The sequence below is a fragment of the Micromonospora sp. NBC_00858 genome (assembly GCF_045207365.1).
Classification (GTDB): Bacteria; Actinomycetota; Actinomycetes; order Mycobacteriales; family Micromonosporaceae; genus Micromonospora.
On the sequence record NZ_CP108828.1, the window covers coordinates 1 to 56,860 of the forward strand.

Sequence of the window (56,860 nt, forward strand, 5' to 3'; positions counted from 1 at the left end):
GGGGCTTCTGGTCGGTGTGTGGTTGTTCTTTGAGAACTCAACAGGGTGCTTGAAAAGCCAGTGCCAATTATGATTTATACCCCGGACTGGTCGGGCTTTATGTCTGGCTGGTTGGGATTCCTTTGGCAACATTGTTTGTTGTCAGGATGCTGTTCGACAAGTTTTTGTTGGAGAGTTTGATCCTGGCTCAGGACGAACGCTGGCGGCGTGCTTAACACATGCAAGTCGAGCGGAAAGGCCCTTCGGGGTACTCGAGCGGCGAACGGGTGAGTAACACGTGAGCAACCTGCCCCAGGCTTTGGGATAACCCTCGGAAACGGGGGCTAATACCGAATATGACTTGGCCTCGCATGAGGTTGGGTGGAAAGTTTTTCGGCTTGGGATGGGCTCGCGGCCTATCAGCTTGTTGGTGGGGTAATGGCCTACCAAGGCGACGACGGGTAGCCGGCCTGAGAGGGCGACCGGCCACACTGGGACTGAGACACGGCCCAGACTCCTACGGGAGGCAGCAGTGGGGAATATTGCACAATGGGCGGAAGCCTGATGCAGCGACGCCGCGTGAGGGATGACGGCCTTCGGGTTGTAAACCTCTTTCAGCAGGGACGAAGCGAGAGTGACGGTACCTGCAGAAGAAGCACCGGCCAACTACGTGCCAGCAGCCGCGGTAAGACGTAGGGTGCGAGCGTTGTCCGGATTTATTGGGCGTAAAGAGCTCGTAGGCGGCTTGTCGCGTCGACCGTGAAAACTTGGGGCTCAACCCCAAGCCTGCGGTCGATACGGGCAGGCTAGAGTTCGGTAGGGGAGACTGGAATTCCTGGTGTAGCGGTGAAATGCGCAGATATCAGGAGGAACACCGGTGGCGAAGGCGGGTCTCTGGGCCGATACTGACGCTGAGGAGCGAAAGCGTGGGGAGCGAACAGGATTAGATACCCTGGTAGTCCACGCTGTAAACGTTGGGCGCTAGGTGTGGGGGGCCTCTCCGGTTCCCTGTGCCGCAGCTAACGCATTAAGCGCCCCGCCTGGGGAGTACGGCCGCAAGGCTAAAACTCAAAGGAATTGACGGGGGCCCGCACAAGCGGCGGAGCATGCGGATTAATTCGATGCAACGCGAAGAACCTTACCTGGGTTTGACATGGCCGCAAAACTCGCAGAGATGTGAGGTCCTTCGGGGGCGGTCACAGGTGGTGCATGGCTGTCGTCAGCTCGTGTCGTGAGATGTTGGGTTAAGTCCCGCAACGAGCGCAACCCTCGTTCGATGTTGCCAGCGCGTTATGGCGGGGACTCATCGAAGACTGCCGGGGTCAACTCGGAGGAAGGTGGGGATGACGTCAAGTCATCATGCCCCTTATGTCCAGGGCTTCACGCATGCTACAATGGCCGGTACAATGGGCTGCGATACCGTGAGGTGGAGCGAATCCCAAAAAGCCGGTCTCAGTTCGGATCGGGGTCTGCAACTCGACCCCGTGAAGTCGGAGTCGCTAGTAATCGCAGATCAGCAACGCTGCGGTGAATACGTTCCCGGGCCTTGTACACACCGCCCGTCACGTCACGAAAGTCGGCAACACCCGAAGCCGGTGGCCCAACCCCTTGTGGGAGGGAGCTGTCGAAGGTGGGGCTGGCGATTGGGACGAAGTCGTAACAAGGTAGCCGTACCGGAAGGTGCGGCTGGATCACCTCCTTTCTAAGGAGCACCTTCACCTGAAAGGGTGCAAGGAGCCCGCGGCCCGCGTATGTCGGGTCGGGGTGCTCAGATGGCGGAGACACTGGCGAGTTTTCCTCTGGCAACGGCCGGAACAACCTAGTACAGCCACCTTTTCGGGGGTGGTGGGAACGGATTGTGCTGGTGCGGCTGGAGAAGAATGCAGAGCACCCTGTTGGGTCCTGAAAGAACAACCATTGGTTGTTGTTTCAGAGACTGGATCCCAGCCCCTTTGTGGGTTTGGGGAGTCTGCCAGGCATGGCCTGGTCTCACATACCGCCGATTGTGATCGGGTTTGGTGTGGGGCTAATGGGTTGTGGGTTGGTCGTTTGTTGAGAATTGCACAGTGGACGCGAGCATCTTTGTGGTCAAGTTGTCAAGGGCGAACGGTGAATGCCTTGGCACCAGGAGCCGATGAAGGACGTGGGAGGCCGCGATAGGCCTGGGGGAGCTGTCAACCAAGCTGTGATCCCAGGGTGTCCGAATGGGGAAACCTGGCTGGAGTCATGTCCAGTCACCCACACCTGAACACATAGGGTGTGTGGAGGGAACGCGGGGAAGTGAAACATCTCAGTACCCGTAGGAAGAGAAAACAATTTAGTGATTCCGTGAGTAGTGGCGAGCGAAAGCGGATCGAGGCTAAACCGGCTGCGTGTGATACCTGTCAGGGGTTGCGTGGTTGGGGTTGTGGGACCCTGCTGAACAAGCTGACACTTGTTCGAGAAGTTACAAAGTCAGTGGCTAGTCGAACAGTCTGGAATGGCTGACCGTAGACGGTGAAAGTCCGGTAGGTGAAAGTTGCTGACCTTCTGTGGGTGTTCCCGAGTAGCGGCGGACCCCTGAAATCTGCCGTGAATCTGCCAGGACCACCTGGTAAGCCTAAATACTTCCTGGTGACCGATAGCGGACAAGTACCGTGAGGGAATGGTGAAAAGTACCCCGGGAGGGGAGTGAAATAGTACCTGAAACCGTTCGCCTACAATCCGTCGGAGCCTTGCGGGGTGACGGCGTGCCTTTTGAAGAATGAGCCTGCGAGTTAGTGGCATGTGGCGAGGTTAACCCGTGAGGGGGAGCCGTAGCGAAAGCGAGTCTGAATAGGGCGATTCAGTCGCGTGTCCTAGACCCGAAGCGGAGTGATCTAGCCATGGGCAGGCTGAAGCGCGGGTAAGACCGCGTGGAGGGCCGAACCCACCAACGTTGAAAAGTTGGGGGATGACCTGTGGTTAGGGGTGAAAGGCCAATCAAACTCCGTGATAGCTGGTTCTCCCCGAAATGCATTTAGGTGCAGCGTCGCGTGTTTCTTGCCGGAGGTAGAGCACTGGATGGTCTAGGGGGCCCACAAGCTTACCGAAATCAGCCAAACTCCGAATGCCGGTAAGTGAGAGCGCGGCAGTGAGACTGCGGGGGATAAGCTTCGTAGTCGAGAGGGAAACAGCCCAGATCACCAGCTAAGGCCCCTAAGCGTGTGCTAAGTGGAAAAGGATGTGGGGTCGCATAGACAACCAGGAGGTTGGCTTAGAAGCAGCCACCCTTTAAAGAGTGCGTAATAGCTCACTGGTCAAGTGGTTCCGCGCCGACAATGTAGCGGGGCTCAAGCACACCGCCGAAGCTGTGGCATTCACATTTTAACCTCGCTTGGACTTGATTCCTTGTGCAGGTGTGTGGATGGGTAGGGGAGCGTCGTGCCGCGAGTGAAGCAGCGGGGTGACCCAGTTGTGGACGCGGCACGAGTGAGAATGCAGGCATGAGTAGCGAAAGAAGGGTGAGAAACCCTTCCGCCGGATGACCAAGGGTTCCAGGGCCAGGCTAATCCGCCCTGGGTGAGTCGGGACCTAAGGCGAGGCCGAGAGGCGTAGTCGATGGACAACGGGTTGATATTCCCGTACCCGCGAAAGAGCGTCCCTGACGAACCTCGTTGTGCTAACCACCCAAACCGGCTGCGACCTTCGGGTCAAGGTTGGGGAGCGTGGGAACCTGACGGGTAGTAGTCAAGCGATGGGGTGACGCAGGAAGGTAGCTGAGCCCGGCCGGTGGTTGTGCCGGGGTAAGCGTGTAGGCCGTGTTGTAGGCAAATCCGCAACACATGAAGGCTGAGACGTGATGCCGAGCCGATTCAGGTGAAGTCAGTGATCCTATGCTGCCGAGAAAAGCCTCTAGCGAGTTCTTAGCGGCCCGTACCCCAAACCGACACAGGTGGTCAGGTAGAGAATACCGAGGCGATCGGGCGAACTGTGGTTAAGGAACTCGGCAAATTGCCCCCGTAACTTAGGGAGAAGGGGGGCCGGAGACGTGAAGCCCCACGCGGGTGGAGCGTTGTATGGCCGCAGAGAGCAGGGGGAAGCGACTGTTTACTAAAAACACAGGTCCATGCGAAGAAGTAATTCGATGTATATGGACTGACGCCTGCCCGGTGCTGGAACGTTAAGGGGACCTGTTAGCTCTTCGGGGCGAAGCGGAGAACTTAAGCGCCAGTAAACGGCGGTGGTAACTATAACCATCCTAAGGTAGCGAAATTCCTTGTCGGGTAAGTTCCGACCTGCACGAATGGCGTAACGACTTCCCCACTGTCTCAACCACAGGCCCGGCGAAATTGCAGTACGAGTAAAGATGCTCGTTACGCGCGGCAGGACGGAAAGACCCCGGGACCTTTACTATAGCTTGACATTGGTACTCGAATTAGCTTGTGTAGGATAGGTGGGAGCCGGTGAAACCTATACGCCAGTATGGGTGGAGGCAATCTTGAAATACCACTCTGGTTGATTTGGGTATCTAACTTCGGACCGTTATCCGGTTCAGGGACAGTGTCTGGTGGGTAGTTTAACTGGGGCGGTTGCCTCCTAAAAGGTAACGGAGGCGCCCAAAGGTTCCCTCATCCTGGTTGGCAATCAGGTGTTGAGTGCAAGTACACAAGGGAGCTTGACTGTGAGACTGACAGGTCGAGCAGGGACGAAAGTCGGGACTAGTGATCCGGCACTTGCGAGTGGAAGCGGTGTCGCTCAACGGATAAAAGGTACCCCGGGGATAACAGGCTGATCTTCCCCAAGAGTCCATATCGACGGGATGGTTTGGCACCTCGATGTCGGCTCGTCGCATCCTGGGGCTGTAGCAGGTCCCAAGGGTTGGGCTGTTCGCCCATTAAAGCGGTACGCGAGCTGGGTTTAGAACGTCGTGAGACAGTTCGGTCCCTATCCGCCGTGCGCGTAGGATACTTGAGAAGGGCTGTCCCTAGTACGAGAGGACCGGGACGGACGAACCTCTGGTGTGCCAGTTGTCCTGCCAAGGGCACGGCTGGTTAGCTACGTTCGGAAGGGATAACCGCTGAAAGCATCTAAGCGGGAAGCCTGCTTCAAGATGAGGTATCCCACCCCACTTTGTGGGGGTAAGGCCCCCAGCTAGACGACTGGGTTGATAGGCCGGAAATGTAAGCCCGGTAACGGGTTCAGTTGACCGGTACTAATAGGCCGAGGACTTGACTACTAAGCTGCTACGCGTCCACTGTGCAACTCTCGATAAACGAACAACAGACCACATTGTTGGTGTTGTTTGACATGTCGATAGAGTTACGGCGGTCATGGCGGAGGGGAAACGCCCGGTCACATTCCGAACCCGGAAGCTAAGCCCTCCAGCGCCGATGGTACTGCACTCGTGAGGGTGTGGGAGAGTAGGACACCGCCGGACAATCATTCCAGGAAGGGTCACCCGTACAGGGTGGCCCTTCCTGCGTTTCTATGCGTCAGGGCCACCCCCACTGGGAGTGGCCCTGACGCATATCCACCCCCAAGGAAAACGGAGTCGGTCAGTTCCGGGTCTGCATGTCCGCGCGGAGGTTGCGCAGCAGGCCCCCGGCGTCGGTGACCGAGCGTCCCGGGAACATGGCCATCACGACGCTGCCGTGGTCGGCCCAGCCGCACACCGCGAAGTCGCCGCCCTCGCCGGTGGTGCTGCCGCACTTCATCACGCCGCCCAGCTCGCCCGCGGGCACCTCGCGCAGGCCGGTCACCGCGCCGGTCTCGTCGGACATCAGGCCGAAGAGGCTGTCCAGGTCGCGCTCCGGCTGCCAGAGCAGGGTGGTGCCCCCGAAGATGAGCACCGACCGCTTGTCGTCGGCCGGGTCGCGGTAGACCGTGCCGAAGCTGCGGTCCAGCTCGATGTCGGCGGCGAGGCCGCTGCGCAGGTAGTCCGCAGTGCTCTTCGCCCGCTCGCTGTCGTCCCGGGTCAGGCCCGCCACCTGATCGGGCGAGGTCAGCTGGGTGTCCTTCTGCTGTGCCACCCGCCATCCGCCGACACCCAGCACGCCCGCACCCGCCAGGCCGACGACCAGTGCGACGGTCCAGCCGATCCGGCGGCGCCGGGACCACCCACCCTGCGGCTCGTCGGGGTCGCCGCCGGTATCCCGGGTGCTCAGCTGGATCGGCTCGTCGGTCAGCTCGACCGGCTCGCGACCGTCGTCGAGCGGGCGCTCAGTGAGATGTGCGTCGGACATAGCCGACACCGTACGCGAATGGCAGGTGGTGCACGCCGGGTCCGCCGAAGCCCTCCGTAGACTTTCCAGGGTGACCGACAGACTCGATGCCCGACGCCCCGACGCCCCCACCCTGGCCGGCCAGTACCAGCCCGGCGAGGTAGAGCAGCGACGGTACGAGCAGTGGGTAGCCGCCGGGCACTTCCGGGCCTCCGCCGACAGTGACAAGCCGCCCTTCACGATCGTCATCCCGCCGCCGAACGTCACCGGTTCGCTGCACATGGGCCACGCGTTCGAGCACACGCTGATGGACGCGCTGACCCGGCGTAAGCGCATGCAGGGCTTCGAGGCGCTCTGGCTGCCCGGCATGGACCACGCGGGCATCGCCACTCAGAACCTGGTCGAGCGTCAGCTCGCCGGCGAAGGCCTGTCCCGGCACGACCTCGGCCGGGAGAAGTTCGTCGAGCGGGTCTGGCAGTGGAAGGCCGAGTCCGGTGGGGCGATCCTCGGTCAGATGCGGCGCCTCGGTGACTCGGTCGACTGGGACCGGGAGCGCTTCACCATGGACGAGGGTCTGACCCGGGCCGTCCAGACGATCTTCAAGAAGCTCTTCGACGAGGGCCTGATCTACCGGGCCAACCGGATCATCAACTGGTGCCCGCGCTGCCTGACCGCGCTCTCCGACATCGAGGTCGAGCACACCGACGACGACGGTGAGCTGATCTCCATCCGGTACAGCGACGGGGTCGTGGTGGCCACCACCCGGGCCGAGACGATGCTGGGCGACACCGCCGTGGCGGTGCACCCGGACGACGAGCGGTACCAGCACCTGATCGGCACCGAGGTCGAGCTGCCGTTGACCGGCCGTCGCATCCCGATCGTCGCCGACGCGCACGTCGACCCGTCCTTCGGCACCGGCATGGTCAAGGTGACCCCCGCGCACGACCCGAACGACTTCGAGATCGGCCAGCGCCACGACCTGCCCGCGCTGACCGTGATGGACGAGCGTGGCGTGATCATCGTGCCCGGCCCGTTCGAGGGGCTGGACCGGTTCGAGGCGCGGCCCGCGATCGTGGCGGCGCTGCGCGAGCAGGGCCGGATCGTGGCCGAGAAGCGGCCGTACGTGCACGCGGTCGGGCACTGCTCCCGGTGCAAGACGACCGTCGAGCCGCGGCTGTCGTTGCAGTGGTTCGTCAACACCGCGCCACTGGCCCAGGCCGCCGGCGACGTGGTGCGCGACGGTCGGGTCCGCATCGAGCCGGCCGAGCTGGCCAAGCGCTACTTCGCCTGGGTCGACAACATGCACGACTGGTGCATCTCCCGACAGCTGTGGTGGGGGCACCGGATCCCGGTCTGGTACGGCCCGCAGGGCGAGATCGTCTGCGTCGGCCCCGGCGAGCAGCCGCCGACCGGGGACGGCTGGCGGCAGGACGAGGACGTGCTGGACACGTGGTTCTCCAGCGCGCTCTGGCCGTTCTCCACCCTCGGCTGGCCGGAGCAGACCCCGGACCTGGCCAAGTTCTACCCGACCAGCGTCCTGGTCACCGGCTACGACATCCTCTTCTTCTGGGTCGCCCGGATGATGATGTTCGGCCTGTACGCGATGGACGGCCGGCAGCCGTTCGACGTGGTGGCCCTGCACGGCATGGTCCGCGACGAGCACGGCAAGAAGATGTCCAAGTCGTTCGGCAACGTGGTCGACCCGCTGGACTGGATCGACCGGTTCGGTGCCGACGCGACCCGGTTCACCCTGGCCCGCGGCGCGAACCCCGGCCAGGACGTCCCGGTCAGTGAGGAGTGGTGTCAGGGCTCGCGCAACTTCTGCAACAAGCTCTGGAACGCCACCCGGTTCGCCCTGATGAACGGCGCGCACACCTCGGGCGACCTGCCCGCCGCCGAGCGGCTCTCCACCGTCGACCGGTGGATCCTGTCCCGGCTGGCGCACGTCACCGCCGAGGTTGACGAGCAGTTCGAGGCGTACGAGTTCGCCAAGGTGTGCGACCTGCTCTACCACTTCGCGTGGGACGACGTCTGCGACTGGTACGTCGAGCTGAGCAAGTCGGTGCTCGCCGAGGGCGGTGAGCGGGCCGAGAACACCCGGCGGGTGCTCGGGCACGTGCTGGACCAGCTGCTGCGGCTGCTGCACCCGGTCATCCCGTTCGTCACCGAGGAGCTGTGGCTCGCGCTGACCGGCGGCGAGACGGTGCAGAGGGCCGCCTGGCCGGTGGCCGACCGTTCGCTGATCGACGACGCCGCCGAGGCGGAGCTGGCCGGCGTGCAGCGGGTGATCACCGAGATTCGCCGGTTCCGATCCGACCAGGGGCTGCGCCCGACCCAGCGGGTGGCCGCCCGGCTGGACGGGTTGGCGGGGGCCGGTATCGCCGCCCACGAGCCGCTGATCCGCTCGCTGGCCCGGCTGGACCCGGTCGCCGAGGACTTCCAGGCCAGCGCCACGCTGGCCATGCCCGGGGCGGTCGGTGTCGCGTTGGACACCCGGGGGTCGATCGACGTGGCCGCCGAGCGGGCCCGGCTGACCAAGGACCGCGCGGCGGCCGAGAAGGAGGTCGCGCAGGCCCGGGCGAAGCTCGACAACCCGGCCTTCATCGGCAAGGCCCCCGAGCCGGTGGTCGCGAAGATCCGCGACCGGCTCGCCACCGCCGAGGCCGACCTGGTCCGGATCGACGCTGCTCTGGAGACGCTTTCCTCGTGACCGACCGTACCGATTTCGCCACCGTCGAGGCCGAGCTGGCCGCTCGCGGCTTCACCCGCATGGTCTTCGAGCTGGACCGGATCGAGTCTCTGCTCGACCTGCTCGGCAGCCCGCAGCGGGCGTACCCGGCCATCCACCTGACCGGCACCAACGGCAAGACCTCCACCGCGCGAATGATCGACTCGCTGCTTCGGGCGTTCGGGCTGCACACCGGCCGGTACACGAGCCCGCACCTGGAGACGGTCCGGGAACGGATCAGCCTGGACGGCGAGCCGGTCAGCGAGGAGCGGTTCGCCGCCGTCTACCGGGAGATCCGGCCGCTGGCAGAGCTGGTCGACGCCGGGTCGGACGAGCCGCTGACGTACTTCGACATGACCACCGCGCTGGCGTTCGCCACGTTCGCCGACGCGCCGGTCGACATCGCGGTGGTCGAGGTGGGCCTCGGCGGCGCCGAGGACGCCACGAACGTCATCCAGGCCGGGGTCTGCGTGATCACGCCGATCGGCCTGGACCACACCGAATGGCTCGGCGACACGCTTCAGGACATCGCGCTGGCCAAGGCCGGCATCATCCACCAGGGCGCCACCGTGATCGCGGCGGCGCAGGAGGAGGAGGCGGCGCGTCCCCTCCTCGAACGGTGCGCCGAGGTGGGCGCCACCCTCGCCCGGGAGGGTGCCGAGTTCGGCGTGCTGGGCCGGTCCCTCGCGGTCGGCGGCCAGGTGCTCACCCTGCAGGGGCTCGGCGGCATCTACGAGGACGTGTTCATCCCGCTGCACGGCGCGCACCAGGCGCAGAACGCCGCCGTGGCGCTCGCTGCGGTGGAGGCGTTCCTGGGCGCCGGGACCACGCGGCAACTGGACGTCGAGGTGGTCCGGGAGGGCTTCGCCGAGGCCAGCTCCCCGGGTCGGCTGGAGCGGGTCCGGAACGCCCCCACCGTCCTGCTGGACGGCGCGCACAACCCGCACGGCATGGCCGCCACCGTCAAGGCGTTGCAGGAGGAGTTTGCCTTCAGCAAGCTGGTGGCGGTCGTCGGCGTGCTCGCCGACAAGGACGCGTCCAGCCTGTTGGAGCTGCTGGAGCCGGTGGTCGACCTGGTGGTGGTCACCCGCAACACCTCGCCGCGGGCGATGCCGACGGCGGAACTCGCCGCGCTGGCCGGCGAGATCTTCGGCGAGGAGCGGGTCGAGGTGGCCGAGGAGATGCCGGACGCGATTGAGCTGGCGGTGGCGCTGGCCGAGGAGGACGTCCCCGGTGAGCTCAGCGGGGTCGGGGTGCTGGTCACCGGGTCGGTGGTGACGGTGGCCGACGCACGTCGGTTGCTGAAGCGATGACCGGCCCGGAGCGGGACCCTGGGACCGCAGAGCGCTCGACAGCGGACCTGCCTGCGGCCGGCGCGCCGGTGGAGCAGCCCGATGCCGAGGCGCCGGCGGATCAGCCGGTGGCCGGGCAGCCGCGGCGGTCCGGGCTGCGCAACCCGGAGGGGGCGGTACGCGGCCTGGGTGCCGGGACGCTCAGCCTGGAAGCGCTGGTGCTGGTGCTGGCCATCCAGCCGATCCGGGTGGTCGGCGGTGACCTGAGCGGCACCGCGATCGGCGCCGTGGTTGCCCTGGCGGTGGTCGCCGTCCTGCTTGCCGGCATGATGCGCCGTCCGTGGGCCTGGCACGCCGGCACCGTGCTCCAGGGCCTGCTGCTGTTGTCCGGCCTGCTGCACTGGTCGCTGTTCGCGCTGGGCGTCATCTTCGCCCTGGTCTGGGCGTACGCGCTGCACGTCCGCCGGGTCATCCTCGGCTGAAGCCCGACCCGGACAGCCGCGCCCGTGCCGTGTCGGCTCAGGCATCGGCGCGTTCGCGCCACTGGGTGAGGGCGATGCCGTGGCCGTCCGGATCACGGAACGCCGCCGCCCACACCTCCAGCTTGGTGCCCCGGTTGACCACCCGAGGCGCGTACGTGAAGCGGACGCCCGACCCGCGCAGCCGCCCGTACGCCGCCTCGATGTCGTCGACCTCAAGGTTGACGTGCACCAGCCGGCGGCTGATGGGCGCCGCCCCGGTCACCTCGCGCAGCACCAGCCGGGTCGTGCCGGAGGCGAGCACCGCGTTGCCGGCGCCCTGGTCGACCTCGGTGAAGCCGAGCACGTCGCGGTAGAAGCCGAGCGACCGGGACAGGTCGGTGACCAGCAGGGTGAGGCCCACCCCGCTGATCGGGGCGGCCGAACCGGCGGCGGTCGTCGCGTCGTACCCGAAGATCGCCTCGTCCAACTCCTCGGCGGTGACGGTCTCGCGTGCCGCTCCGGGCGGAGTGGGATCGTCCAGCGGCAGGTCGAGCGGGTCCAGCGGGTCCGTCACGAACGGGCCGGACCGCTGCGCGGGAGGCGGGTCGAAGCGTTGTGCGGCCGGCGGGTCGGAGCGCTCGTCGGCCGGCGGGGGTGGGTCGTCCGCCGGCTGGTCGAAGCGGTCGGTGTCGGGCTGGTCGAACTGCTCCTCGGCGGGCGGACGCGGCGCGGGGGTGGCCCGCCGGGGCAGCCCGCCGCCGGTCTGCTGCTCGACCAGGACCCCCTCCAGCACCACCGGGCCACCCGGGCTCTGGTGCACCACCACCGGCTCGCGCTCTTCGGGTGCGACGCCGAGATCGTCGCGCAGCGGGTCGGAGTCGAGCGGGCTGCGGAACGGGTCGCCGCCGCGCGGATCGCGGAAGTCGTCCCGGAAGTCGTCGTCGGGCGCGCGGTCGGCCCACGGGGGCGCGTCCTGCTGGATCAGCACCTCGTCCAAGGCCTCGGCGTCGGCGAACTCCGGCGGCAGGTCCGCGACGGCCGCCGCGGTCTCGGCGTGGGTCAGCACCTCGTCCCAGAGGACCTTGACGTGCCGCTGGTCGTCCAGCGCAACCCGGATCGGGAGGGTCTGGCCCAGCGACGGCCACTTGGAGACCGGCACCCGCGGCTCGATGATCTTCTTGGATCGGGGCGGCAGCCCGGGCGCGTCGATCACCAGTTGCAGCTCGCAGCGGCCGAACGCGTACTGGGTGGGTGGTTCGGAAGCGCTGTGCACATGCCCGACACCGACCACCCAGGTGCGCCCGCCGCCGCGCACGGTGGCCAACGCGATCGCCAGCACCAACAAGGCGACGCCGAGCGCCACGATGGCCCAACTGGTCATGCCCAGCCCGAAGAGGACGACGAACGTGGCCACGGTGCCCAGCACCGTGCCGATCAGCTTGCGTACCGGCGCGATGGGTCGGTTCCCGCCATTCGCCACAGTGGACCTCCCGGGGGTCAGGGCCAGGCTAGGCCGGATCGGCCACCGGGGGGAAGACCGGCCGCCGCGCCGGCGCCGGGACCGGGTCGCTAGGCTGACCGTACCGACCCCGAGCGTTCAGCGCGTACAGGAGGAACCCAGCGTGTCCAGCAACAGCGCGGATGAGCGCAGCCTCGTTCTGATCAAGCCCGACGCGGTCCGCCGAGGCCTGGTCGGCGAGGTCCTCTCCCGCTTTGAGCGCAAGGGGCTGCGGATCGACGCGATGGTGCACCGGACGATGGACGCGGCACTCGCCGACGAGCACTACTCCGAGCACGTCGACAAGGCGTTCTACCCGCCGTTGAAGGACTTCATGACCGGCGGCCCGCTGGTGGCCCTGGTGCTCTCCGGCGACCAGGTCATCGAGGTGGTCCGCGGGCTGGTCGGCGCGACCGACGGGCGTAAGGCTGTCGCCGGCACCATCCGGGGCGACCTGTCGCTGTCCAACCGGGAGAACCTGGTGCACGCCTCCGACTCTCCGGACAGCGCCAAGCGCGAGATCGCGCTCTGGTTCCCCGAGCTGGGCTGACGCGTCCTCGCCGGGTCCGGCTGACGGCATCGGCTGACGGTGCCGGGGGCTCAGTCGAGCGGCGGTAGCTTCGCCGGATTGCCGACCACGTAGATCCCGGTGATCCGCCCGTCGGCCGCGGTGACCGTCAGCGTGTACCGGCTGCCGTCCGCGCGGATCATCAGGGCGGCGGGTTCCCCGTTCAGCTCCAGGTGGCGCGCCGCCCAGCTGTGGCGCGGGCCGTAGATCCCGGCGAAGAACCGGGCGATCCGCTCCGCTCCGCTGATCGGCCTGCGGGCGGCCGACACCCGGCCGCCACCGTCGGTCCAGGCCGTGGCGTCCGCGGCGACCAGGCCGGTGAGCGTCGCCAGGTCACCGTCCCGGGCGGCGGCCAGGAACGCGTCCAGCAACCGTTCCCGCTCGGACCGGCTGGCGGTGAACCGTCGTTGCTCCTGGTGCACCCGGGCGGTCGCGCGGTGGTGCAGTTGCCGGCAGTCCGCAGGGGTCCGATCCAGGATTTCCGCGATCTCGGCGTACGGCATCTCGAAGGCGGTGTGCAGGACGTACACCGCGCGCTCCGGTGGGGTGAGCCGTTCCAGCACGTGCAGTAGCGCGGTGGACAGCGAGTCGCGTAGCTCCGCGCGGTCCAACGGCCCGAACGGCGAGGGCGCGGTGGGCACCGGCTCGGGCAGCCACGTCCCGACGTACGTCTCACGCCTGGCCTGCCGCGTCCGCAGCCGGTCCAGGGCCAGCCGGGTGACCACCCGGGACAGGTACCGGCGCGGCTCGTCCACCGCTGACCGGTCCACGCCCAGCCAGCGCAGGTACGCCTCCTGGAGCACGTCCTCCGCGTCGTCCCGGCTGCCGAGGAGGCGATAGGCGAGCCCGAGCAGCATGGGCCGGTGCGCCTCGAGCGCACCGGCCGCCTCTGCCGCCTCGGTCGTCACACCTGTGCCGGAGGCTCCAGCTGCATCGTCACCGCGATCCGATTCCACACGTTGATTGTGGCAATCGCGATGACCAGGTCGGCCAGTTCCTTCTCCGACCAGACCTTCGCGGCGGTGTCCCACACCTCATCCGGCACCCCGTGCTCGCCGAGCCGGGTGACCGCGTCGGTGAGCGCCAGTGCCGCGCGCTCCCGCTCGTCGAAGAACGTCGCCTCCCGCCAGGCGGCCACCGCGAACAGCCGCCGGCTCGACTCGCCTGCGGCGAGCGCGTCCCGGCTGTGCATGTCGACGCAGAACGCACACCCGTTCAGGATCGACGCCCGCAGCTTGACCAGCTCCAGCACGGTGTGGTCGACGTTCGTCTGGACGTACTTCTCCATCCCCATGACGGCCTTGTACGCCTGGGGTACCAGCTCGGCCGGGTTCATCCGTGGCACGACTACCTCCCTGATCGGTTCGACACCGTCACGACGGGTGGGCCGGGGTGTGCCGTGACAGTGGGCCGCTGTGACCCCGGTCATGCCGTCCGGAACGGGTCGGGGAGGAGGTCAGCCGCGGGTCGCCGGGGCGGTGTCCGCCAGCACCTCGCGTGGGCGGGGGATCAGCTCGGCCGCGGGGACCCTGGCGGTGTCACCTGTCGTACCGCCCGCACCGGATTTGTCGCCGATGTCGCGCGGGCCGCGCCGGGTCACCCGGACGGCCAGCCGGCGGCCCACCTCGATCATGGGTAGCTCGACCCACCGGTAGAGCACGTCGGCGATGAGCAGCGCCACCACCACGGCACCCAGGAAGAGGCCGGTGCTGCGATGCCCCATGGTGGGCAGCAGTCCGATCGCCGCCCGCGCCGCGATGGACTGGACCAGGTACATCGAGTACGACCGCTCGCCGATGAAGACCAGCGGACGAAGCCCCAACCCGCGGGCGAGCACACTGCGCGAGAGCAGGGCAGGCAGCAGCAGCGCCGCCGCGGCGGCGTAGGTGCCGATCAGCGCCTCCTGGCCGAACCGGGTCGGCCAGTACTGCACGGCCACCTGGAACGCGATGAAGACCACGATCACCACGGTGGCCGTCGCCGGGTGGGTCAGCGGCCGGACCACCGCGAAGCCTCGGGGGTGGTGCATGACCACCGCGGTCAGGCAGCCGAGCAGGATCGCCACATAGTGGATCGGCCAGCTCAGCCAGGCGATGTCCGGCGGGATCAGCGCGATGAAGAGCACGATCAGGCCGGCCGTGACGGCCAGCCGGCGGCGGAACGCGGCGGTCACCAGGACGAACGCGATGGCCGGCCAGAACAGGTAGAACTTCTGCTCGATCCCGATGGTCCAGGAGTGCAGGTACGGCGCGCTGGCCGGCAGGAGTTCGTTGAGGAACAGCAGGTAGTACTTCATCAGGCGTTCGATCGAGTCGGCACTGCCGCTGAGCCGGGCCAGCCCCCAGGTCAGGAAGAGCACCAGCAGGTAGACCGGCATGATCCGGAAGAACCGCCGCAGGTAGAACGCGCGCAGCGAGACCTTGCCGTACCGGTGCTCCTCACGCAGCAGCAGCGTCGTGATGAGGAAGCCGGAGAGCACGAAGAACAGGTGTACGCCGATCCAGCCGGTCAGCCACTTCCAGGACGGGCCTCCGTAGTGGAAGGCGAAGACCATGATGGCGGCCACTGCCCGCAGCCCGTCCAGGGCGGGGAATCGACGCATGGCCTGGAACTCGTCGTACCGAAGCGAACGCACCGGCGAAGTTTGCGCGAGCGCGCCAGCCGGGTCAAGCCGGCCGGACAACCGGGGTTCCCGCTCTCGTCACCCGGACCGCCGGTCGCGGCCATCTCCGACCGGTAGACCGACGGGGTCAACCCATCATCGGGAGGAAGCATGACCGAGCTTGATCGACGTACCCTGCTGCGGGCCGGCCTGGTGGCCGGGGTCGGAGTCGCTGGCGGCGGCCTGCTGGGCGGTGCCGGGGCGAACGCGGCGCCGGCCTGGCGCCCGGCGGGGCGCCCGGTGCTCACCCATGGTGTGCAGAGCGGCGACGTCACCGCGGACTCGGCGCTGGTCTGGACCCGGGCCGACCGGCCGGGTCGGATGCTGGTCGAGGTGAGTCGCCGGCCGGACTTCCGGGGCGCGCGGCAGCTGCGTGGGCCGGTGCTGGCCCCGACCGGTGACTTCACCGGCAAGGTCCGGCTGCGGGGTCTGCCGGACGCCGAGCGGCTGCACTACCGGGTCCGGGTGGAGAGCCTGGAGCGGCACGGGCTGGTCAGCGAGCCGCTGACCGGGTCGCTGACCACCGCGCCGGGCCGGCACCGGCGGCGCGACGTGCGGTTCGTCTGGACCGGGGACGTGGTCGGGCAGGGCTGGGGGATCGCCCCGGACTTCGGCGGGATGTCGATCTTCAAGGCGATGCGGGAGACCCGGCCGGACTTCTTCCTGTGCAGCGGTGACACCGTGTACGCCGACGGCCCGCTGGTCGAGTCGGTGACGCTGCCCGACGGGCAGATCTGGCGCAACCTGGTGACCCCGGAGAAGAGCAAGGTCGCCGAGACGCTGGCCGAGTACCGGGGACAGTTCGCGTACAACCTGCTCGACGAGCACCTGCGGGCGTTCGCCGCGACGGTGCCGCAGATCAACCAGTGGGACGACCACGAGGTCCTCAACAACTGGTACCCGGGGGAGATCCTGGACGACCCCCGCTACACCGAGCAGCGGGTGGACGTGCTGGCCGCCCGGGCCCGTCAGGCGTTCAACGAGTGGCTGCCGGTGCCGGTCGACGGGCCGATGTACCGGCGGCTGTCGTACGGGCCGCTGCTGGACGTGTTCGTGCTGGACATGCGGACCTACAAGGACGCGAACGACGGCAACACGTACGCCGACCCGAAGCGCGGCCTGCTCGGCCGCGAGCAGCGGGAGTGGCTGATCCGGGAACTGAAGCGGTCCCGGGCGACCTGGAAGGTGATCGCCAACGACCTGCCGATCGGGGTGGTCGTGCCGGACGGTCCGGGCGCGCAGGAGGGTGTCGCGCAGGGCGACCCCGGCGCACCGGCCGGGCGTGAGCTGGAGTTCGCCGAGGTGCTGCGGGCCACCCACCGGGCCGGGGTGACCGGCATGGTCTTCCTCACCGCCGACGTGCACTACACCGCCGCACACCACTACGACCCGTCGCGCGCGGCGGTCGGCGACTTCACCCCGTTCTGGGAGTTCGTCTCCGGGCCGGCGCACGCCGGCGCGTTCGGTCCGAACGCGCTGGACGGCACGTTCGGGCCGCAGGCGGCCTTCGTGCACGCACCGCCGCGCGCCAACACCTCGCCGGCGGAGGGCTTCCAGCACTTCGGTGAGGTCTCCATCGACGGGGAGTCGGCCGCCCTCACGGTGCACCTCCGCGACCGCGACGGCGCCGCCCTCTGGAGCACCACCCTCCCGGCACCCTGACCCGAGCACGGTGATCATGAGGTTGGCGGGCGTGCGCAGTTCGGCGCGCCCGCCAACCTCGTGGTCGGCCCTGGGGTTAGAGGGTGTCGAGGGATGCTCGGCGGCGGGACTCGGCCTCGAAGAGCTTGAGCAGGGTGGCCGCGAGCAGGGCGTAGGCGACCGCGATGGCCAGCTCGACCGCGAGCTGGGGTGCGGCGGCCCGGAAACCCTCACCGGCGACCAGCCGGCGGGCTGCCTCAGCGGCGTGGGTGATCGGCAGCAGCTCGCCGGTGACCCGCATCCAGGCCGGTAGCCCGGCGGCGGGCACGTTCACCCCGGTCAGCAGGAGCAGCAGCGCGATCGAGACGTTGGAGACCAGCCAGACGTCCCGGAACCGCAGCCCGATCGCGCCCAACGTCAGGCCGAAGAAGCCGCAGGCCAGCGCCGCGACCGCCAGGGTCAGCAGCAGCCCCGGCAGGGCGTCGACCGGCACCCGCAGGCCGAGCAGCAGCGACGCGGCGGTCAGCGTGGTCACCGCGATCAGCAGGCCGTTCGCCGCGTACGGCAGGACCCGGCCGAGGAAGACCGCGGTACGGCTGCGCGGCGAGAGCAGCACGTGCCCGAGGGTGCCGAAGCGCCGCTCGTTGGAGACCGCCATCGTGCCGCCGAACACGCACGCCAGGGAGGCGGCCAGCACCGCGTTGCCGGTGATGTAGAAGCTGTCGTCGGCGACCCCGAGCTGCCGTCCCAGATAGGCGAAGAAGAGCAGTTGGAACAGCGGGCCGACGAGCAGCGTGCCGACGAACATCGCAGGGGTGGTCCAGTTGAACAGGGCCCGGTAGGCGATCACGCCACCGATGCCGACCAGGCGGAGCAGTGCGGTCATCGTCGCCTCCTCAGGCCAGAGCGAGCGTGGCCGCCGCGCGGGCCCGCCGCTCGACGTGGGTCATCATGATCGCGCCGAGCGCCAGGCAGGCCAGGCTGATCGCCAGGCAGACGCCGAGCGACGGCCAGACCGGCCCGCTGCCGGTGGCCGCCTCGCGGACCGCACGCGCTCCCCAGGTGGTGGGCAGCACGGCTGCGATCGGGCCGGTCCAACCGGGCAGCGCGGTGATCGGCACGAGCATCCCGGAGACCAGCCAGATCGGGTACTCCAGCGTGTTGGCCAGCGCGTTGGCGTTGCGGAGCAGCACGAACGTGGAGGCGAGCAGCAGGCCGAACATGCCGAGCCCGATGATGCAGCCGGGCACCGCGACCGCGAACGCCAACGGGTGGGCGAAGGACAGCGGAATGCCGTACAGCAGCCGACCCCAGGCCAGCGTGGCGAGCATGGCGTACGTGCCGGTGAGCGCGGTGGCCAGCGTGATCGGCAGCACCACCAGGGCGGGCGGCCGGGGTGCCAACATGATCATCTCCAGGGTTCCCTGCCACCGCTGGTTCTGGATGGCGCCACCGGAACCGAACAGCACCGACGACCAGATGCCCATCAGCCCCGCGCCGACAGCGGCCTCCAACAGCCGGCCCGGCTCACCGCCGGCCCGGAACAGGTAGACGGCCAGGGTCGCCTGCACCACCGGCACGATCAGCGCGGTGGCGATCTCGAACGGCGACCGGCTGAGCTGCTTGGCGTGCAACAGCGCACCGACCGCGATCATCCGCAGCGTCCTCACCCGGCCACCGCCTCGAACGCACGGGCCTGCGCGTCGACCCGGTTCACGATCGCCACGTACGCGTCCTCCAGGGTGGGCTGCCGCGCGGTGACCCGGCCCAGCCTGACCCCGTCCAGCGCGCGCAACACGTCCGCCTGCACGTCCACCCCCGCGTCGGACTGCACGGTCAGCACCTGCGCCGCACCGGTGACGGCCACGCTCGCCTCGCGTACCCCGGGCAGGGCGTGGATCACGGCGAGCTGGGTGTCGCCCACCCCGTACGCCTCCACCTCCAGCACCTGCCGGCCGTCGGCGTGGTGCCGCAGCTCCGCCGGGGTGCCGAGGGCCTGGATGGTGCCGTTCGCGATCACCGCGATCCGGCCGCACAGCTCGTCCGCCTCGGCCATGTAGTGCGTGGTGAGCAGCACGGTGGTGCCGGTGGCGGCCAGCTCGGCGACGGTCTGCCGCAGCTCCCGGGCGGCCACCGGGTCCACCCCGATCGACGGCTCGTCGAGGAAGAGCACGCTCGGTCGGTGCAGCAGGCCCCGGGCGATGTGCAGCCGCTGGCGCATGCCCCGGGAGTAACCCTCTACCCGGTCGTTCTCCCGGCCAGTCAGCCGGACCAGGTCGAGAAGCTCGGCGATCCGCCGCTTCTGCTCCCGCCCCGGCACGCCGTACAGCTCGGCGAAGTAGCGCAGGTTGTCCCGTGCGGAGAGCCGGTCGTAGAGCCCCCGGTCACCGCCGAAGACGTACCCGATCCGCCGGCGCACCTCGCGGGTCTGCCGGACCACGTCGAAGCCACAGATCCGGGCCTCGCCGGCGGTCGGGATGAGCAGCGTGTTCAGCAGCTTGATGGTCGTCGTCTTGCCAGCGCCGTTCGGTCCGAGCAGGCCGAACAGCTCCCCGTTGCCGACGGTCAGGTCGACGCCGCGGACCGCCTCGACCTCCCGGCGCTGTGGTCGTAACCATCCGGTGCGGCTGCGGTACGTGCGGCGCAGCCCGACCGCCTCGATCGCGTGTTCGCTCATGGCCCGCAGGCTAGGAGTGGTCGGGACGGCGGGAAACGAATTCGGATCCGGCCGAATGCTCAGGCCGAGGCGGTCACCGGCTCGTCGCCGATCAACTGCACCAGGGCCACGCCGGCTGGTTCCAGGCCGTACAGCACCCGCCGGCCGACCCGACGGCGGTGCACCACGCCGGCGGTGAGCAACGCGGAGAGCTGCTCCGAGACGGTGCTCGGGGCCAGCCCCAGGGTGGCCGCGAGGCCGGCTGTGGTCGCCGGCCGGGTCAGCGCCCGCAACACCTGGGCACGCCCCCGCCCGACCAGCACCGCCAGCCGGTCGACCGCCGGCCCGGTCGGGGCAGCCGGGGCGGGCGCGCCATCGGCGAGCAGCGCCGCGCCACGCGCCTGGTAGGAGACGGCGACGATCTCCGGGTGGTCGGTGGAGCAGGCGAGCGCTCCCCGGGAGAAAATCAGCGGGATCAGCAGCAGTCGCTTGTCGACCGCCTCGAAATGCTGTTCCAGGGGCTTCACCAGGGTCAGCACCGGCCTGGCCCAGCGCACCCGCTCGTGCAGGTCGGCCAGTAGCGCGTCCGGGCCGTGCGCGGCGAGTGCCCGCGCCCGGTGCAGCACCTCCTCGTCCAGCGTCGCCCGCATCGCCGGCCACCAGGGCGCGATAGCCGCGTCCCAGTACGCCTCGATACCGTCCGCCAACCGGTCCAGGGCGGCCTGCCGGTCCGTGACGAACGGGCTGAGCCACCCGGGCAGGTCGTCGGGCCGGTGGTAGCGGGGGATCTGGTCGGCGATCACCTCCGGCGGCGTCGCGCGCAGCTCGGCGAGCTGCTCGGCCAGGGTCGGCGTGGCCGACGTGGGAATCGGGCTGAGGAAGTCCGGTGCGCGCGAGCCGATGGCCAGCAGCCGGACCGGGGCGGTCGCCGGCACCTCGGCCAGCACCCGCCGGGCGTGCCGCACCCAACCGGTGTACGGCCAGGGCGCCTCGCCCGGGTTGCGGTGCAGCACGTAAAGGCTGGTCATCACCTCCCACAGCGGGCTGGTGGCGATCCGGGTGCGAGCCAGCGTGGGCTCGTCCAACTCGATCCGGATCACCGGGCCAGCCTAGGCGGCGGTCGGCGGGCGGGATCCGGCGGCGGCGCGCCGGCGGGCGGGATTACTCGGCGGCGCGCCGGCGGGCGGGTCGAGTATCGTTGTGCACCGTAAGGCGATGACCCGGCCATCACCGGTGAGCCTCCGGAAGAACAGCCGGGCAACCGGCCCAGTAGAACCGGACGGGTCCGGCCCGTCACAGCCGGCCAATGAGCGGGCGGTCGATCCTGACCGCCAAGCGGGGTGGTACCGCGGGCCACCCGGGAGCGCCGTCGAGGCGTCCCCGGAGACGCTCGTCCTCGCAGACCCACTGATGAGTGAGCTGCGCGAGGAGAGCGACCCCCGATGGCCTATCCACTGCACGACCCGACCGCCGCCGGTGTCCCGGCGAGCCCGGACCTGCCCGCGGTCGAGCGCCGGGTGCTGGAGCACTGGACGGCCGACAAGACCTTCGAGGCGTCGGTGGAGGCCCGCCCGGCCGGCGACGACGGCAAGAACGAGTACGTCTTCTACGACGGCCCGCCGTTCGCCAACGGCCTGCCGCACTACGGCCACCTCTTCACCGGCTACGTCAAGGACGTGGTGCCCCGCTACCAGACCATGCGCGGCCGGCACGTCGAGCGGCGCTTCGGCTGGGACTGCCACGGCCTGCCCGCCGAGGTGGTGGCCGAGAAGCAGCTCGGCATCACCAGCAAGGCGGAGATCATCGACCTCGGCGTGGCCCGATTCAACGAGGCCTGCCGCACCTCGGTGCTGGAGTTCACCCAGGACTGGGAGCGGTACATCAACCGGCAGGCCCGCTGGGTCGACTTCGCCAACGACTACAAGACCCTCGACCTGGACTACATGGAAAGCGTCATGTGGGCCTTCCGGACCCTGCACGACAAGGGTCTGATCTACGAGGGTTTCCGGGTGCTGGCGTACTGCTGGCGCTGCGAGACGCCGCTGTCGAACACCGAGACCCGGATGGACGACGTCTACCGGGACCGGCACGACCCGACGTTGACCGTGTGGTTCGGGCTGACCCCGGACGAGTCCGCCCCGGAGCTGCTCCGCGGGTCGGTCAAGCTGGGCGTCTGGACCACCACGCCGTGGACCCTGCCGTCGAACCTGGCGCTCGCCGTCGGCCCGGACATCGAGTACGCCGTGCTGGAGCGCGACGGTGACCGTTACGTGGTGGGCGCCGCCCGGCTCGGGGCGTACGCCAAGGAGCTGGACGGGTACGAGCAGGTCGGCACGGTGTACGGCCGGGACCTGGTCGGGCGCCGCTACACCCCGCTCTACGACTTCCTGGTCGAGCAGGCCGGCGAGAACGCCTACCAGGTGCTCGGCGCGGACTTCGTCACCACCGAGGACGGCACCGGGATCGTGCACCTGGCTCCGGCCTTCGGTGAGGACGACCAGAACGTCTGCAACGCCGCCGGCATCCCCACCATCGTCACGGTCGACGACCACACCCGGTTCACGGCGTTGGTTCCGCCGTACCAGGGTGAGCAGGTCTTCGATGTCAACAAGCCGGTGATCCGGGAGCTCAAGGAGCGGGGGGTGGTGCTCAAGCAGGACACCTACACCCACTCGTACCCGCACTGCTGGCGCTGCGACACCCCTTTGGTCTACAAGGCGGTGTCGTCGTGGTTCGTCGCGGTGACCCGGTTCAAGGACCGGATGGTCGAGCTGAACCAGCAGATCAACTGGACGCCGGGGCACATCAAGGACGGCTCGTTCGGCAAGTGGCTGGCCAACGCCCGCGACTGGTCGATCAGCCGGAACCGGTTCTGGGGCTCGCCGATCCCGGTCTGGAAGTCCGACGACCCGAACTATCCCCGGCTCGACGTCTACGGCTCGCTGGCCGACATCGAGCGGGACTTCGGCGTACGCCTGACCGACCTGCACCGGCCGGCGGTGGACGACCTGGTCCGCCCCAACCCGGACGACCCGACCGGGCAGTCGATGATGCGTCGGGTGCCGGAGGTGCTGGACTGCTGGTTCGAGTCCGGCTCGATGCCGTTCGCCCAGGTGCACTACCCGTTCGAGAACGCGGACTGGTTCGAGCACCACTACCCGGGCGACTTCATCGTCGAGTACATCGGGCAGACCCGCGGCTGGTTCTACACGATGCACGTGCTGGCCACCGCGCTGTTCGACCGGCCGGCGTTCCGCAACTGCCTCAGCCACGGCATCCTGCTCGGCTCGGACGGGCGCAAGATGTCCAAGAGCCTGCGCAACTACCCGGACGTCTACCACGTCTTCGACGCGTACGGCTCGGACGCGATGCGCTGGATGCTGATGTCCTCGCCGGTGCTGCGCGGCGGCGACATGGCGGTCACCGAGGCGGGCATCCGGGACGCCGTCCGCCAGGTGATGCTGCCGCTGTGGAACGTCTGGTACTTCTTCTCGCTCTACGCCAACGCGGACGGGTACCAGGCGCGGCGCCGCACCGACTCGCCGGACCTGCTCGACCGGTACGTGCTGGCGAAGACGAACGAGCTGGTGTCGACGGTCGGCGCGCAGATGGAGGCGTACGACATCTCCGGCGCCTGCGCCACCGTCCGGTCCTACCTGGACGCGCTGACCAACTGGTACGTGCGCCGGTCCCGGGACCGGTTCTGGTCCGGGGACGCGAACGCCTTCGACACGCTGTGGACGGTGCTGGAGACGCTCTGCCGGGTGGTGGCGCCGTTGGCGCCGCTGACCGCGGAGGAGATCTGGCGCGGGCTGACCGGGGAGCGCTCGGTGCACCTGACCGACTGGCCGGAGGCGACCGAGTTTCCGGCCGACCACGAGTTGGTCGCCGCGATGGACGCCACCCGGGCGGTCGCCTCGGCGGCGCTGTCGCTGCGCAAGGCAAAGGGGCTGCGGGTGCGGCTGCCGCTGCCCAAGCTGGTCGTGGCCTCGCCGGCGGCGGAGCAGCTGCGCCCGTTCGCCGACCTGGTCACCGACGAGGTCAACGTGAAGGCGGTGGAGTTCAGCGCGGACCTGGCCGAGTACTGCCAGCAGGTCCTGACCGTGGTGCCCCGGGCGCTCGGCCCGCGGGTCGGCAAGCAGGTCCAGCAGGTGATCAAGGCGGTCAAGGCGGGCGAGTGGGAGCTGGTCGACGGCGCTCCGGTGGCCGCCGGGGTCACCCTGGCCGAGGGTGAGTACGAGCTGCGCCTGGTCGCCGCCGACGCCGAGCACTCCGCGCCGCTGCCCGGCGGTGAGGGTGTGGTCGTGCTGGACACCGAGGTCACCCCCGAGCTGGCCGCCGAGGGGTTGGCCCGGGACGTGGTCCGGGTGGTGCAGCAGGCCCGCCGGGACGCCGACCTGGACGTCTCGGACCGGATCGTGGTGTCGGTGTCGGCGTCCGAGGAGGTGCGCGCGGCGGTGGCCGCGTACATCGACTTCGTCTCCGGAGAGGTGCTGGCCGACTCCGTCGACTTCGCCGAGGGCGTCGATGGCTTCGTCGGCGAGGTCGGCGAGGGTGACCGGGTGACGGTCGTGGTCCGTCGGGTATGAGGTGGTCCGGGGACGGACGGGTCGAGGTCGTCCCGTCCGTCCCCGGACGCTCACTCCCGGGCCCGCCCCCGTGGGTCCGGGACGCCCGCCACCCGCTCCGGGCGGAGTGCGGGCGTCAGCTAACGTGACACCGCCTGTGCAACCCACGACCGCCGGAGGACCAGTGCCCCTGCTCTACACCATCGGCAAGCTCACCGTGGCGCCCACGCTGCGGTTGGCGTTCCGCCCGACCGTGGAGGGGCTGGAGCACCTGCCGGAGACCGGCGGCGCGGTCTTCGCCGGGAACCATCTGTCGGTGGCCGACGAGCTGTTCCTCGGCACGGTGGTGCCCCGGCACCTGGCGTTCTGGGCGAAGTCGGAGTACTTCAAGGGCACCGGGGTCAAGGGCGCGATCTCCAAATTCGTCCTCACCGGCCTGGGCGCGATCCCGGTCGAGCGGGCCGGCGGGCGCGCTGCGCTGTCCGCGTTCGACGCGGCCATCCCGGCACTCAAGGGCGGCGACCTGGTGGTGGTCTACCCGGAGGGCACCCGCTCACCGGACGGCAAGCTCTACCGGGGACGGACCGGAGCGGCCCGGCTGGCGCTCTCCGCCGGAGTGCCGGTCATCCCGGTCGGCATGATCGGCACGGACAAGGCGCAGCCGATCGGCGCCCGGGTGCCCCGCCCCGGCGCCGCCAAGATCACCGTTCGGTTCGGCAAGCCGCTGGACTTCACCGGCCGGCCGGACGACCGCACCTCGCTGCGGCAGATGACCGACGAGATCATGAGCGAGATCCAGAAGCTCACGGGCCAGGAGTACGTGCCCCGCTACGCCCCGCCGCGCGCCCACCCGGACCCGACCCGCGACTCCTGACCGACCCCGGCCGTCAGCTCTGCTCGGGCTGGACGATCTGACCGCGCAGAGTGTCCAGCAGCGCCGCGCTGTCGGCTACGGAGAGCCGGGTGAACACGCCGGTGGCGATGCTGCCGTGGTCGACCGAGGTGCAGACCACCACGTCGCTGCCGGCGGAACGGCCGACCGCGCAGCGCTCGTGCCGGCCCCGCACGCCGGTTTTCACCGTCTCGGGGGCCTCCAGCGCGTAGCGCTCACTGAGTCGGGTGATCTCCGCGTCCGCGTCCGCCTCCGGGGTGAGCCGGAAGCCGGTGCCGCCGAAGACCGTCACCCGCTTGCCGTCCGCGGTGCCGTAGACGCCGGCGAAGGTGTCCTCGGCCAGCCAGTGCTCCCGACGTACCTCGTTCTCCAGGTCACGGGCGGCGTCCGCGTTGCGACTGTCCTGGCGCAGGCTCAGGTCGGCCACCTGCTCGGGCAGCGCCGCTCGGGCCGGGTACTGGGCCGAGATCGGAAACCCGTAGTAGGCCGGGCAGCCGCAGCAGCAGGCCAGGGTGAGCAGCAGCAGCCACGGCCAGCGGCGTCGCCGACGGACCTTGACCGGGACGTACCCCTTGGGGGCCTGCCAGCCCGGTGGCGGTGACACCGGTGGCGGTGCCGCGGACCGTCGGCCCCGGCGCTGCTTCGGCGGGGCGGGCGGTGGTGCGGGTGGAGACATCGGCCGGGCCGGCATGGTGGGCCGGGCGGCCGGGGACAGCGGGGCGGCCGGCGGCAGTGGGGCGGCCGGCGGCGACGCCGGGTGCGGTCCGACCGGGGGAGTGGGCGGACCGGGCCACTGCCGGGTCGCGGGTGGCACCGGGTAGTGCAGCGTCGGGGGCAACGGGGGCAGCTCGGCGTGCGGCAGGTCCCAGCCGCCGGTGTCCACGCCGGCCCACGGGTCGACCGGGGTCCGGTGCTCTGGCGGCTCGTCCGGAGTGGGCGGGACAGGGGTCGGCTCGGCCGACGCACCCCAGGCCCGCTTGCGCGGCAGCGGGGGCGGCACCGGCGCGGATCCGCTCCACCGGGGCGCGCTGACCGGCGCGGTGGCGGCCGGGGAGTCGGCCGCACCGGCGGCTGCGGGCTCGTCGGCGGGTCGCGGCTCGTCGGCCGGTCGCGGCTCGTCCGCCGGTCCCGGTGTGTGTGTCGGTGCGGCGTCGTCCGGGCCGGCGGCCTGGTCGGTCGGCGGCTCCGGCTGGTCTGAGGGATCCGGCCGCTGCGGTACTTCCGGCTGGTCCGAGGGTTCCGGCTGGTCCGAGGGTACGGGTGGGGGCGTCGGCTCGTCGGCGACCGCCGGATCCCGGTCCGGCTCCGTGCCCGGGGTGCTCCCGTCGGCCGGACGGCCTGCTCCCGGCTGGGGCTCCGGCATCGCGGCAATCTCCTCTCGCGCCGGTCCGAGGTTAGTACCGCGCCGCCAGCTCCGCCGACCGGGCTGCGGGCTGCCGCGCACGACAGTCGGCGTCGATCGGACGTCATGGCGGCGTGCGCGCGGTCACGGCCGGGTGGACGCGTACCCTTGGGCATCATGAGTGCCCCGTCCACGACGCCGCGCCCGGCCGCGACCAATTCCATCTGGTCCCAGCTGGAGCCGCTGCTACCCCAGGTCACGAAGCCCATCCAGTACGTCGGTGGTGAACTGGGTGCGGTGGTCAAGGACTGGGACGCGGCGACCGTGCGCTGGGCGCTGATGTATCCCGACGCGTACGAGGTGGGCCTGCCCAACCAGGGTGTGCAGATCCTCTACGAGGTGCTCAACGAGCTGCCCGACACCCTCGCCGAGCGGACGTACGCGGTCTGGCCGGACCTGGAGTCCCTGATGCGCACGCACGGCGTGCCGCAGTTCACCGTCGACGCGCACCGGTCGGTCCGCGACTTCGACGTGTTCGGCATCTCCTTCTCCACCGAGCTGGGTTACACCAACCTGCTCACCGCGATCGACCTGGCCGGCATCCCGATGCTGGCCGCCGACCGCACCGACGCCGACCCGGTGATCGTGGCCGGCGGGCACGCCGCGTTCAACCCGGAGCCGATCGCCGACTTCATCGACGCCGCTGTGCTCGGCGACGGCGAGGAGGCGGTCCTGGAGATCACCGCGATCGTCCGGGAGTGGAAGGCCGAGGGCTCCCCGGGTGGCCGCGACGAGTTGCTGCTGCGGCTCGCCCGCACCGAGAGCGTCTACGTGCCGCGCTTCTACGACGTGGACTACCTCCCCGACGGCCGGATCCAGCGAGTCGTGCCGAACCGGGCGGACGTGCCGTTCCGGGTGCACAAGCGCACGACGATGGACCTGGACGCCTGGCCGTACCCGAAGAAGCCCCTCGTCCCGCTGGCCGAGACGGTGCACGAGCGGTACGCGGTGGAGATCTTCCGGGGCTGCACCCGGGGTTGCCGGTTCTGCCAGGCCGGCATGATCACCCGCCCGGTGCGCGAGCGGTCGATCACCACGGTCGGGCAGATGGTGCGCGACGGGCTGGAGTTCTCCGGCTTCTCCGAGGTGGGCCTGCTGTCGCTCTCCTCGGCCGACCACTCCGAGATCGGCGACATGTGCTCGGGCCTGGCCCAGCAGTACGAGGGCACCAACGTCTCGCTGTCGCTGCCGTCGACCCGGGTGGACGCCTTCAACATCGACCTCGCGCAGGAGCTGTCCCGCAACGGGCGGCGCACCGGCCTGACCTTCGCCCCGGAGGGCGGGTCGGAGCGGATCCGCAAGGTCATCAACAAGATGGTGTCGAAGGAAGACCTCATTCGCACCGTGGTCACCGCCTACAGCAACGGCTGGCGGCAGGTGAAGCTCTACTTCATGTGCGGCCTGCCCACCGAGACCGACGCCGACGTCCTGGAGATCGCGGACATGGCGCACGAGGTGATCAAGGCTGGCCGGGCCGCGACCGGTTCCAAGGACATCCGCTGCACCGTCTCCATCGGTGGGTTCGTGCCGAAGCCGCACACCCCGTTCCAGTGGGCACCGATGGAGCGCCCGGAGGTCATCGACCACCGGCTCAAGATCCTCAAGCAGGCGATCAACTCGGACCGCTCGCTGGGCCGGGCGATCGGCTACCGCTACCACGACGGCGAGCCGTCGCTGATCGAGGGCCTGCTCTCCCGGGGCGACCGTCGGGTCGGTTCGGTGATCCGCAAGGTGTGGGAGAACGGCGGCCGGTTCGACGGTTGGAGCGAGCACTTCTCGTACCAGCGCTGGGTGGACGCGGCGGCCGAGACGCTGCCCGCGTTCGGCGTGGACCTCGACTGGTACACCACCCGTCAGCGCGACGAGCTGGAGGTCCTGCCCTGGGACCACCTGGATTCGGGCCTGGACAAGGACTGGCTCTGGCAGGACTGGCAGGACTCGGTCTCGGAGTACGAGCAGGACGACTGCCGGTGGACCCCGTGCTTCGACTGCGGCGTCTGCCCCTCCATGGACACCGAGATCCAGATCGGCCCCACCGGCAAGAAGCTTCTCCCCCTCACGCCGCTGGGCGGCAACGGCATGAAGGTGCCGGCGGGCGACCAGTCCGCCTGATCGCGGGGCAGCGCCGGGCGGCGGTCACCCGCTACCCTCCATTACCAACACGTCACCCATCGGGTCTTTGCCCGGTGGGTGAGCGGCGCTGGCGGAGGGGGCTCGGGTGGCCGATTTCTCCATGAACACCGAGAAGCTGGGCGACCTCGTCTCCGAGCTGTCGGCGACGGCAAAGTCGCTGGATACCGGAGTGCTTCCCAAGATCGAGTATCTGCGGCTGCCCGCCGGGGCCGCGCCGGCCTTCGACGCCGGCTTCTCCGCCGCGTACGACGAGATGCACGAGACGACGACGCAGGCCGTGACGGCGCTCGCCGCTGCCGTCGCTGAGGTCGCGAAAGGGCTCGGCCGGGTGGTCGAGCACTACCGCACGATGGAGGAACGGCACGGTCAGTCCTTCGACACGGCACTGGACTGAGCGCGGTCCCCGCGACCTGCCCGGTCTCTCCTTCACGACGGAACAGGGAGGCGAGCTTCTGTGGGTGAGAACGTGGTATCCGGTGCCGACCAGGCCGCCACGATCGCGCTGGAAGCGGTCATCATCGGGTTGGGCGGCACGCTCGCGGTGGCCGCCGAACCCTCCGGCGCGGGGGCGTTGGCGATGGCCTTCGTCACCCCGGTCGCCGTCATGAACGTGCGCAGTTGGGCACCCTTCCAGGAGGCCGACGACAAGTGGACCGGCCTCGCGGAGGAGTTCTCCGAACTTGCCGGCAAGCTGTCCCGGCTGAACGGTGAGGTCGACGGCATCTGGAAGGGCACCGGCTCCGAGGTCTTCAAGAACTTCCTGACCACCAAGGTGGTCGAGCCGCTGGACGCGCTCCAGAAACTCGCCATCACGACCTCGTCCGGGTGCAACACCGTCGCGGACGGGCTCGAGACGCTCTTCTGGGCCTGGTCGGTGGGCACCGGCCTCGCGATCGTCGGCTGCATCGCCGCGAACGCCGGCGGACCGGCCGGGCCCGCCTTCAAGTGGGCGATCATCGGCAGTTGGGCCGCCTTCGTGCTCGGCATCATCACCGCGATCGTCGGGCTGATGCAGGGGATGCGCGGTGCGAACAGCGCGATCGGCACGGCCGTGGCCCAGCTCAAGCGAGGGTTCGAGCTGACCGGGGAGAAGGTCGACGCCGAGAGCGCCAAAATCGGGGACCGGTACCGCGACATCGTCAGCAATCCGGAGAACTGGAACAAGGAACCGGTTACCTGAGTCGGGCGAACGGAGCAGTGATGAGCGATGTCTACCGCAGGGCCGTCGAGTCCGTCCGGGAGGTGAGCCGCACCGAGGCGTACGAGCCCGCCATGCGCCGCGCCGAGGCCGCTACCCGCGATCTCGTCGCGCTGGTGACCGAAACCGGGGACCGGACGCACGAGGGGTTCGACGAGACCGGCACGATCACCGCCGTCGTCGACGGCGCGGGCCAGCTCACGGACGTACGGATCAGTGCGCGGGCGGTGCGCGACCTGCCCGCCGAGCTCCTGGGTCCGCACTGCCGACAGGCCGTGACCGCCGCCCGCCTCGCCATGGCGGAGAGCATGCGGGCCAGCCTCGACGACGTCGTGGAGGCGCCGGTCGAGTGGGACGGCCGCACGGAGGATCCGCTCGCGGTGTGGCGGGACGCGACGCGGCGGTTCCAATGAGGAGACAGGAGCTCGCGCGATTGGTCACGGAGATGACGGCGCTGCTGGAGAGCGCCACCACGGAGACCGGACGGCTCGCCCGGGAGGTGTTCGTCGGCACCGCAGCGGACGGCATGGTCACCGCCACGGTGTCCGGCGCGAAGGAGTTGCTGGACATCTCCATCGCCGCGCGGGCCCACCGTACGGTCGACAACATCACGCTCGGCGAGGCGGTGGTGGAGGCCGTGCGGGCGGCGGAGGCGCTGGCCGAGGAGCGACGCGCGGAGGTCATGTCCGGCCTGCGGTTGGGTGGCGTCGGCGCTGACGCCTTCCTGGCCGATCCGATGTCGTTGCTGCCGCGCGGGACGGTCGGCCGATGAGCCCCGACAAGGCCCGTCTGCTGGTGGTGATGCTCTCGGTCCTCGCCCTGCTGCTCGTGTTCCTGGTGGTCCTGATGGCCGTTCAGGCGCTGCGCGGGGAGGCGGACTGGAGCGGCGTGGTCGTGCTTCTGGCCCCGTTGGCCCTGGTCGGGATCGGCATCGCGTTGCTGGTCCCGCAGCTGCGTCGCTGATATCGACGGTCATAATTACCGAATAGCGGTGGCCGGGGCTGCCCTGACTTGGCAACACTCGATACGCTGCGTCTGACATGGACCGACCCCTGCGGGTCGGAAAACGGGGAGGAAGCGGATGGCTGGCATCACGCCGCCGAACATCGGCGATCTGCACGTCAGTGTCGAGGACCTGGACGCCGCGGCAGCGTACGTCGAGCGGCTCAAGCAGTACGTCGACGACACCATCGGCTACGAGATGGAGCGTGTCAAGGAGCGGATGAAGGGCGACAGCACCACCGCCCAGACCGTCCCGAACGGCACCCCCTTCGGGGCCTACGAGGACGCCCGCATGCAGTGGCAGGCGCTGACTCGGTCGACGACCAACATGGAGGCGCACCTCAAGTCGCTCTCCCAGAAGCTCGCCGCGCTCAAGAAGGGCACCGAGGACATCGCCCAGGCGTTCCGCGACACCGAGGAGCGCAACGCTGCCAACGGCTCGCAGATCGAGCGGCTCCTCGAGTCCGCGGCCCCGCCGCCCGCTGCCGGCGGCCAGCCCACCTACCCGTACACGGCCTGAGGGGGACGTCATGGCTGGAGGAACCTGGGAGCGGTGCGTCCGCGAGGTGACGCTCTCCGCAGACCCGGAGACGGTCGGATCGGTCGGGGTGGGGTGGAGCAACCTCTCCTCCGGCCTCACACAGCTTCGGGACGCGCTCGTCGGCCGATCGTTCGTCGGCCCGATCGCGACCGGTGTGGAGCGCCCGCACGTCGGCGGTCTGCCCGGCATGCTCGCCGGCTGGAAGGGCAGCGGTGGTGACGCGTACCGCGAGCACCTGGGTGAGATCGGCAAGGACATCGAGAAACTGATCACCGACGCGAGCAACGTCAGCGGGGCGTTGTCGCGGATCGAGGGTGACATCCGCAAGGCGGTTTCCACGATCCCGATCCCACTGATGGACGACTTCGGGTGGAACGAGTGGAGCCTGCCCAACGGCACCGAGCTCGACGATTCCCGCGACGGTGAGAGCACGTCGGGCTTCCTCGCCGCGCTACGCAAGGACTACCAGAACAACCCCGCCTCGTACGCCGACGGCGCGTTCCGCGACAAGGCTGACGACCTGGAGGCGACCATGAAGGTCGACGGCCAGGCCGGTGACAGCAAGCGGGGTGGCTGGTGGGACACCAAGTCCCACCTGGACAACTGGTACCGGGACAACCAGCAGGCGGCGAACACCGCGATGTCTCCGCTGCCCACGGCGGTGGTGACCGAGCGTCCGAAGCTGACACTCGTCGGGCCAGACCGCGACGACTCGGACGGCTACCGCCCCGACACCCGGGTTCCGCCGACGGGGAAGCCGGACCTGGGTGACTTCGATCGGGGAAATGACCCCAAGATCGACAGCAAGATGCCGACCATCGACAACAAGCCGCCGACCATCGACAGCAAACCGCCGTCCCTCGACAGCAAGCCGCCGACCATCGGCGACACTCCTGACGGCCCCACCGGCGTCGGCCCGTTCACACCCCCGTCCACTGGGTCCGGTTACCCCGGGGGCGGCGACGACGGCTTCAGCAGCGGTCTGGCTGGCGCGGCACCGAGCGGCGTCGGCGGCCTGAGTGGCCTCGGCGGCGGCCCCGGAGTCGGTAGCGCCGGTCTCGGCGGCGCTGGCGGCGGTTTCGGCGGTGGGATCGGCGGCGGCGGTGCTGGCGGTGGGATCGGCGGCGGCGTCGGATCGGCCGGCGGGATCGGCATGGGCGGTATCCCCGGCATGGTGGGCGGCGGCAACGGCAAGGTGCCGCCGATGACGAGCGCGGCGAGCGCGTTGCGCAACGCCGCAGCCGCTGGTGGCGCTGGCGCTGGCGGCGCCCGTGGCGGGATGGCGGGCGCCGGCATGATGGGCGGCGGCATGATGGGCGGAGGCCAGGGCGGTGCCGGGCATGGCGGCACCGGCTCCGAGCACTCGTCGTGGTTGACTGAGGACGACGATCCGTGGGGCTCCGGTGACGGTGCGTCCCCGGGCATCCTGCGATGAGGACGGACGGATGAGGGTGAACGTCGGAGCGCGTCGGCCGGTCACGGCCTGCCTGCTGGCGGGGCTCCTGGTGCTGGGGGCCGCCCAACCGGCGTCCGCCGCGCCCCGGCGGGCCGAGCAGTGGTATCTGGACGAGCTCAAGATCGCCCAGGTGCACAAGATCTCGACCGGGCGGGGCGTGGTCGTGGCCGTGCTCGACAGTGGCGTCGACGCCACCCACCCGGACCTGCGGGGTCAGGTGCTTCCCGGCGGTCGCAGCTACGGTGCGTCGGGCGACGGACGGGTCGACGAGGACGGGCACGGCACGCACATGGCCGGCATCATCGCGGCGACGAACGCGAGCCGTGACGGCGTGGACGGCATCGCCCCCGGCGCGAAGATCCTGCCCATCAAGCTGCGCGCGGGCACCGGGGGCAACGCCGCCGATGCGGTCGCCCTCGGCATCCGGATGGCCGTCGACGGCGGCGCCAAGGTGATCAACCTGTCCCAGGGTGCACCGGGGGCGGCCAGCGCCGACGAGGAGAGCGCGATCAGGTACGCGCTGGACCGCGACGTCGTCGTGGTCGCCGCCGCCGGGAACACCGCCAAGGGCAGCACCGACGTGGATAGTCCTGCCAACGTCCCCGGCGTGGTCGCGGTGACCGGGACGACCCGGGGCGGCAACTTCTGGTCCGGCTCGGTCCAGGGGCCGGCGGCGGTGATCGCCGCACCCGGCGACGGCATCTACAACGTGGGCCCCGACCACGGCTACGGCTGGGGCGACGGCACCTCCGACAGCACTGCGATCGTCTCCGGTCTCGTGGCGCTGATCCGGGCGAAGTACCCGGACCTCGATGCCGCCAACGTCATCAACCGGATCATCCAGACCTCCCGGGACGCCGGGCCGTCCGGCCGGGACCCGCAGTACGGCTTCGGCCGGATCGACCCGGTAACCGCGCTGAGCGCGGACGTGCCGCGGGTCAACGCCAACCCGCTGCTCGATCCGGCCGCCGCGACCGGTCCGGAGCCTGCCCGGACAGGGGGCGCGGACGAGGAGTTCGACGTCACCCAGCACGGTGACCGGGGCGGCCCCACGGACCAGCAGGTCATGGTGATCGCCATTGGCGTCGCCGTGGTGCTGGTGTTGCTGGTGGGGCTGGCGGCCTTCCTGATCTGGAACCGGCGTCGGTACCGCCGTGAGGCGAGGGCGGCCGCCGACGTACCCGATCACCTGCTCGACCAGCCGCCTCCCGGCGGGTACGGCTCGCCGGGTGCCTACCAGTCGCCGATCCCAGGTGGGGGTTATGCCCCGCACTCCGGCTACGCCCCGCCGCCTGGCTACCCCCCGCCGCCTGGCTACGGCCCTCCTCCGGGGGCGCCGCCCGCCCCGCCCGGGGGCGGCAACCGGTCCTGATCCTGGTGGCCGGCCAGTGACCTGCGGGTCACTGGCCGGCCATTGCCGTCCCCGGTGGGTCCGGACGACCTCGCCGACCGGTTTCAACGTTTTCGTCGGGCGTTTCGGCCGCCCCGGCTGCGTACCGTCACGAGCCCTGCGCCAGGATGGGACGGACACGCAGGTCCACCCGAGGAGCCCACGATCGCCAGAAAGCCTCAACCCGAGGGCGGCCAGGCGCCGGTCGTCCAGCGCGTCCGTATCCGGTACGCCAAGCGGGGCCCGCTGCGGTTCACCTCCCACCGGGACTTCGCGCGGGCCTTCGAGCGCGCGCTGCGTCGGGCAGCCGTGCCCATCGCCTTCTCCCAGGGCTTCACCCCACACCCGAAGATCTCCTACGCCAGCGCCGCGCCCACTGGAGTCGCCAGCGAGGCGGAGTACCTGGAAATCGGCCTCCAGGCGCCGGTCGACCCGGAGGCGCTGCGGGCCGCGCTGGACGCCGCGCTCTCGCCCGGGCTGGACGTGCTGGACGCCGTGATCGCCGTGAGCGGCAGTCTGCCGGACCGGATCGAGGCGTCGTACTGGCACATCGAGCTGCCCGAGGTCGACACGGCCGTGCTGCGCGCCGCCGTGGACGCCTTCAACGCCGCCGACGAGGTGCTGGTCGAGCGGATGACCAAGCAGGGCCGCCGCACCTTCGACGCCCGAGCGGCCGTGATATCGATCGATGTCCTCGATGCGACGCCGACGCCTTCCGGGGCGCCGGCCGTACCGTGTGCGATACTCGAACTGGTCGTGCGGCAGGTCACCCCGTCCGTACGGCCCGATGACGTCCTTTCCGGCCTCCGCGTGGTGGCCGACCTGGAGCCGCCGGTCTCGCCGAGGGTGACCCGGCTGGCTCAGGGCACGTTGACCGCGCAGGGTGCGATCGTGGATCCGTTGGATGCGGACCGCGGCGGGGCAGCCATCGTTGGGCACTGACCGACGGTCAGTGCTCTGGCAGGCAGACTTCGGCGGTCGCGCACCACGCGCGCCCGGCGGAAACACTTTTGCGGCAACCCTGCGTGGCAGCGCTTACCCGCGCCCGGGGCAGCCAGAACTGGAGAACGTCCATGCTCGAGAACGAGCCCGAGGGCGGCGAACGGACCGGTTCACAGCCGGCCGGCGACACCGCTGACCAGAGCGCCACCGCCGACGGCGCCGCCGTCGCGAACCCCACCGGCGCCGCCACCACGGAGCCGGCCGGCGCGGAGAGCGCCGAGCCCCCCGCCGCCCCGGTGCGGCGTACCCGGGCGACCCGCCGCCGGGCCGCCCCGCTCAACCAGCCGGAGCAGACCGAGATTCCGGTCGAGGCTTCCACCGCCGGGGCCGGCAGCGACGAGTCGCCGCAGGCGGAGGTGTTCGCGCCGGTCTCCGGCGATCTGGACGCCGCCCCGAAGACCCCCCGGCGCCGCCGCAAGGCCGCCCCCGTCGAGACGACCGCCGACGAGCCGCTGGTCGCGGCCACCGCCGAGGAGGCCACCGCCGAGGTGGTCCCGCCGGTCAAGGTGACCCGCACGCGGCGGAAGAAGACCACGCCGGCCGCTGTCCAGGAGCCGGCCGCCGTCGAGGAGCCCGCTGCGCTGGAGCAGCCGGAGGCCGAGACGCCGGCGGAGTCCGACCTGCGCGAGGCGGAGACCGCCCCGAGCGAGACCACCGCCGAGCCGGCCCGGACCAGTGGGGCGCAGGAGCGTTCCGGCGAGGTGCCGCCGGGTGTGGCCGTGGCCGGTGTGGCGAATGAGCCGATCGAGCCGGTCGAGGTCAACGAGCCGGAGCAGCCGCGGACCCGCCGTCGGCGCGCGGCGCTCTCCGCGCCCACCGTGCTGTTCATGGCGCCGCAGCCGGACGCCGTGCCGGTGACCCGGCCGGCGGAGCCCGCTCCGGTCGCCGAGGAGCCCGCCGTGGAGGAGGCCGCCGAGCCGTCCCGCCGCCGGCGGCGGGGTCGCCGCGAGGCCGAGCCGGTCGAGGCGATCGAGGCCGAGGAGGAGCCGACCGAGGAGGCCGACGAGGCCGCCGAGGCGGATGAGGACGACGAGGACAGCGCCGCCGCGCGCCGCCGGCGCCGGCGTGGTCGCCGCGGCCGGGGCCGGGGCAAGGGCGGTGCCGACGACGCCGAGGACGAGGAGTCCGAGGAGGCGGCGCAGGCCGAGGAGGAAGAGACCGCCGAGGCCGAGGCCGAGGGCGAGGAGGACGAGGAGGCCGAGGGCGGGGACGGGATGACCCGTCGTCGCCGGCGGCGTCGTCGTCGGGGCGCCGGTGACACGGAGGGGGCCGCCGACGACGGCGTACCGACCGTGGTCAAGATCCGCGAGCCGCGCCGGACCGTCGACGAGGTGCAGGGCGTGTCCGGCTCGACCCGGCTGGAGGCCAAGCGCCAGCGCCGCCGGGACGGCCGGGAGCAGCGGCGTACCCGGCCGCCGATCCTCAGCGAGTCGGAGTTCCTGGCCCGCCGGGAGGCGGTCGACCGGGTGATGGCGGTCCGCCAGCGCGGTGACCGCACCCAGATCGCCGTCCTGGAGGACGGCGTGCTGGTCGAGCACTACGTCACCCGCAACTCGTCCGGCACGATGGCCGGCAACGTGTACCTGGGCAAGGTGCAGAACGTGCTGCCGAGCATGGAGGCGGCGTTCGTCGACGTCGGCCGGGGCCGCAACGCGGTGCTGTACGCCGGTGAGGTCAACTGGGACACCTCCGGCCTGGAGGGGCGGGCCCGCTCCATCGAACAGGCGCTGCGGTCCGGCGACTCGGTGCTCGTCCAGGTCACCAAGGACCCGATCGGGCACAAGGGCGCCCGGCTGACCAGCCACATCGCGCTCTCCGGCCGGCACCTGGTCTACGTGCCCAACGGCAACGCCTCCGGGATCAGCCGGAAGCTGCCGGACAACGAGCGCAAGCGGCTGCGCGACGTGCTCAAGAAGCTGGTTCCGGACGGCGCGGGCGTGATCGTCCGGACGGCCGCCGAGGGCGCCAGCGAGGACGAGCTGGCCCGCGACGTCAAGCGGCTTCAGGCGCAGTGGGAGGACATCCAGGCCAAGGCCACCGAGGGCGGCGCTCCGGTGCTGCTCTACGAGGAGCCCGACCTGGTCATCCGGGTGGTTCGGGACCTGTTCAATGAAGACTTCCGCGAGCTGGTGATCGAGGGCGAGCAGTCGTACGGCATGGTCGAGTCGTACCTGTCGCACGTCTCCCCGGACCTCGTGGACCGGGTGCGCCGGCACGTCGGCACGAGCGACATCTTCGCCGAGTACCGGATCGACGAGCAGATCATCAAGGGTCTGGACCGGAAGGTCTTCCTGCCCTCCGGCGGCTCGCTGGTGATCGACCGTACCGAGGCCATGACGGTCGTCGACGTCAACACCGGCAAGTACACCGGCTCCGGGGGCAACCTGGAGGAGACGGTCACCCGTAACAACCTGGAAGCGGCGGAGGAGATCGTCCGCCAGCTCCGGCTGCGCGACATCGGCGGCATCGTGGTGATCGACTTCATCGACATGGTGCTGGAGTCGAACCGCGAGCTGGTGCTGCGCCGGCTCACCGAGTGCCTGGGCCGGGACCGCACCAAGCACCAGGTCACCGAGATCACCTCGCTCGGCCTGGTGCAGATGACCCGTAAGCGGATCGGCGCGGGCCTGCTGGAGGCGTTCAGCGAGACCTGCGAGTGCTGCAAGGGTCGCGGCGTCATCATCCACACCGAGCCGGTGCCGGAGAAGCCGCGCCCCGCCGCGGCGGGGGAGAAGGTCAAGGCGGTCGCCTCGGCGGTCGCCGCCGCCCCGGCCGCCGAGCAGGGCACCGCGTCCTCCCGCCGCCGGGCGCGCAAGAACGCCCCGGCCGAGCGGGCGGCGGTCGAGGTCGTCGAGACCGACACCAGCGCCGAACCGGACGCCGACTACGTCGACACCATGGGCTACGACCTGTCCCGCTACGAGGCGGACACCGCCGCAGCGCCGGCTGTCTCCGACGCCCAGCAGGGCGAGTCGGCCCGGCTGGCCGCTGCGGACGACCCGGACGCGCTCGCCGACGGCGACGCCGACGAGGAGGGCACCGAGGGCGGCACCGGCCGTCGCCGCTCCCGCCGGGGTGGCGCCCGCCGGCGGACCCGCCCCTGACCGCCTGACCGGCCCGGCGTTTGACGAGGTCCCTTTCCCGGCAATGTGACGGGGGAGGGACCTCGCCGGTCCGGCCAACCCGGTCCAGGATCGGCCACCCCCGGTCAGGAGAAGAAGATGCGTCGTCTGCTCGCCGTCACCGTGCTGGTCACCGCGCTCTCCGCCGGAGCCGGCTGCTCCACCGACCGGCCCGCTGGCGAGACGACCGGGGGATCCGGCCCGGCCGCCGGGTCCGGGGGCGCCTCCGCCGGGTCGACCGGCACGCCAGCGGGGTCGACCGGTACGGGTGGTGCGGCAGGCGGCAACGCCACGCAGGTCTGCGCCGCCGCGCAGCAGGCGGGCAGCACAGCCGCCCAGACGTACGTGGCGGAGCTGGGCCAGATGATCGCTGCGGTGGGTGCCGGGGACAGCGCCACGGCCGAGGCGGCCCGCAGGCGGGCTGAGGCGGCGCTGACCGGTTGGCGGACCGTGCTGCGGGAGCAGTCGGCCCAGGCCACCGATCCGCAGCTCAAGACGCTCCTGACCGACATCGGCACCGAGGTCGCCGCGCTCGGCACCGACGTCGAGTCGATCGACGAGACCGAGCTCGACCGGCTCCAGCAGCGCCTTGATCAGCTCTGCGCCCGCTGACCGGGGGCGGGCCGGTTTGGGGTCGAGGCCGGCAATGGCGTACTCTTGCCTGCGGCGCACTTTTGGTGTGCCGAGTTCCCGTGTGCCCGCGCCGCCGTGCACTGCTACCCGGCGAGCCGCCGCGGGGACGACCCGCCAGCAGCCTCAACGACAGGGAGTCCGCCTCCGATGTACGCGATCGTCAAGACCGGCGGCAAGCAGTACAAGGTCGCCGAGGGCGACGTGATCGAGGTCGAGAAGCTCACCGGTGCCCCCGGTGACGCGGTGAAGCTCACCGCGGTGCTCCTCGTCGACGGTGACGACCTGGTGACCGACGCGACGAAGCTTGCCGAGGTCGCGGTGTCCGGCGAGATTGCCGCGCACACCAAGGGCCCGAAGATCAAGATCCACAAGTTCAAGAACAAGACTGGCTACCACAAGCGCCAGGGTCACCGTCAGCCGCTGACCCAGGTCAAGGTGACCGGCATCTCCAGCGGGAAGTAGGTCGTCCTCCAATGGCTCACAAAAAGGGTGCGTCCAGCTCGCGTAACGGTCGTGATTCTGCGGCCCAGCGACTCGGCGTGAAGCGCTTCGGTGGTCAGGTTGTCAGCGCCGGTGAGATCCTCATCCGGCAGCGTGGCACCAAGTTCCACCCCGGTGACCTGGTCGGCCGTGGCGGCGACGACACGCTGTTCGCGCTGTCCGCCGGCTCGGTCCTGTTCGGCACCAAGCGCGGTCGCAAGACCGTCAGCATCGTTCCGCAGCAGTAGTTTTCCGGTTAAGCGGGCCGCGGACCTCCGGGTCCCGGCCCGCTTAGCTTTTTCGCAGTGCGGGGTCCGACCTCGCTGGAAGGATTGACGCCGTGGCGACGTTCGTTGACCGGGTCGTTCTGCATCTGCAGGCCGGCGATGGCGGGCACGGTTGTGCCTCGATCCACCGCGAGAAGTTCAAGCCCTTCGGTGGTCCGGACGGTGGCAACGGCGGGCACGGCGGCAGCGTGTCCCTGGTCGTCGACCCACAGGTGACCACGCTGCTCGACTTCCACTTCCGCCCACACGTCAAGGCCGACAACGGCAAGGGCGGCGCGGGGTCGAACCGGGACGGGGCCAACGGCCACGACCTGGTGCTCAAGGTGCCCAACGGCACCGTGGTGCAGACCTCCGACGGCACCGTGCTGGCCGACATGGTCGGTGCCGGCACCACCTTCGAGGTGGCCCGCGGCGGGCGCGGCGGGCGGGGCAACGCCTCGCTGGCCAACGCGAAGCGCAAGGCTCCCGGCTTCGCTGAGCTGGGCGAGCCCGGCGACCAGTTGGACGTGGTGCTGGAGCTCAAGAGCGTCGCCGACGTGGGCCTGGTGGGCTTCCCGTCGGCCGGCAAGTCGTCGCTGATCTCGGTGATCTCCGCCGCCAAGCCGAAGATCGCCGACTACCCGTTCACCACTCTCGTGCCGAACCTCGGCGTGGTCCGGATGGACAACCACACCTTCACCGTCGCCGACGTACCGGGCCTGATCCCCGGCGCGGCCACCGGCAAGGGGCTGGGCCTGGAGTTCCTCCGGCACATCGAGCGCTGCGCGGTGCTGGTGCACGTCATCGACTCGGCGACGCTGGAGCCCGGCCGTGACCCGGTCGCGGACATCGAGACCATCGAGGCCGAGCTGAAGGAGTACGGCGGGCTGGCCGACCGACCGCGGCTGGTGGCCGTGAACAAGGTCGACGTGCCGGATGGCCGCGACCTCGCCGAGATCGTGCGCCCCGACCTGGAGGAGCGCGGCTACCGGGTGTTCGAGGTCTCCGCGGCCACCCGGGAAGGGCTCAAGGAGCTCACCTACGCGATGGCCGAGATGGTCGAGGCGCAGCGCAAGGCGGCGCCACCGGCCGAGCCCACCCGGATCGTGATCCGACCGATGGCCGTAGACGACGCCGGCTTCACCATCACGACCGAGGCGGACGGCTCGTTCACCGTCCGTGGCATCCGGCCGGAGCGGTGGGTCAAGCAGACCAACTTCGACAACGACGAGGCGGTCGGCTACCTGGCCGACCGGCTGGCCCGGCTCGGGGTCGAGGAGAAGCTGGCCAAGGCCGGCGCGCAGCCTGGTGACCTGGTCCGGATCGGCGCCCGCGAGTTCGACTGGCAGCCGACGCTCTACGCCGGCGTGGAGTACGTGCCCGGCAACCGGGGCACCGACGTCCGGCTGGAGGAGAAGTCGAACCGGGCGTCGGCGGCGGACCGGCTCGCCGCGCGCAAGGCCCGCCGGGTGCGGTCGGCCGACGAGGTGGGTGCCGACGCGTCCGACGACATCGAGGACCTCGACGACGAGGACGACGCCGAATAGCCCGGTGCGCTCCGTGATCGGGTTGATTGCCGGAAACCTCCGCGAAATCCGCGCCGCCTAGCGTTGGGTGATGCTGATCGAAGTCCGGCCCACCACCGATCCGGAGATCGCCGCCCTGGTCATCGCACAGCAGCGTGAGCTGCGCGTGGCCGACGGCGGGTTGGACGGGCAGGTCACCGTCACCCACGACGACATCCGCTACCTCGCGGTGGTGGTGAACGGCCGGGCGGTCGCCTGCGGTGGGCTCCAGTCGCTCGACACCGCCACCGGCGAGGTCAAGCGGATGTACGTCCGGCCGGCGTTCCGGGGTCGGGGCATCGCCCGCCAGTTGCTCGCCGCGCTGGAGGAGTTGGCGTTCCGCCAGGGGCACTCGGTGGTATGCCTGGAGACGGGCACCTACCTACCGGCCGCGATCGGGCTGTACACCTCGTGCGGCTACGACCGGATCCCGGTCTACGGCGAGTACGTGGACAACCCGTACAGCGTCTGTTTCGCCAAGCGGTTGCCGGTCGCGGCCTGACGACCCCGCCGCCGCACCCGGCGCTCAGGCGCCGGTGCTGGCGTGCGACACGGTGACCGGCTTCGACTCCGGCGAGGCGTGCTGGCGCAGGACGATGCTCAGCAGGATCAGCGCGCCGACCGCCAGGAATTCGCTCTGCCAGTTCTGCATGGACTGGAACCAGAAGTCGCTGGTGCCGAGGAAGTCCCACACCCCGATCGGCGGTGCGCCGCTCTGCAACGCCTGCTCCTGGTTGTACGTGGCGGTGCCGCCGAGCAGGTGGCCGACGAACGAGCCGGCGAAGATCAGCAGCAGCGCGATGGAGAGGCTGTTGCGGTAGACGACCAGCGGCAGACCACCGGCGCGCACCGGCCAGGGCGACTGCGGGGTGGCCCGGCGCTCGTCGTCCTCCGGCCGGTCAGTCTGGTCCACCGGCTTCGACTCGGCGGAACCCCGCTGCACCAGGTACGCGGTGAGCAGCACGTACCCGCCCATCTGGAGGAACTCCGACTCCCAGTTCTCGAAGACCGCCTCGGCGAAGTGCCCGGTGGTCAGGTACGCCGGCCAGCTCAGCGGCGCGGCGCCGAACTCGGTCAGTTCCTCGTTGTGGGTCTGCCAGCCGAAGACGCTCTGCAGCACCAGGAAGACCAGGAACGCGCCGAGCATGGCGACGGCCAGCGCGTTGTCGCGCAGCCAACGAGGCATCTCGTCCTCCTTCGCGGATCAGCTCCCGATACCCACCTCGGTACGACCGCGAAACCGACGAACCGGCAGGTCAGTGCCGGTTGGCGGGAGTGTCCAGCCGCCCGCCGGTGCCCGCCCGGTTGGAGAGCAGCAGCCCGAGCGCGAGCATGCCGAAGCCGAGGGCGAGGTGCAGCCAGTTGTCGGCGTTGTTGAGCGGCAGGATGTTCGCCCCGCCTTCCTCGTCGATGGCCTCGATCGCCAGCCCGTACAGCCAGAGGGCGAGGTAGATCGCACCGCCGCCGGCCAGGAAGAGCCGGGCGCCGGCGACGCTCCGGGCCATCACGAGGCCGGCCAGCCCGAACAGCAGATGCACCGCGTTGTGCAGGATCGACACCTGGAACAGCCCGACCAGCCGGGCGTCCGAGTGGTGCCCGGCGAACCTCAGCTCGCCGTAGTCGGTGGTGATGCCGGGAATGAAGCCGAGGACGCCGATCAGCAGGAAGACCCCGGCCACGATCAACGCGGCCAGCTGGACCCGGGGTCGTGCGCCGGCCGGCCGGCCACCTCGCGCGTCTCGTGCCATCGCTGCCCCCTTCGTGGATCTGCCAGCCCTCGCGAACCTCACTGTCCGCAGCGGCGACGTGACGCAGCCCGACGATCCTCCATTTTGAAGTCGATCCGGCAGGCCGCGCAGAGAAATGCACGAAGAGGTATGGAAGCCAAAACGCAGGGTAGGTGAATGGTCGGCGGCCGCGGTAACGCAGCCGCATCCCCCCAGCACAACCGCGACGACTATCCGAGCGGAAGGGAAATCATGACTTACGATCTTTCACCTACGTCTTCCACGTACGGGCAGGAGTCGACCAACGGCGGTGGCGTCCGCGACCAGGCGCGCCAGGTCGGTTCCGAGGCCGCGCAGGCCGGCGGTGCGGTCGCCCAGACCGCCAAGGAGCAGGGCACCGAGGTCGGCCGTGAGGCTGCCCGGCAGGCCCGCAACCTGTACGGCGAGGCCCGCACCCAGCTCGCCAGCCAGACCGGTGAGCAGCAGCGCCGGGCCGCCGGTGGGCTGCGTTCGCTGGCCGACGAGATGCGCTCGATGGCCGAGCAGGGTGGCCAGGCCGGTCCGGTGAGTGAGCTGGCCCGTCAGGCTGCCGACCGGGTGCACGGCGCGGCCGGCTGGCTCGAGGAGCGCGAGCCCGGCGACCTGCTCACCGAGGTACGCGACTACGCGCGGCGTAACCCGGGCACCTTCCTGGTCGGCGCGGCGGTTCTCGGCGTGCTGGCCGGCCGGCTGACCCGCGGCATCTCCGCCGCTGGCGACGACTCCGGCAACGGCTCCTCGACCTACCGGGGCGCTGGGGCGTACGACCCGGAGCAGACTGCCGTGATCCCGACGCCGGCGCCCCGCGCGGTGCCGGACGCCGTCCCGTCGGCCGGGTACGCCGACCCGACCCCCGGCACGTACGCCGAGCCGACGCCCGGCGGCTACGCCGACCCGACGCCCGGTGGCTACGCCGACCCGACGCCCGGTGGCTACGCCGACCCGGCGCCTGGTGGGTACGCCGACCCGCGCCGGGGCGACTACCCGGGGCAGACCGGCACCGGCCAGCCGCTGCCGCCGGTGACCCAGACCGATCCGCTGCCCGGCGTGCCGTCCAGCGGCACCACCCGCCCGTGAGCCACCGAGTCATCCGAAGGGAGGCGACGGCATGAGCATGCCGACGCAGGGGTCCGGACTGGACTCCGGTTACCACCCCGACGCGGGTGCCCCGCACACCGCGGCGGAGGTGAAGGGCAGCTCCATCGGTGAGCTGATGCGTCAGGTCACCGGTGACCTCTCGACGCTGATGCGCCAGGAGGTCGAGCTGGCCAAGGCCGAGATCCGCCAGGAGGGCAAGAAGGCCGGCAAGGCTGCCGGGCTCTTCGGCGGGGCCGGCTTCGGCGGCTACATGGTGGCGCTCTTCCTTTCGCTGGCCCTCTGGGCCGGGCTGTCCAACGTCATGGACGCCGGCTGGGCCGGGCTGATCGTGGCCGTCATCTGGGCGGCGATCGCTGCGGTTCTCTACTCCATGGCCAAGAAGAACGCCCAACACGTACGCGGCCTCAAGCAGACCAACGACAGCGTGCAGCGGATCCCCGACGCGCTCAAGCCCCACCCGGAGGGAGTCACCCGATGAGCACCGATCCCGACCAGATCCGCCGGGAGATCGAAGCCACCCGCAACAGCCTCAGCTCCGATGTGGACGCGCTGGCGTACAAGGTCAGCCCCAGCCGCATCGTCGACGACCGCAAGCAGCGAGCCCGCTCCGCGCTGCAGAATGTGAGGGACAAGGTCATGGGAACCGCGTCTGACCTCGGCCACGGCACCGGCCACGCCGCCCACTCGGTGGGCGACCGCGCCTCGTCGGCGGCCTCCAGCGTCAACGACGCCGCGCACTCGGCGGCCTCCACCGTCAGCGACGCCGCGCACAGCGCGCCGCACGTGATCCGGCAGAAGTCGGCGGGCAACCCGCTGGCCGCCGGCCTGATCGCGTTCGGGGTGGGCTGGCTGGCCTCCTCGCTGATCCCGGCCTCCCGTCGCGAGCAGGAGGCCGCGACCCAGATCAAGGAGAAGGTCGGCGAGCACAGCGGGGCGGTGAAGGAGAAGCTGGGCGAGGTGGCCAGCGAGCTCAAGGACGAGCTGCGCGAGCCGGCCCAGCACGCCGCCGAGTCGGTGAAGTCCACCGCCCAGGGCGCCGTGCACGTGGTCAAGGACGACACGAAGTCGGCTGCGCAGGACGTCAAGGACCAGGCACAGCAGTCCCGCCAGCAGGTCACCTACTGATCCGTCCCCACCCCGACAGCCCGCGGCCACCCCGCTGCCCGCGGGCTGTTCCCTGCAAGGGGGCGGAGGCGGGAGGTGGGGTGGGCGGCTTGGCGGATTCGGGTGTTGCCATAGCGGGCTCCGCCCAGCAGGAAACGCCGGCCCACCGCCAGCCAACCGCACGCGCCGCGTTCCAGTAGCCACAGCGGGGCCGACAGCGCGGTTGTCGGCGGGAAGACCGTGCTGCCGCCAGCGCGACGGCGGCCCAACTCGGCCAGGGCGACGGTGCCGGCCGCCGCACCGAGCAGTAGTCCGGGTCGACGGGCCGCGACGGCCGCCGCCAGCGCCGGCAGGACCGCGAGCACGGTCAGCAGGCGGGCCGGCTGGGCCAGATCGTCGTACGCCTGGCGGACTCGTTGGCCGCGGAAGTGCGCGGCGTCCGGCGGCAGCCGGCGTACGTACAGCCAGGCCGGTGCGGCCTCGGTGCCGCCGTACGCCCGCACGGTGCGGATCAGCTCCAGGTTCTCGAAGAGCACGTTCGGGTCGTATCCGCCCATGCCGAGGAAGGTGCTGCGGCGAACCGCCAGGGTGCCCGGGTAGTCCGCCCCGAACGCCCGGTTGAGCAGCGTCCGGCCGGTGTCCCACCAGGCGTGCCAGGGCAGCGGGTCGAAGTAGTTCTGCGGTCGCACCAGATCCACCCGGCCCAGCAACCGGTGCACCGCGCGCAGCCCGGCGTCGTCGTACCGGACGTCGTCATCGGCGATCACCACGTGCTCGTGGCCCGCCCCGCGGACGCCGGTGAGCACCCCGATCACCTTGCCGTTCAGCCCGTGCAGGGTGGGGTCGGGCGGCAGGTGCCGGAGGTTCAGTCCGCGCCACGCGGCGGCGTGCCGGGCGAAGAGATCCGGCGGCGAACCGTCGACGACGGTCACCTCGACCCGGTCGCCCAGCCAGCGCAGGTAGTCGGTCAGCTCGGCCCGGCCAACGTCGGTGGTCCGGCGCAGCGGCAGGACGTACGCCATCGGCAGTGCGGGTGGCGGCGTGCCGGCGCGGCCGTCGCTCGACCGCTCTCCGGCCCGCGCGCGGCCGGCCTCGGCGTTGCGGGCCGACGCTGGGTAGCGCTGCGGGTGCGGGCGGTCCATTCCCAGACGTCCGGGTCAGGCGGTGCGGCGGATGTTGGTGAGGGTGAGGCCGGTGGGGGGCAGGACGGGCATCCTGTGCAGATCCAGGGCCAGGTTCTGCGGGGGGACGTCGTAGCGCATGGTGCTGGTCAGGTTGGTGACCGCCCGCTTCATCAGGTCGATGGTGATCCACTCACCGGCGCAGCGGTGCCCGGTCCTGTGGTCGCCGCCGCCCTGTGGGATCAACGCGAACGGGTCCACGCGGCGGCCGGCGAACCGTTCCGGGCGGAACAGCTCGGGCTGTGGCCAGAGCGCCGGGTGGTGGTTGGTGCCGTACAGGTCGAGCAGTACGCGTCGGCCCTGCGGAAAGTGGTGACCCTCCCAGTCGAAGGAGCGCCGGACCCGGGCCGCGGCGGCCGGGAAGAACGGGTAGTAGCGGCGTACCTCCTGGACGAACTGCTCGGTGGCCTCGTCGTCCTCGCGGACCCGCTGCCGCCAGGCCGGGTGGTCGTGCAGGGCGAGCGCGGCGAAGACGATGAACCGGTCCACGGCGACCGTCGGCCGCAGCACGTTCAGCAGTTCGACGGCGGCGATCCGCCGGGGGAGGAGCCTGCCCCGGGCGTCCCGGTGCTCGGCGATCACCTGCAGCGCGCTGCCGGCCGGCGCGGCGACGCTACCGACCCGGGTCCGCTCGATGACGTCGGCGAGCCAGCGTTCGGCCCGGCGACGGGCGAGCCGCCCCCGCCAGTGCCGGGGGCCGACCACCGCCGGGGCTTCGATCATGGCGTGCAGCTCGACGGTACGGCGGTCGACCTGCGACGCGGCCAGCGGCACCCCGGCCCAGGCGCAGACCACCCGGGTGAGCAGCCTGCCCAGCTCGTCGTAGAGCACCACCGGCGCGGCACCCTCCCAGGCGGGGATCCGGGCCTGCCACTCGTCGTCGAAGAGCTGGCCCAACTGCCGGATGGCGGTCGGCGTCATGATCGACATGAGCATCGCCTTGCGGTCCCGGTGCTCCGAGCCGTCCAGCCCCTGCACCCCGCCCCGGCCGGTGAGGGTCCGTTGCACCCGCAGCGGCATCGCGGTGCGCCGCTGGAAGCGCTCGGTGTCGTAGAACAGCTCCGCCGCCGGCCTGCCACGCAGGCAGATGGTCGGGGTCAGCAGGATCCGGGTCTGGAAGACGTCGCTGCCGTACCGGTCGCAACGCTCGCCGATGAACCGGTAGCCGGCGCGGAGGAACGCGAGCGTGCTGTCCGGGCTGCGGTCGGCCGGCATGGTCGCCATCGGGTCTCCTCACCTGCGGGTGGCGGCCGTCCGCCGCTGGCCGGTCTCCTCGGTCGGCTGCGTCTACCCGGGTCAGCGCTCCTGAATCCCGCCGCCCGGATCGCTGCTGGGCCGGCGGTCCGCTCGCCGGGGCCACCGGATCGGCGTCTGCTGGCCCCTCCCACCGGCGCGGAAACCTGGTTGGCTTCTCGGTAGGTGGCCGGCCACAGAGCCGGGCCGGGCGGGTTGCCCGGTGGCGTGGCCGGGCGGCGACCACGGATCACGGGGAGGGTGAATGCGGGACAACAGATCACCGTACTGGCGGCAGCGTCGAGTGGTCGGGGCGCTCGGCATCGGCAGGGGTCGAGACGGCGGAGGGCTGATCCGTCCGCCCGGAAGACCCACCCGGCCGCACCGGTTCTTCACGGTGCACCTGGGCTTCACCGCGCCGGGCGCGGCCGACGCCCGCGAGCTGGCCGTGGCGTACGCCGAGGCGCTGAGCCTGCTCCGCCCGGAGCTGGCGCTCGGCGCGGCGGCCCTGTCACCGGCCGACGCCTGGCAACGCGCCGAACGGCTGTTCTGCGGGGCGGTCGGCCCGGACGGGGAGCGGTGCGTCGACGTGGCCGACCACCCCGGCTTCCATCACGCCCCGGGTCCCGGCGGGCTCGGCTGGGGCGACGGCGACGGTACCGGCGATGGCTGACGGCGTTGCGCCCCGGGTGGGGCACCGCGCCAGCGACGAGTGTCAGTCCAGGTCGAACTCGCCGTCCTGCGCGCCGGCGACGAACGCGTCCCACTCGGCCTGGGTGAAGACCAGCACCGCCCCCTCCGGCTCGGCGGAGTTGCGCATCCCGATCAGGTCATCGACGAAGGCGACCTCGACGGCGCTGTCGGAGGTGTCCCCGTCGGCCCGCTGCCAGACCGCCCGAGAGAGGTCGAAGTCGCCCTTGGGGTGCTGCGCCATGGTTCTTTCCTCCAGTGCCGAGGGTCGTGTGGTGACCGCGTGCGGATCCCCATCGGGCAGGATAAGCGGATGCCGAGCCTGACCCGTGTAGAGGCGACCGCGCGTGGCGCGGCGATTACTGTCGAGTCTTATCAGGTGGACCTCGACCTGACCGGTGGTGGGGAGCTGTTCCGCTCCCGCGTCGAGATCCGGTTCCGGGCGACCCCCGGCACCGCGACCTTCGCCGAGATCAAACCCGCCACACTGCTGGCGGTACGCCTCAACGACCGCGCCGTCGACCCCGCAGCGTTGACCGACAACCGGCTGCCGCTGAGCGACCTTGCCGCGGAGAACACCCTGGTCGTCGAGGCGGAGATGGCGTACTCCAACACGGGGGAGGGGATGCACCGCTTCGTCGACCCGGCCGACGGTGAGACCTACCTCTACGCGGTGACCTTCCTCGACAACGTGCAGCGCATCTTCGCCGCCTTCGACCAGCCCGACCTCAAGGCGTCGTTCACCCTCGCGGTCACCGCCCCGCCAGAGTGGACGGTGGCCAGCAACGCCGAGGTGGCCGCCAATCCCGTGCCCGGTCGTTGGGAGTTCGCCCCGACCGCGCCGCTGGCCACCTACTTCTTCTCGCTGATCGCCGGGCCGTACCACGTGCGGCGGGCCGAGCACGACGGCGTGCCACTGGGCATCTACTGCCGCCGGTCGCTCGCCGAGCACCTGGACGCCGACGCCGACGAGATCTTCACCATCACCCGGCAGTGCCTGGACCGGTTTCACCAGCTCTTCACCGAGCGCTACCCGTTCGGCAAGTACGACCAGGCGTTCGTGCCCGAGTTCAACGCCGGCGCCATGGAAAACCCGGGCATCGTCACCTTCCGCGACGACTACGTGTTCCGCTCGGCGGTCACCGACACCCAGCGCGAGCTGCGGGCCACCACCATCGCGCACGAGATGGCGCACATGTGGTTCGGCGACCTGGTCACCATGCGCTGGTGGGACGACCTATGGCTGAACGAGTCCTTCGCGGAGTACCTGGGCACCCGGGTCACCGCCGAGGCGACCCGTTTCGATCAGGCGTGGACCACCTTCGCCATGCGCCGCAAGGCCTGGGGGTACGCCGCCGACCAGCGCCCCTCCACCCACCCGGTCGCTCCGGAGGAGGTGTCCGACGCCGACGAGGGCCTGCTCAACTTCGACGGCATCTCGTACGCCAAGGGGGCCAGCGTGCTGCGGCAGCTGGTCGCGTGGCTCGGTGACGAGGCGTTCCTCGCCGGGCTGAACGCGCACTTCTCCGCGCACCGCTTCGGCAACGCGACCCTCGCCGACCTGCTGGCCAGTCTCACCACGGCGAGCGGCCGGGACCTCTCCGGCTGGGCCGATGTGTGGTTGCGCCGGCCGCAGGTCAACACGCTGCGCGCCGAGGTCGCCGTCGACGCCGAGGGCCGCTACGCCGAGGTGGCCGTGGTGCAGACCGCGCCCGAGTCGTACCCGGTGCTTCGCCCGCACCGGATCGGCGTGGGCCGCTACTCGGCGGACGGCGCCGTGCGGCGCGACGAGGTGGACCTCGACCCGGCCGCCGACGGCGGCCGGACGGTGCTCGGTGAGCTGACCGGCCAGCCGGCGGCCCGACTCCTGCTGCCCAACGACGGGGACCTCACCTTCGCCAAGGTGCGCCTCGACCCGGCGTCGGCGGACGCCGTGCCGCTGGTGCTGCCGGGGCTCGCCGACCCGTTGGCGCGGGCGGTGCTCTGGGGCGAGGCGCTGGACGCGGCGACCGACGGGGAGCGGCCGGTCAGCGGCCTGGTCGACCTGATGGTCGCCGCGCTGCCCGCCGAGACCGAGGTGATCATCGCGGAGGACGTGCTCACCCTCAGCCGGTCGCTGGTCGATCGCTACCTCGACCCGCTGACCCGGTCCGCGGCGCTGGCCCGGGTCGCCGGGGCGTGTCGGCAGTTGCTCGACGGCGCGTCGGCGGGGGAGTCGTTGCAGCTCGCCGCGGCGCGGGCGTGGATCGCCGCGACCACCGACGCGGACCTGCTCACCGGCTGGCTCGCCGGCCGGGACGTGCCGGCGGGGCTGAAGGTCGACGCCGAGCTGCGCTGGGCGATGCTGCGCCGGCTGGTGGTGCTGGGCGCCGCCGGCGAGGCGGAGATCGTCGCTGAGGCGGCCGCCGACCCCAGCGCCACCGGCGCGGAGCGAGCCGCCCGCTGCCGGGCCGCGCTGCCCGACCCGGCCGCCAAGCAGGCGGCATGGGAGATCATCGTGCGGGACACCGAGCTGTCCAACCGGCTGTTGGAGGCGACGGCCGAGGGGTTCTGGCAACCCGAACAGGCCGAGCTGACCGCCGCGTACGTCGAGCGGTACTTCGCGGACATGCCGGCGGCCGCGCGACGGCGTACCGCGTGGACGGCCGACCGGGTGGCTTCCCTGGCGTTCCCCCGCTACGCCGTGGCGCAGCCGACCCGGGAGGCGGCCGCCGCGCTGCTGGCCCGCGACGACCTGACCCCGGGCCTGCGCCGGGTGGTCACCGACGCCGACGACGACCTGCGCCGTGCGCTGGTCGCCCGGACCGCGATGGCCGCCGCGGCGGCCTGACAGACCGGTCGGGGCGGGGTGGCCCACCGGCCACCCCGCCCGCGGCTCAGCGCAGCGCGGGCTCTGCCGTGACCGGCGCGTCCCAGTCGATGACGTAGCGCTGCTCGTGGGCGACCGTCTTCTCCGGGTCCATGGCGGTGCGCGTCAGCAGGGGCATCAGCAGTGGCATCAGCGTCCGGGCGACCGGCCCCGGCGCCTTGGCGTGGTTGATCCGCGCCGCGCGGGCGGCGACCTTCTCGACCCGCGAGCGGCGGAGCCGCTCGAACGCGGCGAACGCCGACGCCACGTCCGGCAGGTCGCGCAGGCAGCGGGCGAGCTGCACCGCGCTCTCGATGGCCAGCGACGCGCCCTGCCCGGAGCTGTTCGACGGCGCGTGCGCCGCGTCGCCGACCAGCACCATCCGCCCCCGGTGCCAGTGCGGCACGGGCGGCATGATCTGCAGCGAACCGACCACCTGGAGCTCGTCGGCGTTGCTGGTCGCCACCAATTCCCGGCCCGGATCGTCGTCGCCGTAGGTGGTGCGCAGCGTGGCCAGCCATTCCGCCGACGGCACCGCGCGGGCCTCGACCAGGCTCATCGGCCGCTGCTGCGGCAGGTTGGCCCCCCACCGGGTGCCGCCGCCGGGCTCCGGCCAGTAGAGGTAGTAGCCGCGTCGCCCGAACGCGAAGGTCATCGTGCCCGGCTCGACGTCCACCTCGTGCCGGGCCACCGCCTCGAAGCCGAGCAGCCCGGTGAACCGGGGGCCGGGCGCGGCCGGGTCGATGAGACCACGGACCGTCGACCGGATGCCGTCGGCGCCGACCAGAATGTCGGCGGTGGCGGTGCTGCCGTCCTCGAAGCGGGCGGTCACGCCACTGTCCGTCTGCTCGGCGCCGACCAGCCGCTTGCCGTACGCGAAAGCGACGCCCTCGGCGACCGCCCGGTCGTGCAGCACCCGGTGCAGTTCGGCCCGGTGCACCACGCGCAGCGGCGGCACTCCGGCCAGGATGGGCAGGTCGATGCGGCGGCGGCCGACCGCCATGACGCTGCGCTCGATCGGGGTGGCGATTGCCGTCACCGCCTGGTCCGCGCCGACCGTTTGCAGGGCCGCCACGCCGTTGGGCGCGAGCGCGAGCGTGCCGCCGATGCCGCCAACTCCGCTGGCGGTGGCGGGGTACGCCTCGTGGACGGTGGCGGTGATGCCGGCGCGGCGCAGTGCGAGTGCCGTCACCGGGCCGGCGATGCCGCCGCCGATGACGATCGCGGTTCGTACCGTGGTCATGTTCTCTCCCTGGGTGTCGTCGGTCCGTGCGCGGGCGAACCGACCTGGGAGGGAACCCGGTTATCCTCGTGTTTGCCGCTTCGGGCCGGGTGCCTTTCCAGGTGTCGGTTCGAGGTAAGGGCTCCGGCGGGGTGTTGGCGCACCCCGCCGGGGCCGTCTTTCAGTTGGGGGTCTCGGGGCGTCGGGTGCTGGGGTCGGGGGTGCTGGTCCTCTCCGCCAGCTCGGTCAGCTCGGCTGGCACCTCGCCGGTCTCGTGGTAGGCCCGCCAGATGTCCAGCCCGGGGTAGCTGCCCGAGGTCAGCTCGGCGAGCAGTGCCCGTAGCCAGGCCGCCTCGGCGGCGCGCATGGCCAGGTCGTACTCCGTCTCGACCAGGAACAGTCGCGGGATCTCCCGCAGGTGCGCGTCGAGCGCTTCGCGGTCCTGGCGGATCGCGTCGTCCAGCAGGTCGAGCCGCTGCCGCAGCAGGTCGGTGGCCTCGTCGGGATGCAGTGCGGCGAGCACGGACAGGCCGGCGCGGAAGCGGGGATGCTCGGGCATCGGGGTGGAGACCAGCTCGCGGGCCCAGTCGACCAGCTCCGCCCGCCCCGCGTCGGTGATCCGGTAGACGGTGCGTTCCGGGCGCCGGCCTTCGCGGAGGCTCTCCACCTCCTCGATCATGTCGTGTTTGTCCATGTTGCGGATCACCGTGTAGAAGGATCCCCACTTGAACTCCATGTCCTGGTCCTTGCCCCAGGCGCGCAGTGCGGTGGCGATCTCGTACGGGTGCATCGGCCGCTGGACCAGGGCGGACAGCACGGCCAGCGCCAGCAGGTTGCCGACCTTGCGCCGCTTCGGCACGACGTTCTCCCGTTCCTCGTATCCGATTACTCGTAGGCGAGTATATGCCCACGAGTGCCCGGAGCGCGACCCCTGAACCGGGCCGCAACGGCCCGCCCCGGCGTCCGGCCTACGATCACGGGGTGGAGGAAGATATCCGGCGGATTGGGATCATGGGTGGCACCTTCGACCCGATCCACCACGGGCACCTCGTCGCGGCCAGCGAGGTGGCGGACCGGTTCGGCCTGGACGAGGTGGTCTTCGTCCCCACCGGGCAGCCGTGGCAGAAGTCCGACGAGCCGGTCAGCCCCGCCGAGGACCGCTACCTGATGACGGTCATCGCCACCGCCTCCAACCCCCGCTTCCAGGTCAGCCGGGTCGACATCGACCGGAATGGGCCGACCTACACCGTCGACACGCTGCGCGACCTTCAGGCCGAGTACGGCCCCAAGGTGCAGCTGTTCTTCATCACCGGCGCGGACGCGCTGCAACGCATCCTGTCCTGGAAGGATCTGGACGAGATCTTCGAGCTGGCCCACTTCATCGGGGTGACCCGGCCCGGCTTCCGGCTCACCGACAAGCACCTGCCGGCGGACACTGTCAGCCTGGTCCAGGTGCCGGCGATGGCCATCTCGTCGACCGACTGCCGCGCGCGAGTGGCCCGGGGCGAGCCGGTCTGGTACCTGGTGCCCGACGGTGTGGTGCAGTACATCGGCAAGCGCAGCCTCTATCAGCGCTAATCACGCCCGGTATAGGGCGTTTCATGCGCCTAATCGACCAGAACTGACAAGTCGGGGCGTCGCCGGGTATGAGACGCTTGGTGGATCGCACGGTTGATCGAAGGAGAATGGTGACAGTTTCCGAACGCGCTCACGAGCTGGCAATCGCTGCCGCCCAGGCCGCCGCCGACAAGAAGGCGCAGGACATCGCGATCATCGACGTCGGCGACCAGCTCGCCATCACCGACGCGTTCCTGCTCGCCGCCGCCCCCAACGAGCGTCAGGTGCTGGCCATCGTCGACGCCATCGAGGAGCGCCTGCTGGAGCTGCCGGAGAAGGCCAAGCCGATCCGGCGCGAGGGCGAGCGTGGTGGCCGCTGGGTGCTGCTCGACTACGTCGACATCGTGGTGCACGTCCAGCACACCGAGGAGCGCGAGTTCTACGGGCTCGACCGGCTCTGGAAGGACTGCCCCACCATCCCGTTCGTCGACCGCGACCTGGTCGAGGCCGACGCCGGCGGGTCCGCCGCAGCCGAATGACCCGACTGATCGTCTGGCGGCACGGCAACACCGACTGGAACGCTGCCAACCGAGTTCAGGGGCAGACCGACGTACCCCTGAACGAGCTGGGCCGCGACCAGGCCCGCGCCGCCGCCCCGCTGCTCGCGTCGCTGCGACCCGACGCCATCGTGTCCAGCGACCTGAGCCGCGCCGCGGAGACCGCCGCCGCGCTGGCCGCGCTGACCGGGCTGCCGGTCCGCACCGACGCTCGGCTGCGCGAGCGGCACTTCGGCCAGTGGCAGGGCCTGCACCTCACCGAGGTCGCCGAGCGCTTCCCGGCCGAGTACACCCGCTGGCGGGCCGGTGACCCGGCCCCGGGCTCTGACCTGGAACCCCTGCGCGACCTCGGCGAACGGGTCGCCGCCGCGCTGCGGGAGGCGGCCGACGCGGCACCGGGCGGCACCGTGGTGATCGCCACCCACGGTGGCGGCTCCCGGCAGGGCGTCGGTCACCTGCTCGGCTGGGATCCCAGCGTGCTGCGCACCATCGGTTCACTGGCCAACTGCCACTGGACCGAGCTGCGGCACGACGACGTCCGCGGCTGGCAGCTGCGGGCGCACAACGTCGGCCTGGTCACCGCACCGGCCGTCGTCGACGCGGTCTGAGCCGCCGTCCCGTCCCCCCGCCGGCGTGATCCGACCGCCGTCCCCACTGCCCGGGGTGCGCTCGCGCTTCGGCGTTCAGGGCCTCGATCGGCTAGCGTGCCGGGCATGCCCGTCGCGGTCGTCATCGACTCCACCGCCTACCTCCCGCCCGACCTGGTGCAGGCGCACCGGCTGACCGTCGTCCCGTTGACCGTCGTGCTCAACGGCGCGGAAGGGCTGGAGGGGGTGGAGACCCAGCCCGCCGACGCCACCCTGGCGCTGAGCGGACGGCGGGTCACGGCCACCACATCCCGACCGGCACCTGAACAGTTCGCGCAGACGTACCGCCGGCTGCTCGACGCCGGCGCCGACGGAGTCGTCTCGGTGCACCTCTCCGCCACCCTCTCCGGCACGGTCGAGGCGGCCCGGCTGGCCGCCGCCGACCTGGACGGCCGCGTCGCCGTGGTGGACAGCCGCTCGACCGGCATGGGCCTCGGGTTCCCGGCCATCGCGGCCGCCAAGGCCGCCGAGGCCGGCGCCGACCTGGCCGGGGTACGCGACGCTGCGCTCGCCGCCGTCGCCCGGACCACGGTCTGGTTCTACGTCGACACGCTGGAATTCCTCCGCCGGGGCGGCCGGATCAACGCGGCCGAGGCGCTGTTCGGCACCGCCCTGTCGGTCAAGCCGATCATGCACATGCCGGACGGCGCGATCGTGCTGCGGGAAAAGGTACGGACCGCCAGCCGGGGAGTGGCCCGGCTGGTCGACCTGGCCGTCGAGGCGGCCGGGGACGACGAGGTGGACCTCGGGGTGCACCACCTGGCCGCGCCGCAGCGGGCCGAGGCGCTGCTCGCCGCGCTGACCGAGCGGCTGGGTGACCGGCTGCACGACACGTACGTCTCCGAGGCGGGCGCGGTGGTCGCCGCGCACGCCGGTCCGGGGCTGGCCTGCGTGGTCGTCCACCGACGGCCGGCAGGCTGAGCCGGTGCCCACATCGTGCGTGGTGACCGGCGGTGGCCGTGGTGTCGGCCGGGCCGTGGTGGAACGGCTGGTGACGACCGGTGGCACCGTCGTCGTCATGGAGCGCGACGCCGACGCGCTGGACTGGCTGGCCGGGCACCCGGCCGCCGACCGGCTGGTCGCGGTGGTCGGAGACGCCAGCGACGAGCGGGTGGCCGAGCAGGCCGCCGACCAGGCGGAGCGGGCCGCGCCGCTGACCGGCTGGGTGAACAACGCGGCGGTGTTCCGGGACGCCTCGCTGCACTCGGCGTCGGCCGACGTGGTGCTGGACCTGATCGGGCAGAACCTGCGCCCGGCCGTGGTGGGCGCCGCGGTGGCGGTCCGCCGGTTCCTGGCCGCCGGCGCGGGCGGGTCCATCGTGAACATCTCGTCGCACCAGGCCCACCGGCCGGTGTCGGGCGCCCTGCCGTACTCGACGGCGAAGGCGGCCGTGGAGGGGCTCACCCGAGCGCTGGCCGTCGAGTACGGGCGGCACGGCATCCGCGCCAACGCGGTCGCGCTCGGCTCGATCGCCACCGAGCGCCATGCCGACTTTCTGGCCACCCAGGAGCCCACCCAGGCCGAGTGGATCGACGCCGAACTGACCCGGCTGCACCCGGTGGGCCGGATTGGGCGGGTCGACGAGGTGGCGGAGGCGGTCGCGTACCTGCTGTCGCCAGCGGCGAGCTTCATCAACGGGG

At 70.8% G+C, this 56,860-nt stretch carries 50 protein-coding genes and 3 rRNA genes (1 of these 53 cut by a window edge); 36 read left to right on the forward strand and 17 right to left on the reverse strand.

What is annotated here, in order from left to right:
• The first annotated feature begins 164 nt into the window (after nt 1–164).
• The 3 genes from OG990_RS00005 (at nt 165) to rrf (ending at nt 5,377) form a co-directional block, all read left to right on the forward strand.
• A 16S ribosomal RNA gene (locus OG990_RS00005) occupies nt 165–1,681 on the forward strand.
• 384 nt (nt 1,682–2,065) lie between these two features.
• A 23S ribosomal RNA gene (locus OG990_RS00010) occupies nt 2,066–5,176 on the forward strand.
• A gap of 84 nt (nt 5,177–5,260) precedes the next feature.
• A 5S ribosomal RNA gene (rrf, locus tag OG990_RS00015) occupies nt 5,261–5,377 on the forward strand.
• Together the 16S, 23S and 5S rRNA genes form the textbook arrangement of a ribosomal RNA operon.
• A gap of 118 nt (nt 5,378–5,495) precedes the next feature.
• On the opposite strand, the gene OG990_RS00020 is transcribed toward rrf, so the two are convergent.
• The gene (locus OG990_RS00020) at nt 5,496–6,182 is read right to left on the reverse strand and encodes a hypothetical protein (RefSeq protein ID WP_406078531.1); all 687 of its coding nucleotides are present in this window, start codon (nt 6,180–6,182) and stop codon (nt 5,496–5,498) included.
• A gap of 70 nt (nt 6,183–6,252) precedes the next feature.
• On the opposite strand from OG990_RS00020, the gene OG990_RS00025 reads away from it, so the two are divergent.
• The 3 genes from OG990_RS00025 to OG990_RS00035 are packed head-to-tail and all read left to right on the forward strand — an operon-like array spanning nt 6,253 to nt 10,663.
• Nucleotides 6,253–8,871 carry a valine--tRNA ligase gene (locus OG990_RS00025; protein ID WP_406078532.1) on the forward strand — a complete coding sequence of 873 codons (2,619 nt, stop codon included), beginning with the start codon at nt 6,253–6,255 and terminating at the stop codon, nt 8,869–8,871.
• Nucleotides 8,868–10,202 carry a folylpolyglutamate synthase/dihydrofolate synthase family protein gene (locus OG990_RS00030; protein WP_328419472.1) on the forward strand — a complete coding sequence of 445 codons (1,335 nt, stop codon included), beginning with the start codon at nt 8,868–8,870 and terminating at the stop codon, nt 10,200–10,202. Before OG990_RS00025 ends, OG990_RS00030 begins: the two co-directional genes overlap by 4 nt.
• Nucleotides 10,203–10,249: 47 nt before the next feature.
• Nucleotides 10,250–10,663 (forward strand): DUF4233 domain-containing protein, encoded by a 414-nt coding sequence (locus tag OG990_RS00035; RefSeq protein ID WP_406081605.1) that lies wholly within the window; start codon nt 10,250–10,252, stop codon nt 10,661–10,663.
• Nucleotides 10,664–10,700: 37 nt separating this feature from the next.
• Here the strand turns inward: OG990_RS00035 and OG990_RS00040 are convergent, their stop codons facing one another.
• Nucleotides 10,701–12,122, reverse strand: coding sequence for a VOC family protein (locus OG990_RS00040; protein ID WP_406078533.1), 1,422 nt, complete (start codon nt 12,120–12,122; stop codon nt 10,701–10,703).
• 142 nt (nt 12,123–12,264) lie between these two features.
• Here OG990_RS00040 and ndk point away from each other — a divergent pair, with 142 nt between their 5' ends.
• The gene (gene ndk / locus OG990_RS00045; protein WP_328419466.1) at nt 12,265–12,690 is read left to right on the forward strand and encodes a nucleoside-diphosphate kinase; all 426 of its coding nucleotides are present in this window, start codon (nt 12,265–12,267) and stop codon (nt 12,688–12,690) included.
• 50 nt (nt 12,691–12,740) lie between these two features.
• On the opposite strand, the gene sigJ is transcribed toward ndk, so the two are convergent.
• From sigJ to OG990_RS00060, 3 genes are all read right to left on the reverse strand, one after another.
• The gene (sigJ, locus tag OG990_RS00050) at nt 12,741–13,616 is read right to left on the reverse strand and encodes an RNA polymerase sigma factor SigJ (RefSeq protein WP_406078534.1); all 876 of its coding nucleotides are present in this window, start codon (nt 13,614–13,616) and stop codon (nt 12,741–12,743) included.
• Entirely contained in the window at nt 13,613–14,044 is a 432-nt protein-coding gene (locus tag OG990_RS00055; protein WP_355609233.1) for a carboxymuconolactone decarboxylase family protein, read from the reverse strand. The genes sigJ and OG990_RS00055 overlap by 4 nt, the downstream gene beginning before the upstream one ends.
• Nucleotides 14,045–14,164: 120 nt before the next feature.
• Nucleotides 14,165–15,343 carry an acyltransferase family protein gene (locus tag OG990_RS00060; protein ID WP_406078535.1) on the reverse strand — a complete coding sequence of 393 codons (1,179 nt, stop codon included), beginning with the start codon at nt 15,341–15,343 and terminating at the stop codon, nt 14,165–14,167.
• A gap of 138 nt (nt 15,344–15,481) precedes the next feature.
• Here OG990_RS00060 and OG990_RS00065 point away from each other — a divergent pair, with 138 nt between their 5' ends.
• A complete protein-coding gene (locus OG990_RS00065; protein ID WP_406078536.1) occupies nt 15,482–17,032 on the forward strand; it encodes an alkaline phosphatase D family protein in 1,551 nt (516 codons plus the stop codon).
• Between the two features lie 76 nt (nt 17,033–17,108).
• Here OG990_RS00065 and OG990_RS00070 read toward each other — a convergent pair whose 3' ends face one another.
• The 4 genes from OG990_RS00070 to OG990_RS00085 are packed head-to-tail and all read right to left on the reverse strand — an operon-like array spanning nt 17,109 to nt 20,767.
• Nucleotides 17,109–17,897 carry an ABC transporter permease gene (locus OG990_RS00070; RefSeq protein ID WP_355609200.1) on the reverse strand — a complete coding sequence of 263 codons (789 nt, stop codon included), beginning with the start codon at nt 17,895–17,897 and terminating at the stop codon, nt 17,109–17,111.
• Between the two features lie 10 nt (nt 17,898–17,907).
• Nucleotides 17,908–18,666: an ABC transporter permease gene (locus OG990_RS00075; RefSeq protein WP_406078537.1), complete on the reverse strand. Its 759-nt coding sequence runs from the start codon at nt 18,664–18,666 to the stop codon at nt 17,908–17,910.
• Nucleotides 18,667–18,677: 11 nt separating this feature from the next.
• A complete protein-coding gene (locus OG990_RS00080; RefSeq protein ID WP_406078538.1) occupies nt 18,678–19,688 on the reverse strand; it encodes an ATP-binding cassette domain-containing protein in 1,011 nt (336 codons plus the stop codon).
• Between the two features lie 59 nt (nt 19,689–19,747).
• The gene (locus tag OG990_RS00085; protein WP_406078540.1) at nt 19,748–20,767 is read right to left on the reverse strand and encodes an ArsR family transcriptional regulator; all 1,020 of its coding nucleotides are present in this window, start codon (nt 20,765–20,767) and stop codon (nt 19,748–19,750) included.
• A gap of 342 nt (nt 20,768–21,109) precedes the next feature.
• Here OG990_RS00085 and ileS point away from each other — a divergent pair, with 342 nt between their 5' ends.
• Both ileS and OG990_RS00095 read left to right on the forward strand, forming a co-directional pair.
• Nucleotides 21,110–24,256 (forward strand): isoleucine--tRNA ligase, encoded by a 3,147-nt coding sequence (gene ileS, locus OG990_RS00090; RefSeq protein ID WP_406078541.1) that lies wholly within the window; start codon nt 21,110–21,112, stop codon nt 24,254–24,256.
• A gap of 163 nt (nt 24,257–24,419) precedes the next feature.
• On the forward strand, nt 24,420–25,109 hold the full coding sequence (locus OG990_RS00095; protein WP_406078542.1) for a lysophospholipid acyltransferase family protein: 690 nt from the start codon (nt 24,420–24,422) through the stop codon (nt 25,107–25,109).
• Between the two features lie 13 nt (nt 25,110–25,122).
• On the opposite strand, the gene OG990_RS00100 is transcribed toward OG990_RS00095, so the two are convergent.
• The gene (locus OG990_RS00100; RefSeq protein ID WP_406078543.1) at nt 25,123–26,490 is read right to left on the reverse strand and encodes a hypothetical protein; all 1,368 of its coding nucleotides are present in this window, start codon (nt 26,488–26,490) and stop codon (nt 25,123–25,125) included.
• 156 nt (nt 26,491–26,646) lie between these two features.
• On the opposite strand from OG990_RS00100, the gene OG990_RS00105 reads away from it, so the two are divergent.
• The 16 genes from OG990_RS00105 to OG990_RS00180 all read left to right on the forward strand — a co-directional run bounded on the left by OG990_RS00105 (nt 26,647) and on the right by OG990_RS00180 (nt 41,819).
• The gene (locus OG990_RS00105) at nt 26,647–28,641 is read left to right on the forward strand and encodes a TIGR03960 family B12-binding radical SAM protein (protein ID WP_406078544.1); all 1,995 of its coding nucleotides are present in this window, start codon (nt 26,647–26,649) and stop codon (nt 28,639–28,641) included.
• Between the two features lie 106 nt (nt 28,642–28,747).
• Nucleotides 28,748–29,056 carry a hypothetical protein gene (locus tag OG990_RS00110; protein WP_406078545.1) on the forward strand — a complete coding sequence of 103 codons (309 nt, stop codon included), beginning with the start codon at nt 28,748–28,750 and terminating at the stop codon, nt 29,054–29,056.
• 60 nt (nt 29,057–29,116) lie between these two features.
• Nucleotides 29,117–29,842, forward strand: coding sequence for a hypothetical protein (locus OG990_RS00115; protein ID WP_328419440.1), 726 nt, complete (start codon nt 29,117–29,119; stop codon nt 29,840–29,842).
• Nucleotides 29,843–29,862: 20 nt separating this feature from the next.
• A complete protein-coding gene (locus OG990_RS00120; RefSeq protein WP_328419438.1) occupies nt 29,863–30,273 on the forward strand; it encodes a YbaB/EbfC family nucleoid-associated protein in 411 nt (136 codons plus the stop codon).
• The gene (locus OG990_RS00125) at nt 30,270–30,632 is read left to right on the forward strand and encodes a YbaB/EbfC family nucleoid-associated protein (protein ID WP_406078546.1); all 363 of its coding nucleotides are present in this window, start codon (nt 30,270–30,272) and stop codon (nt 30,630–30,632) included. The genes OG990_RS00120 and OG990_RS00125 overlap by 4 nt, the downstream gene beginning before the upstream one ends.
• Complete coding sequence (locus OG990_RS00130) at nt 30,629–30,823, forward strand: hypothetical protein (protein WP_328419434.1); 195 nt, start codon at nt 30,629–30,631, stop codon at nt 30,821–30,823. The genes OG990_RS00125 and OG990_RS00130 overlap by 4 nt, the downstream gene beginning before the upstream one ends.
• A gap of 118 nt (nt 30,824–30,941) precedes the next feature.
• The gene (locus tag OG990_RS00135; RefSeq protein ID WP_328419432.1) at nt 30,942–31,382 is read left to right on the forward strand and encodes a hypothetical protein; all 441 of its coding nucleotides are present in this window, start codon (nt 30,942–30,944) and stop codon (nt 31,380–31,382) included.
• 10 nt (nt 31,383–31,392) lie between these two features.
• Entirely contained in the window at nt 31,393–32,838 is a 1,446-nt protein-coding gene (locus OG990_RS00140) for a hypothetical protein (RefSeq protein WP_386984537.1), read from the forward strand.
• 10 nt (nt 32,839–32,848) lie between these two features.
• The gene (mycP, locus tag OG990_RS00145) at nt 32,849–34,231 is read left to right on the forward strand and encodes a type VII secretion-associated serine protease mycosin (protein WP_406078548.1); all 1,383 of its coding nucleotides are present in this window, start codon (nt 32,849–32,851) and stop codon (nt 34,229–34,231) included.
• 240 nt (nt 34,232–34,471) lie between these two features.
• Nucleotides 34,472–35,191, forward strand: a complete 720-nt coding sequence (locus OG990_RS00150; RefSeq protein WP_328426849.1) for a TIGR03936 family radical SAM-associated protein — start codon at nt 34,472–34,474, stop codon at nt 35,189–35,191.
• Between the two features lie 131 nt (nt 35,192–35,322).
• A complete protein-coding gene (locus OG990_RS00155; protein WP_406078549.1) occupies nt 35,323–38,355 on the forward strand; it encodes an Rne/Rng family ribonuclease in 3,033 nt (1,010 codons plus the stop codon).
• Nucleotides 38,356–38,472: 117 nt separating this feature from the next.
• Nucleotides 38,473–38,985, forward strand: coding sequence for a hypothetical protein (locus tag OG990_RS00160; RefSeq protein ID WP_406078551.1), 513 nt, complete (start codon nt 38,473–38,475; stop codon nt 38,983–38,985).
• Between the two features lie 168 nt (nt 38,986–39,153).
• Nucleotides 39,154–39,468, forward strand: a complete 315-nt coding sequence (gene rplU, locus OG990_RS00165) for a 50S ribosomal protein L21 (RefSeq protein ID WP_328419425.1) — start codon at nt 39,154–39,156, stop codon at nt 39,466–39,468.
• Nucleotides 39,469–39,479: 11 nt separating this feature from the next.
• Nucleotides 39,480–39,734, forward strand: a complete 255-nt coding sequence (rpmA, locus tag OG990_RS00170; RefSeq protein ID WP_109818441.1) for a 50S ribosomal protein L27 — start codon at nt 39,480–39,482, stop codon at nt 39,732–39,734.
• A gap of 92 nt (nt 39,735–39,826) precedes the next feature.
• Nucleotides 39,827–41,299: a GTPase ObgE gene (obgE, locus tag OG990_RS00175; RefSeq protein ID WP_328419421.1), complete on the forward strand. Its 1,473-nt coding sequence runs from the start codon at nt 39,827–39,829 to the stop codon at nt 41,297–41,299.
• Between the two features lie 70 nt (nt 41,300–41,369).
• Nucleotides 41,370–41,819 carry a GNAT family N-acetyltransferase gene (locus tag OG990_RS00180; RefSeq protein WP_406078552.1) on the forward strand — a complete coding sequence of 150 codons (450 nt, stop codon included), beginning with the start codon at nt 41,370–41,372 and terminating at the stop codon, nt 41,817–41,819.
• A 24-nt stretch (nt 41,820–41,843) separates the two neighbouring features.
• Here OG990_RS00180 and OG990_RS00185 read toward each other — a convergent pair whose 3' ends face one another.
• Nucleotides 41,844–42,503, reverse strand: a complete 660-nt coding sequence (locus OG990_RS00185; RefSeq protein ID WP_328419417.1) for a DUF6766 family protein — start codon at nt 42,501–42,503, stop codon at nt 41,844–41,846.
• Nucleotides 42,504–42,573: 70 nt separating this feature from the next.
• On the reverse strand, nt 42,574–43,065 hold the full coding sequence (locus OG990_RS00190) for a DUF4383 domain-containing protein (RefSeq protein WP_406078553.1): 492 nt from the start codon (nt 43,063–43,065) through the stop codon (nt 42,574–42,576).
• Between the two features lie 231 nt (nt 43,066–43,296).
• Between OG990_RS00190 and OG990_RS00195 the strand changes: the two genes are divergently transcribed.
• From OG990_RS00195 to OG990_RS00205, 3 genes are read left to right on the forward strand one after another with little or no spacing between them, the layout of a single operon-like run.
• Complete coding sequence (locus tag OG990_RS00195) at nt 43,297–44,160, forward strand: hypothetical protein (RefSeq protein ID WP_406078554.1); 864 nt, start codon at nt 43,297–43,299, stop codon at nt 44,158–44,160.
• A gap of 31 nt (nt 44,161–44,191) precedes the next feature.
• Nucleotides 44,192–44,659 carry a phage holin family protein gene (locus tag OG990_RS00200; protein WP_328419412.1) on the forward strand — a complete coding sequence of 156 codons (468 nt, stop codon included), beginning with the start codon at nt 44,192–44,194 and terminating at the stop codon, nt 44,657–44,659.
• Entirely contained in the window at nt 44,656–45,306 is a 651-nt protein-coding gene (locus OG990_RS00205; protein ID WP_328419411.1) for a DUF3618 domain-containing protein, read from the forward strand. Before OG990_RS00200 ends, OG990_RS00205 begins: the two co-directional genes overlap by 4 nt.
• Here the strand turns inward: OG990_RS00205 and OG990_RS00210 are convergent.
• Together OG990_RS00210 and OG990_RS00215 are read right to left on the reverse strand one after the other, a co-directional pair.
• Entirely contained in the window at nt 45,300–46,427 is a 1,128-nt protein-coding gene (locus tag OG990_RS00210) for a glycosyltransferase (RefSeq protein ID WP_406078555.1), read from the reverse strand. The two genes, OG990_RS00205 and OG990_RS00210, sit on opposite strands and share 7 nt — an antisense overlap.
• Before the next feature lie 15 nt (nt 46,428–46,442).
• On the reverse strand, nt 46,443–47,690 hold the full coding sequence (locus tag OG990_RS00215) for a cytochrome P450 (RefSeq protein WP_406078556.1): 1,248 nt from the start codon (nt 47,688–47,690) through the stop codon (nt 46,443–46,445).
• 274 nt (nt 47,691–47,964) lie between these two features.
• Between OG990_RS00215 and OG990_RS00220 the strand changes: the two genes are divergently transcribed.
• Nucleotides 47,965–48,372, forward strand: coding sequence for a hypothetical protein (locus OG990_RS00220; RefSeq protein WP_406078557.1), 408 nt, complete (start codon nt 47,965–47,967; stop codon nt 48,370–48,372).
• A gap of 42 nt (nt 48,373–48,414) precedes the next feature.
• On the opposite strand, the gene OG990_RS00225 is transcribed toward OG990_RS00220, so the two are convergent.
• Nucleotides 48,415–48,633: a DUF397 domain-containing protein gene (locus OG990_RS00225; RefSeq protein ID WP_121653657.1), complete on the reverse strand. Its 219-nt coding sequence runs from the start codon at nt 48,631–48,633 to the stop codon at nt 48,415–48,417.
• 69 nt (nt 48,634–48,702) lie between these two features.
• Between OG990_RS00225 and pepN the strand changes: the two genes are divergently transcribed.
• Nucleotides 48,703–51,219 carry an aminopeptidase N gene (gene pepN, locus OG990_RS00230; RefSeq protein ID WP_406078558.1) on the forward strand — a complete coding sequence of 839 codons (2,517 nt, stop codon included), beginning with the start codon at nt 48,703–48,705 and terminating at the stop codon, nt 51,217–51,219.
• Nucleotides 51,220–51,265: 46 nt separating this feature from the next.
• Here pepN and OG990_RS00235 read toward each other — a convergent pair whose 3' ends face one another.
• Together OG990_RS00235 and OG990_RS00240 are read right to left on the reverse strand one after the other, a co-directional pair.
• Complete coding sequence (locus OG990_RS00235; RefSeq protein ID WP_406078559.1) at nt 51,266–52,480, reverse strand: FAD-dependent monooxygenase; 1,215 nt, start codon at nt 52,478–52,480, stop codon at nt 51,266–51,268.
• A gap of 160 nt (nt 52,481–52,640) precedes the next feature.
• Entirely contained in the window at nt 52,641–53,318 is a 678-nt protein-coding gene (locus tag OG990_RS00240; protein WP_328419398.1) for a PadR family transcriptional regulator, read from the reverse strand.
• A gap of 122 nt (nt 53,319–53,440) precedes the next feature.
• Here OG990_RS00240 and nadD point away from each other — a divergent pair, with 122 nt between their 5' ends.
• The 5 genes from nadD to OG990_RS00265 form a co-directional block, all read left to right on the forward strand.
• Nucleotides 53,441–54,037, forward strand: a complete 597-nt coding sequence (gene nadD / locus OG990_RS00245) for a nicotinate-nucleotide adenylyltransferase (protein ID WP_328419396.1) — start codon at nt 53,441–53,443, stop codon at nt 54,035–54,037.
• 110 nt (nt 54,038–54,147) lie between these two features.
• Nucleotides 54,148–54,555, forward strand: coding sequence for a ribosome silencing factor (rsfS, locus tag OG990_RS00250; RefSeq protein WP_328419394.1), 408 nt, complete (start codon nt 54,148–54,150; stop codon nt 54,553–54,555).
• A complete protein-coding gene (locus OG990_RS00255) occupies nt 54,552–55,181 on the forward strand; it encodes a histidine phosphatase family protein (RefSeq protein ID WP_406078560.1) in 630 nt (209 codons plus the stop codon). The genes rsfS and OG990_RS00255 overlap by 4 nt, the downstream gene beginning before the upstream one ends.
• A 105-nt stretch (nt 55,182–55,286) precedes the next feature.
• Complete coding sequence (locus tag OG990_RS00260; RefSeq protein ID WP_328419390.1) at nt 55,287–56,141, forward strand: DegV family protein; 855 nt, start codon at nt 55,287–55,289, stop codon at nt 56,139–56,141.
• A 4-nt stretch (nt 56,142–56,145) separates the two neighbouring features.
• Nucleotides 56,146–56,860 carry the 5' portion of an SDR family NAD(P)-dependent oxidoreductase gene (locus OG990_RS00265; RefSeq protein WP_406078561.1) on the forward strand. The gene runs 59 nt beyond the window's last position, so only the first 715 of its 774 coding nucleotides appear in the window; its start codon is at nt 56,146–56,148; its stop codon lies off the right edge, out of view.

What these genes read in the sequence shown, in the direction of transcription:
- OG990_RS00020 (WP_406078531.1), bottom strand. Translation starts at nt 6,182, where the DNA reads ATGTCCGACGCACATCTCACTGAGCGCCCGCTCGACGACGGTCGCGAG.
- OG990_RS00055 (WP_355609233.1), bottom strand. Translation starts at nt 14,044, where the DNA reads ATGAACCCGGCCGAGCTGGTACCCCAGGCGTACAAGGCCGTCATGGGG.
- OG990_RS00065 (WP_406078536.1), top strand. Translation starts at nt 15,482, where the DNA reads ATGACCGAGCTTGATCGACGTACCCTGCTGCGGGCCGGCCTGGTGGCC.
- OG990_RS00070 (WP_355609200.1), bottom strand. Translation starts at nt 17,897, where the DNA reads ATGACCGCACTGCTCCGCCTGGTCGGCATCGGTGGCGTGATCGCCTAC.
- OG990_RS00075 (WP_406078537.1), bottom strand. Translation starts at nt 18,666, where the DNA reads ATGATCGCGGTCGGTGCGCTGTTGCACGCCAAGCAGCTCAGCCGGTCG.
- OG990_RS00080 (WP_406078538.1), bottom strand. Translation starts at nt 19,688, where the DNA reads ATGAGCGAACACGCGATCGAGGCGGTCGGGCTGCGCCGCACGTACCGC.
- ileS (WP_406078541.1), top strand. Translation starts at nt 21,110, where the DNA reads ATGGCCTATCCACTGCACGACCCGACCGCCGCCGGTGTCCCGGCGAGC.
- OG990_RS00100 (WP_406078543.1), bottom strand. Translation starts at nt 26,490, where the DNA reads ATGCCGGAGCCCCAGCCGGGAGCAGGCCGTCCGGCCGACGGGAGCACC.
- OG990_RS00105 (WP_406078544.1), top strand. Translation starts at nt 26,647, where the DNA reads ATGAGTGCCCCGTCCACGACGCCGCGCCCGGCCGCGACCAATTCCATC.
- OG990_RS00120 (WP_328419438.1), top strand. Translation starts at nt 29,863, where the DNA reads ATGAGCGATGTCTACCGCAGGGCCGTCGAGTCCGTCCGGGAGGTGAGC.
- OG990_RS00125 (WP_406078546.1), top strand. Translation starts at nt 30,270, where the DNA reads ATGAGGAGACAGGAGCTCGCGCGATTGGTCACGGAGATGACGGCGCTG.
- OG990_RS00130 (WP_328419434.1), top strand. Translation starts at nt 30,629, where the DNA reads ATGAGCCCCGACAAGGCCCGTCTGCTGGTGGTGATGCTCTCGGTCCTC.
- OG990_RS00135 (WP_328419432.1), top strand. Translation starts at nt 30,942, where the DNA reads ATGGCTGGCATCACGCCGCCGAACATCGGCGATCTGCACGTCAGTGTC.
- OG990_RS00140 (WP_386984537.1), top strand. Translation starts at nt 31,393, where the DNA reads ATGGCTGGAGGAACCTGGGAGCGGTGCGTCCGCGAGGTGACGCTCTCC.
- mycP (WP_406078548.1), top strand. Translation starts at nt 32,849, where the DNA reads ATGAGGGTGAACGTCGGAGCGCGTCGGCCGGTCACGGCCTGCCTGCTG.
- OG990_RS00155 (WP_406078549.1), top strand. Translation starts at nt 35,323, where the DNA reads ATGCTCGAGAACGAGCCCGAGGGCGGCGAACGGACCGGTTCACAGCCG.
- OG990_RS00160 (WP_406078551.1), top strand. Translation starts at nt 38,473, where the DNA reads ATGCGTCGTCTGCTCGCCGTCACCGTGCTGGTCACCGCGCTCTCCGCC.
- rplU (WP_328419425.1), top strand. Translation starts at nt 39,154, where the DNA reads ATGTACGCGATCGTCAAGACCGGCGGCAAGCAGTACAAGGTCGCCGAG.
- rpmA (WP_109818441.1), top strand. Translation starts at nt 39,480, where the DNA reads ATGGCTCACAAAAAGGGTGCGTCCAGCTCGCGTAACGGTCGTGATTCT.
- OG990_RS00180 (WP_406078552.1), top strand. Translation starts at nt 41,370, where the DNA reads ATGCTGATCGAAGTCCGGCCCACCACCGATCCGGAGATCGCCGCCCTG.
- OG990_RS00185 (WP_328419417.1), bottom strand. Translation starts at nt 42,503, where the DNA reads ATGCCTCGTTGGCTGCGCGACAACGCGCTGGCCGTCGCCATGCTCGGC.
- OG990_RS00190 (WP_406078553.1), bottom strand. Translation starts at nt 43,065, where the DNA reads ATGGCACGAGACGCGCGAGGTGGCCGGCCGGCCGGCGCACGACCCCGG.
- OG990_RS00195 (WP_406078554.1), top strand. Translation starts at nt 43,297, where the DNA reads ATGACTTACGATCTTTCACCTACGTCTTCCACGTACGGGCAGGAGTCG.
- OG990_RS00200 (WP_328419412.1), top strand. Translation starts at nt 44,192, where the DNA reads ATGAGCATGCCGACGCAGGGGTCCGGACTGGACTCCGGTTACCACCCC.
- OG990_RS00205 (WP_328419411.1), top strand. Translation starts at nt 44,656, where the DNA reads ATGAGCACCGATCCCGACCAGATCCGCCGGGAGATCGAAGCCACCCGC.
- OG990_RS00210 (WP_406078555.1), bottom strand. Translation starts at nt 46,427, where the DNA reads ATGGACCGCCCGCACCCGCAGCGCTACCCAGCGTCGGCCCGCAACGCC.
- OG990_RS00215 (WP_406078556.1), bottom strand. Translation starts at nt 47,690, where the DNA reads ATGGCGACCATGCCGGCCGACCGCAGCCCGGACAGCACGCTCGCGTTC.
- OG990_RS00220 (WP_406078557.1), top strand. Translation starts at nt 47,965, where the DNA reads ATGCGGGACAACAGATCACCGTACTGGCGGCAGCGTCGAGTGGTCGGG.
- OG990_RS00225 (WP_121653657.1), bottom strand. Translation starts at nt 48,633, where the DNA reads ATGGCGCAGCACCCCAAGGGCGACTTCGACCTCTCTCGGGCGGTCTGG.
- pepN (WP_406078558.1), top strand. Translation starts at nt 48,703, where the DNA reads ATGCCGAGCCTGACCCGTGTAGAGGCGACCGCGCGTGGCGCGGCGATT.
- OG990_RS00235 (WP_406078559.1), bottom strand. Translation starts at nt 52,480, where the DNA reads ATGACCACGGTACGAACCGCGATCGTCATCGGCGGCGGCATCGCCGGC.
- OG990_RS00255 (WP_406078560.1), top strand. Translation starts at nt 54,552, where the DNA reads ATGACCCGACTGATCGTCTGGCGGCACGGCAACACCGACTGGAACGCT.
- OG990_RS00260 (WP_328419390.1), top strand. Translation starts at nt 55,287, where the DNA reads ATGCCCGTCGCGGTCGTCATCGACTCCACCGCCTACCTCCCGCCCGAC.